Genomic DNA, 57671 nt, shown 5'->3' on the forward strand with positions numbered 1-57671 from the left:
TCTCGACGCCGTCGGCGTCGGTGGGGACGAGGATGATGGAAGCGCCCTTGTAGGGGTGGACGTCCTGGTCGGTGACGGCCATCAGGAGGATGACGTCGGCGTGGGATCCCTGTGTGGTCCACCACTTGTGGCCGTTGATGACGTATTCGTCGCCCTCCTTCCGGGCGGTCGTTTTGAGCATCTTGGGGTCCGAACCGGCACCGTCTCGGGGTTCGGTCATGCCGAAGGCCGACCGGATTTCGCCTTCGACGAGCGGTTCGAGCCATTCCTCTTTCTGTTCCTCGGTGCCGACGAGTTCGAGGGTGTGCATGTTCCCCTCGTCGGGTGCGTCGACGCGCATCGCGGCGGCGCCGAGAAGCGAACGGCCGGCCTCCTCGAAGAGGGGCAGGACATCACTGAGGTCCATGCCCATGCCGCCGTGTGCCTCGTCTATTTGCGGGCAATAGACGTTCCGTTCGCGGGCCTCCTCGCGGAGTTCTTCGATGACGTCCTCACCGACCGGGCCGTCGCCGAGATGTTCGCGCTCCGTCGGGATGACGACGTCGTCGACGAACTCCCGGGCGCGCGCTGCGAGTTCCGTTGCTTGCTCGGAGTCGTGGTACTCCATGGAGTGCCGTTTAGGGTACAACATTGTAAAAGGACCGGCGCCGTTTATATCCGAAATCCGAGATATAGCGGCAGTTATATGGGCGGTGGTGTCCCAAAAACTCTTACAATGTTAGCAGATTCGGGGCGTGTCACGCCATGACCGACACGAGTTCCGAGTACTTCGAGCGCATCGTTGATGAGGAATCCCTCGCGTCGTATCTGGAAGACGAACTCGGCTCTGTCGACGACTACGAGGTCGAACACCACCAGGAGGGCCACTCCAACGAGACGCTCTTCGTCACGTGGGGCGACCTGGAACTGGTCATCCGGCGGCCGCCGCCGGGCGATATCGCGGAAAACGCCCACGACGTCCTCCGGGAGTATCGCGTCGTCGACGCCCTTCAGGAGACCGACGTTCGCGTCCCGCGGACCGTCCTCGCGTGTGACGACCACGATATCCTCGGGTCGGACTTCTACGCGATGGAAAAAGAGGAGGGCGACGTCCTCCGCGACAACGAACCCGACCGCTTTGCCAACCCCGAGGCACGCGAGCAAATCGGCTACGAGATGGTCGACCGACTGGTCGAAATTCACAACGTCGATTACGAGGCTGTCGGCCTCGAAGAGGGCGACTTCGGCTACCCACCGGAATTCACCGAACGACAGGTCCGCCGCTGGTCCGAGCAGCTAACGTGGGCCTTCGAGGTCACTGCCGAGGAACGCGAGGTTGAACAACTCTACGACGTGATGAACTGGCTCTACGACAATGTCCCCGAAGACGACGAGTACCCGAACACGCTCGTTCACGGCGACTACAAACTCGACAACGTCATGTTCGGCCCCTCCGACGAGCCGGAAATCGCCGCCATCTTCGACTGGGAGATGTCGACGCTCGGCGACCCCTTCACCGACCTCGGCTGGATGCTCTCCTACTGGAGCGAGGCGAAGGACCCCGAGCCCCCCACGCCGTCGCTGGCGACGGAGTTCATGACCCGCGAGGGGTATCCGACCCGCCGCGAGCTGATCGACCGCTACGAGCGCAAGACCGGCTTCGAGTTCGACAACTGGAAGTTCTACTGGGTGCTCGCCGTCTACAAACTCGCTGGCCTCGGCGAGATGTTCTTCCGCCGCTATCTGGAGGGCAACTCCGACGACCCGATGTACCCCAAGATGCGGGACGGCGTCCCCGCGCTCGCGGAGCGCGCGCGAATGATTATCGACGGGGAGATGGAACTCTAGAAACCCCACTTTTTACACGGGTCGGCTTCGCCGGCCCGGCAAAAACGTGGTGAAAATATGCGCGCGTGCTCCTTTTGGCGGCCTTCGGCCGCCTCCAGTCCGCGCGGGCTACGGCGCCTCCCTCTGGTCGGCGCCGCGAACCGCCTCGGGGGCGACCTACGGACGCCCCACTCGGCGGATGCCTTCATTGCTTTCCTCCCCTTCTCGTCACCGGTTGCCAAACCTATTTGCAGACTCCGACACAGTCGATGCTATGCGCGTCGCAGCCTTCACCGATTTCGGCGACGGCGATAATGTCGAGATACAGGAACGACCCGACCCCGAACCGGCCCCCGAGGAGGCCGTCATCGACGTCGAAGCCTGCTCGCTGAACCGTCACGACCTCTGGATTCTACAGGGTGACTCGGCGATGGTCACCGAGGGGGCACTTCCCTTCGTCTCCGGGTTGGACGCTGCCGGCGTCGTCCGTGAGGCCGGCGACCGGGCCGCCGTCTCGGAGGGCGACCGGGTCGTCCTCTGCCCGAACCAGACCTGCGGCACCTGCGAGTTCTGCCGGGAAGGCCCCGAAACCCACTGCAAGCAGTTCATGCTCTACCACGGCGCGCTGGCCGAACAAGCGCTGGTCGATGCGAGCCGTCTCATCCAACTCCCCGACAACGTTGGCTTCCGGGAGGCGGCCGCGCTTCCGACGGCCTATCTCACCGCTTGGCGCATGCTCAAGGTTGCCGATGTCGGGCCGACGGACCTCGTTTTCATCCCCGGCGCGACGGGTGGCGTCGGCGTCGCGGCCGTCCAACTGGCCGACGTTCTGGGTGCCGAATCCATCGGCACCTCGACGTCGCAGCGGAAACTCGCCCGTCTCGAAGAGTTCGGGTGTGACTATACCGTCCAGTCGGCCGACCCCGACGAACTCGTCCACGAGGTGCGAACCATCGGCGACCCCGACGCTGTCATCAATCATCTCGGTGGCGAGTTCACACAGGCCGGCCTCGAAGCCATGAAACGGGCCGGTACGATGGTGATTTGCGGCCGGACTGCCGGCGGTGGCTCCTCGTTCAAGGTCGCGCCCTTCTTCCTCAAGCATCAGGAAATCGTCGGGTCGACGATGGGGACCCAACCCGAACTGGAGACGCTCGTCGAGTTGCTCGGCGAGGAAGCCTTCGACCCGCCGGTCGGCGACACGTACGACCTGTCGGAGACCGGACAGGCGTTCGACGACATGATAGAGCGGGACGCCTTCGGAAAACTGGTCGTGGAACCGTAATTTCCTGACCCGCCGAGTTGTGGCGGTTTCGATGGCCTATCGTTCGGCCGTATCGACCGACGGCAGGGCGTAATCCAGCGGCACGTAGATGACGAGCGTATAGATTATCGCGACGGCGAAGGGCAGAACGTAGGCGCCCTCGAAGACGAACCGCATCGCGATGGCGACCATGCCGCCGCTCGCGAGGCCGATCCCGACCGCCGCGCGGCGAGTGTGATCGCCGTCGACGTCGGTCGCGTTGCCCTGCTGGACGGCTTCCCGATAGATGAAGTACGGCAGATACAGGAAGGTCCCGCTGCCGACGAGGAGGCCGATCAAGCCGCCGAACAGGAGGTCATCGAAGAGGACGTAACCGAGATACGCGAACACGGGAACCATCAGGACGAACGCTGCTTGCCCGAGGCGCTCGGGCGCGAGGACGCTTTCGGAGGGGTGGTTGGACATATCCATCGACCACCTCGTCCGACCGGCCAGTAACTCTTCGGGTGAGTTCGGCGCGCGTATCGACGCCGCGGGTGGCGACTAGCCGATTTCGACGTCGATTTTCGACGTGCTGCTGATACGGAACCGCGCCTCGTAGTAGTCGCCGTCGCGCTCGTAGAACCGGAGCCAACTCGCTACCTCCCTTCCCTCCGGCATCTCTACCTCGGCGACCGACAGCGACGATTGGAGCGACGCGAAGGCGTCGGAGGGCGGCGGGTTCTCGTGGTAGCCGGTTATCGCGGTCGATTCGTCGAGAATCGACGCTTCCTCCTCGGGAAGCGACTCCGAGGTAAACGATGCGACGACGTGTTCGGCCCCGACGTGTTCGACGAACGACTCGCGACTCTCGGCGACGGCTTCGAGACTGTGGGTGTATCGGGTCGTCTCCACGGCCTCCCGTTCGACGTGGAGCCGCAAGGCGAGTTCCGCGGGGCCGAACTCGTTGTCGGGTTCGATGCGCGCGTACTCGAACGGTGGGTCGGGGACCAACTCGCTGTCCTCGGGCGACAGGGGTCCGAAGAAGACCACGCCGCGACGGTAGGCGGGTTTGTCGGCCTGGCTTTCGTCCTCTATTTCCGCGAGGACGGCCTCGCTGATGGCCCGGTCGAGGATTCGCGCATCGAGTTCGGAACGACCCTCCTGCGGTGTAGTCGTGTAATCAACGTCGGCGGGCAGTTCGTCCAGTGGTTCCATCCAGACGACCCACCGTTCGAGGGTGACTGGTTCGGCCTCGACGCGGACCCGCTGATAGGTTCCATCGACCTCGGTGTAGGCGGGCCGATAGCCGTCTTCACCGCTGGGTCGTTCTTCGACCAGCGGAATCTCGACGGACGCGACGCTGCCGGTTTCGCGCAACTCCTCGGCCAGCGCCTCGGCGTCCGATTCGTCGTAGTGGAACGCGTTCGAGGCCGGCCGCCACGTGAACAGTTCGACGGGGTCGGCGCCGCCCTCGGGGTCGCTTTTGAGCGTGTGTCGTGTCGACCCGAGGAGCGAACACCCCGCAAGCGCGGCCGTTCCCGTGGCCGCAAGGCCCGTCAGAAAGCGTCGTCGAGTCGTGCGGGAGGGCATACGCCCATCTGTGGGAAGCGTCCGGTAAATGCCTTCAGGAGGGACAAACGAGCGGTTTAGTTACGGCCTGTCACGCGGGCGCCGGCAAGGGGATTACTCGCCCCAGTTGCGGCGCTCGGTGGGGCGCTCCGAGAGCGCCATCACGTCGAGGGGTTCGTCCTTCGTCTCGATGGCTTCCAGCGCCGCGCGGGCGCTCGGCACCGTCGAGAAGTAGGTGATGGTTTCCTCGACGGCGACTTCGAGGACGTCGCGGTCACGCGAGAAGATGACGTCGACTTCGCCGTCGCGGAGCGACTGGTTCAGGTCGTCGAACTCGTCTTTCTCGTAGACGTCGAAGTGACGTTCGGCGTTCTCGCGGACGTCCGAGATGTCCTCGTTCTTCTGGGACATCCCGCGGAGCGTTTCGAGGTCGACGATGGCCGTCCCCTCGGTCGGGATGGCCTTGCCGGTCGCCGACTGGGCCTTGAGGTAGGCCTTGCCGAACGAGCGGGCCGTGCCCATGACCTCGCCGGTCGATTTCATCTCGGGGCCGAGACGCGGGTCCGAACCCGGCAGGCGGTCGAACGGAAGGACGACTTCCTTGACCGAGACGTGCTCGGGAACCTGCTCGTGGGCTTGCAGTTCTTCGAGGGAGTTCCCCACCATCGTCTTCGCTGCGAGTTTCGCAATCGGGACGCCCGTCGCCTTCGAGACGAAGGGCACGGTACGTGACGAGCGCGGGTTGGCTTCGAGCACGTAGACCTCGCCGTCGCGGACGGCCAACTGGACGTTCAGCAGGCCGACCGTATCCAGTGCGCGGGCGATGTCGAGTGCGACCTCGCGGACGCGTTCGAGCGTCTCCTGCGACAGCGAGCGCGGCGGAATCATACACGCGGAGTCGCCGGAGTGGACACCGGCGGCCTCGACGTGTTCCATGATGCCGCCGATGAGGACGTCGTCGCCGTCGGCGACTGCGTCCACGTCCAGTTCCACCGCGTCTGCGAGGAACTCGTCGACGAGGATTGGTTTGTCCGGCGAGACGCGGACGGCTTCCTCGATGTATTCCTCGAGTTCCTCGTCGGAGTAGACCACGTCCATCGCGCGGCCGCCCAGCACGTAGGACGGGCGCACGAGGACCGGATAGCCGACGTCGTGGGCGAGGTCGAGGGCCTCTTGCTTGCTGGTCGCCGTGCCGCCATCGGGCTGGCTGATGCCGAGTTCGTCCATCAGGACGTTGAATCGGTCGCGGTCCTCCGCGAGATCCATCGCCTCGACGGAGGTACCCATGATTTCGCAGTCGAGGTCGCGACGCTCGAGTTCCTTCTCGAGCGGTTCGCCGACGTTGACGGAGGTCTGACCGCCGAACTGGACCATCACGCCGTCGGCGTTGGTCTCCTCGACGATGTCGGCGACCTCTTCGGCCGTAATCGGCTCGAAGAACAGGCCGTCGGAGGTGTCGTAGTCCGTCGAGACCGTCTCGGGGTTGTTGTTGACGACGTGGGCGTCGATGCCCATGTCCTCCAACGCGCGGACGGCGTGGACCGCACAGTAGTCGAACTCCACGCCCTGCCCGATGCGGATGGGGCCGCCGCCGACCACGACGACCGACTCGACGTCGGTGTCGACCTGCACCTCGCTGGTCCCGTATCCCGTTGGTGGCTCACGCGCGGAGTAGTAGTAGGGCGTCGACGCGCGGAACTCGCCGGCACAGGTGTCGACCTGTTTGTAGGTCCGACTGGAGGTGTCCGCCTCGACGTCCTCGACTGTGACACCGGAGCCGTCGGTTTCGACGGGGCGTCCCTCGTCGTCCTCGTCGGCCTCGGCGACGTCGGAGGGAATCCAGGAGGCGTGGGTGTCGTTGAACTCCCCGCCAGCGATGGCGGTGACCTCCTGATTCGTGAAGCCGGCCTCGGCGGCCGTCTGGAAGTCGCCGTCCTGGGCGGATTCGGCGGCCTCGGAGATGCGCTTGAAGCGCTCGACGTACCACTCCTTGATGCCGGTGAAGTCGATGACCTCATCGACCGTGTAGCCGCGGTCGAAGGCCTCGAAGATGGCGTAGGGGCGGTCCGGTGTCGGGCGGACGAGGTAGTCCTCTTCGAGTTCGCTATCGGAGACGTCGCCCCAGTTGACGGCGGGGTCGTACTCCGAGGACCGCAGGGCCTTCAGCATCGATTCCTCGAAGGTCCGGCCGATGGACATCGCCTCGCCCGTCGACTTCATCGCGGGGCCGAGTTCGAACTCGACGTCGTCGAACTTGTCCTTCGGCCACCGGGGGACCTTGGTGACGACGTAGTCGATTGCGGGTTCGAAAGCGGCGGTCGTCTCGCCGGTAATCTCGTTGTCGATTTCGTGGAGGCGCTTGCCCATCGCCACCTTCGCGGTGACGCGGGCGATGGGGTAACCGGTCGCCTTCGACGCCAGCGCGGAGGACCGCGAGACGCGCGGGTTGACCTCGACGACGCGGTACTCCCCGGAGGGCGTGCCGTCGTCGCGCCACGCGTGCTGGATGTTACAGCCGCCCTCGATGCCGAGTTCGCGGATGACCTTCAGCGCGGAGTCGCGCATCTCCTGGTGGGCTTCGTCGGGGATGACCTGGGAGGGCGTGACGACGGTGGACTCGCCGGTGTGGATGCCCATCGGGTCGATGTTCTCCATGTTACAGATAATGATACAGGAGTCGTCGGCGTCACGCATCACCTCGTATTCGAGTTCGACCCAGCCCGCGATGGACTCGGTAATCTGTACTTCGTGGTTCCGCGAGAGCTGGAATCCCTTGCGGGCGATTTCGCGGAGTTCGTCCATGTCGTCGACGACGCCGGACCCGGAGCCGCCGAGGGTGTAGGCGGTGCGGGCGATAACCGGCAGTCCCCCGACGCTCTCGACGGCGTCCTCGATTTCGTCCATCGAGGAGATGGTTTCGGAACTGCAGACCGGTTCGCCGATTTTCTTCATGCGCTCGCGGAAGAGGTCGCGGTCCTCCGTGGCGTAGATGGTGTCCAGCGGCGTCCCCATGATGTCGACGTCGTACTCGTCGAGAACGCCCTGTTCGGCGAGTTCGGCGGTGACGTTCAGGCCGGTCTGGCCGCCGAGGCCGGCGATGACGCCGTCCGGTTCCTCCTTGCGGACGACTTCGGCGATGGCTTCGGGGGTGATGGGCTCGACGTAGACTTTGTCGGCCATCTCCGGGTCCGTCATGATGGTCGCCGGGTTCGAGTTGACGAGGACGACTCGGGCGCCCTCCTCCTGCAGGGCCCGACACGCCTGTGCGCCGGAGTAGTCGAATTCGGCCGCCTGTCCGATCTGGATCGGTCCGCTCCCGATAAGCAGGATTGTGCGGTCCTCGTCGTCTGGCATTATGCGTCCGAAGTTCGTACATCGTAATAAGCCCGGCGAATCGGTACGGATTTCGTAACGAAAATTCGAATTTCGAATCGTGTGACGATTGCCGCCACTTCCATCGTGGTGGATGGAGTCGCCGCTTTAGAGCCCGCTTGAGACGGGTCTGAGGGTGCGGTCGGTGGTTAATCCATCAGTAGACGCTAATATTGTAACTGCTCGAACCGAGAACGCACCGCAAAACGAGTGCCTAGCTACCTTCGCCCAGCCGGTACCGATAGGGCTGGTCCTGAATAACTTCGATGTCTCCCATCTCGGCCTGACGGCCCAGTACCGTGGCCACGCGGTGGGCACTATCGAACTCCTCACCGTGCTCTTCGAGCAGGTCGAGTATCTCGCGCGCCGTCAACGGCTCTTCGGGGTCTGCCTCCGACAACACCTCGCGGATGCGCTCGTACTCACCCCGGCGTATGCGCATATTCTTACACATGTGCCCACATACCATAACACCCCGTCAGACAATTGTCAGACGCGCTCCCGGCGAAAATCGGGTGACAGAACGGGTCTCGACGAACGACCCCCTCGTCGGACAGATGGGCAGAAATTCGTGTGACAGTAGTTAGCACATCAGTGCGCGGCGGGCCTCAGACCGGCGTGTCGACCTCGGATTCGAAGTTCCGTTCCTCGCGGTACTGCTCGACGAACGCCTCGACGTCGAAGTTCATCATCTGCTGTTCGAACTGCGAGGCGGTGGCGTCGTCGCCGTGGCTGGCGGCGTGGTCCATCAACTCGACGAGCAACTCGACGACGATCTCGTGCAGGCGGCGCGAATCGAAGTCGGTGACCCACACCAGCGCGTAACCGACGTGGCCGTCCTCGGCGACGTCCGCGACGGCGACCTCGTCGGGGAACTCCTCCATCACGACGCCCATCACGTGGGGCATGCTGAACTCGGGGAACTCGTCGTCGGTCTCGATGGTCTCCCGAAGCACGTCGGCGATGGCCTCGGGGACGAACCGTGAAATCGGGTGGACGTCGACGACGATAGCGTGGTTGTCGCCGCAGTCACAACTGATCTCACGCATCCCCATGTCGAGGTCGTGGGCGTGTAGCGTCTCGCCACACGGAAGGTCCAGAGTTCCGGGGTCGTCGCCCGGGACGCGCGGTTCTGCCATTGGCGCTTCTCGGCGACCCAACCGGTTAAAAACAGCGTTCTACGACGACGTTACTCCGGGATGTCGTCGGGACCGAGCGCCGCGTCGTAGGGGTCCTTCTCGGCTTCGGCCGCCTCGGCCTCGGCCTCCGCTTCCTCCCGCAACTGGACGTACAGTCGCGTCACGACGGCCGCCCCGAAGACGGCGATAGCGGCGCTGATGCCCGTTCCAAGCACGGCGACGGCCGTCTGGGGGACGACGCTCCCCAGCGGACTCAACACGACATCCAACTGCGAGAGGACGACCACGACGAGTGCGACGGCGAACACCTCGATGCGATGGCCCTTCGTCAACCGCCAAGAATCGGCCATCCCCGACACGAAGTTCTTGTCCCGCAGGGCGATTTCCTGCCGCAGGAAGTAGAACGCGACTGCGAAGAAGATGCCGGGGAACACGAAGACCACGAACCCGAGGAGCATCAGCCCCCAGACGACGATTTTCCCGATGAAGCCGTTCAGCGTCGCCAACAGGAGGTTCCCGGAGACGTCTCCGGAGGTGAGGCTTTCGGGGTCGTTAGCCGCGAAAACCCGAACCGCGATTATCGATGCCGTCTCCCAGAGGAGCGCGACGGCGACCAGTCCGGCAGCGGCGATTCCCGGCGAGAGGTCGATTGCCAGCGGGTAGAGTTCCTGTGCGTCCGACACCATCGTCTGGAGGTCGGAGACGGACCGCTCGTATTCCGCCTGCGAGAGGCCGGCCTCTGCGGGGTCGACGCTCTGGATGAACTCTAGCGTCGCCTCCGCGACGCCGACCGCCAGCGTCTGTGTCAGTACCAACGTCACAACGCCGAAGACGATGAACGCCGCCACGAGCAACAGTCCGCTCTTGGCGACGGTTCGGCTCCCACCCTCTCGGAACGCCGCACCGATATCCAGCGACATATGCGGCTACGCGTTCGCGGCCCTCTTAAGAATGGTCGAACCGCGTCGGCCGGATTACGGCCAGTCGTCGCGCTCGCCGTCGTCGGCGTCGTCGGCTTCCGCCTCGGCATCGCCGAGTTCCCAGTCGGCAGCCTCGGCGGCCTGCTCGACGGGAAGGAACTCCCAGTCGACTTCCCCGGCCAGCGCCTCGTCCTCGTCGTCGACGCCGATGAAGACGTGCCGGTCGGTGTCGAACTGGGTTTTGACGTTTTCGAGGCTCTCCTTGCGCCCGCGCGGCCCGGAGAAGAAGTCCTGCCGGATGCGGTTCTTCCGCGTGAAGTTCGTCACGACGTAGGTCGGCTTGTCGGAGACGACTCCGACGTACTCGCTCCATGTGCGAGCGTCGGAGAACACCTCCTCCGGCCGAGCCAGCCGCTTGAGCGCCTCCAACTCGAACGCGAGTGTCATGTCCGTAGAGCCGCCGCCATCCATACCCGAAAGGGAGACTGCACCGGAGAAAACACTTTGGAATCGCGCCCACTTTTTGCACGAGAACGCGGGTCGCGGCGTAGCCGCGACCCCGGTTCTCGGCAAAAACGTGGTGAAAATATGCGCGCGTACTCCTTCGAGCGCCCTTCGGGCGCTCTCAGTCCGTGCGCGCTACGGCGACTCGGTGCTCCTCGCCTCGTCGCCGCGAACCGCCTCGGGGGCGTTCTTCGAACGCCCCGCTCGGCGGATGCCAATCCACGGTGTAGGCCGTCTCGCGTGTGGTATCTTTCCACACTCTGTCGCCGGACTTTTTGACCCCCTTCGCGCAACCTCGCCCATGGAAATCCGCGAACTCGCCACAGATGCCGAGCGCGAACCTGCTGTCTCCATCCTCCGCCAGCTCTGGACCGACGCCGACCCCGATGAGGTGTTGGCGTGGACGGGCGATGACGAGTACACACTCTTCGGTCGGTTCGACGGCGACGAACTGGTCGGCGTCGCGGGCGTCCGCATCGACGACTTCCTCCATCACGTCCGCCACGCGTGGCTCTACGATTTGGTCGTCGACGAACCGCGGCGCGGCGAGGGTCACGGAACAGCACTCGTCGAACACGTCGAGAGGTGGGCCAACGAGCAGGGCTGTGAGCGCGTCGCTTTGGCCTCGCCCCGCGCGAAAGAGGGCATCCACGAGTTCTATGCCGACCGCGACTACGAGAAGTGGGGCTACGTCATCGAGACGGAGGTGTGATACCGACGGCAAGCCGTCGTGCTGACCGACGGTGGTTTACCGACAGCGTGGCAGGCGCCAATAAGGAGTCAAGCACGGATGCCGAACAAGGACTGGGTGCAACGACGACAGGTCGCCATCTACGCGGTCGCCGTGCTGGCCGCCATCGGGTTCGGCCTTGGGATTCCGGACGCCGCGCCGTTCTTCCAGCGCCTCATCGAACCCGTGTTGGTCGTCCTCCTGTACGTCACCTTCCTCGAAGTCCCCTTCGTCCGGATTCGACGCGCGTTCAGGAACACCCGATTCATGGCGGCCGCACTGGGGCTAAACTTCGCGGTCGTCCCCGCCGTCGTCTGGGTGCTCACGCGTTTTCTCCCGCAGGACCCGGTTATCCTCGTCGGCGCGTTCATGGTTCTGCTGACGCCGTGTATCGACTACGTCATCACCTTCACGGAACTCGCCGGAGGCGATTCCGAGCAGGTGACCGCCGCGACGCCCGCGCTGATGCTCCTGCAGTTACTGCTGTTGCCGCTCTACCTGTGGCTGTTCATGGGCCAGCAGGTCGCCGAAGCCATCGAACCCGGACCGTTCGTCGAGGCGTTTCTGCTCATCATCGCGCTGCCGCTCGCGCTGGCGTGGCTCACGGAGGTTGCCGCCGAACGCTCCGAGGCCGGCCGCCGCTGGCAGTCGACGATGGGGTGGCTTCCCGTCCCGATGATGGCGCTGACGCTTCTGGTCGTCATCGCCTCGCAGTTGCCCCGCGTCTACGACTCCATCGGCCGTCTCGCAGCCGTCGTCCCCGTCTACGTCGCATTCCTCGTGGTGATGCCCCTGCTGGCTCGAACGCTGGCTCGGGCCCTCGATATGGCGCCCGGCGAGGGACGCGCGCTCGTGTTCACCTCGGTCACCCGCAACTCGCTCGTTATCTTGCCGCTCGCGCTGGCGCTGCCGGCGGGCTACGAACTCGCACCCGCAGTGGTCGTCACCCAGACGCTCGTGGAGTTGACCGGGATGGTCGTCCTCACGCGCGTGGTCCCGACGTGGCTCGTTCCGGGGACGGCGACGGATCCGTCGGCGGGCACCGACTGACCGACCAGAACCTTTAGGCGAGAATCGGGCGAACTCGCGGCCGTGCTGGGACTCGTCGCTGGGACCGGGCTGACGACGGGCATGCTCGTCGTCTTCGCCATCATCCTTGTCGCGCTCGTACTCTTCGTCACCGAACCGGTCCCCATCGACATCACCGCCATCGGCGTGATGGTCGCCCTTATCGTTCTCGAACCGTGGACGCAGGTCAGTCCCGCCGACGGCGTCTCCGGCTTTGCCTCCTCGGCGACGATAACCGTCCTCGCGATGTTCATCCTCTCGGAGGGCATCCGCCGGACGGGCGTCGTCAACATCATCGGCCGGGAAATCGCCGACCGGTTCGGCAACAGCCCCTTCGGCCAATTGGCCGCCGTCCTCGGTCTCTCCGGCGGGACGGCCGGATTTATAAACAACACCCCGGTCGTCGCCGTGATGATTCCGATGGTAACCGAACTCTCGAAACGGACCGGCATCTCCCCCTCGAAACTCCTGATTCCCGTCTCGTACGCGTCGATGATGGGCGGGATGTTGACCCTCATCGGGACCTCCTCGAACATCCTCGCCTCGGACGTCTACGACCGGGTCGGCGGCACCGCCACCGAACCGTTCTCGATGTTCGAGTTCACCGCCCTCGGTGCGCTCGTGCTCGTGGTCGGGACGGCCTATCTCCTCGCTTTCGGCCCGCGACTCCTCCCCGAGCGAATCAAAGCGCTAGACGACCTCACCGACGAGTTCGGCATGACCCAGTACCTCACCGAGGTGGTCGTCCGCGAGGACTCGCCGATGCTCGGCCGGGCCGTCGACGACGCCCTCAGCGATATCGACGCCGACGCCGACATCGTCCAACTCATCCGCGACGGGCAGGCGTTCAACGAACCGCTGGCGCGCAAGGAGGTCCGCCCCAGCGACATCCTCGTTCTCCGGGTCGACCGCGAGAGCCTCGTTGAACTGATGGACGCCGAGGGACTGGACTTCGCGCCGGACGCCGAGGTGACTGACGAGGTGCTGGAAGCCGAGGAGGGCGCCACCGAGGACCTCGAGGAACCCGTCGCCGAACAGCGTCTCGTCGAAATCGTCCTCTCGCCGGATACGAACCTGCTCGGCGAGACGCTGGAGACGCTCAACTTCCGGCAGCGCTACGACGCGACGGTGCTGGCCATCCGCCGTGGCGGCGAGGTCATCCACCGCCGGATGGACAAGCGGCCGCTCCGGGCCGGCGACACCCTGCTGATACAGGCCACCGAGGACACCGTCCGCCGGTTTCAGGCCGACCGCAACTTCGTCGTCGCACAGGACCTCATCCGGCCGGACTTCCGCTCGAAGCGCATCCCCGTCGCCGTCGGCATCGTCGGCGTCGTCGTCGCAATCGCGGCCCTCGGCATCCTTCCCATCATGGTCGCCGCGTTGGGCGGCATCCTCGGGATGGTCGTCACTGGCTGTGTCAAACCGAACGAAGTCTACGACGCCGTCGACTGGAACGTCATCTTCCTGTTGGCGGGGCTCATCCCCCTCGGCGTGGCGATGGAGGAAACCGGCGCCGCGGCGTGGCTGGCCGATATCGTCGTCGGCAACGGCGCCGAACTCGGCTCCGTCGCCCTACTCGCCGTCTTCTATCTGTTCACCGCGTTGGTCACCAACGTCATCAGCAACAACGCCAGCGTCGTCCTGATGGTTCCCGTCGCCTACGACACCGCACTGCAACTGGGCGCCGACCCCTTCGCGTTCGTGTTAGCGGTCACCTTCGCTTCCTCGACGGCCATGCTGACGCCCATCGGCTACCAGACGAACCTCATGGTCTACGGTCCCGGTGGCTACAAATTCACCGACTTCGCGCGCGTAGGCGCCCCGCTCCAGTTGATTCTGACCGCCGTAACGACGTTCGGCATCGTGTGGCTGTACGGGGTTTGAGACGATATTACCACGTTCGGTTGTTGGGTTTGGTGCCACCAGATGAATCTGCTGTCATCGATGCCCGTAACAAATAGTCTGTTTTCTGAATTTTTCGATATTCTATTTGTTTTTAGATATATTTGGGTACGTTTCGATTTTCATGAGATCTATCTGTAACTGGGAAAGCTCCGCCACAAGTACGCATTATCGATAGAATTCGAGCTCATCCACCTACTATTCGGCTTGGCATATAAATAAGAGTCAGTTCTTAGATTGGGTATCGGCTATTTGGCCACTATATTCGAAGGAAATATTATAGAACTGACCTATATTCACATTTCCTTGGTTTAATATGGTGGTATTAGCAGAAATAAGTTATGAATACTCACTTTTCATGACTGAGATAAGTGAATGTGTGCCCAATATATAAAATATATGTCTTATATAGGTGATAGACACAATAGCCTATCTACTTCGACAACGTTCTCAGATAGCCACTGATTCAACGAATTCAAGCTCGGATACCCACCGCAAATGACTTTTTGAATAATGGCGAAGAGCCATCTTATACATATATTCTCCAAATATCAGATAGATGTAATATGACCCGGGAGACAAATACTTTGTAGGTGTCTGATCTCGGTCAATCCCGGGAGGTGAAGATGCCATATCAGAAAATACAGCAAATAGACAGATCGGTACGATACTAATAGACCAAAATAGTCCAATATTTTAGTATATAACATAAATGTCTAGAACTGCGGCAGTCGTATCGTCGGAGTCCGGCCGTCGGCGACTATTCGACGTCCTCGGAGACCGCTGGCGGGCCTTCGATAACCATCGTCTCGCCGGTGAGATAGCTCGATGCCTGTGTCGCGAGGAACACCACCGCATCGGCGATTTCGTCGGCGCCGCCGACCATCCGATTCACTGTCGAGCGGTCGTGAGCCGTATCCGAGCCGACGCCCATGACGCCCGCCGACCCGGGCGTCAAGACGAGTCCCGGTGCGATGCAGTTGACTCGGATATCGCGGTCGGCCCACTCGTTGGCGAGCGACCGCGTCAGGTTCTCGACGCCCGCTTTGGCGGCCCCGTAGTGGCTCATCGTGTTCGACCCGTACTGGCCGGCGATAGACGAGAAGTTCACGATACGGCCGCCGCCTTCGAGGTGGGGCAGGGCGGCCGTCGAACACAGATGCGTCCCCTTCAGGTTGATGTCCGCAACGGTATCCCAGCCGTTCGGCGAGATGTCTTCCGTCTCGCTGACGAACGAGGCGCCCGCGTTGTTGACGAGGATATCGAGCCCGCCGAGTTCCGAGACCGTCGTCTCGACCATCTCCTCGACGGCATCAGGGTCCGAGACGTCGGTCTCGATGGCGATGGCTTGGGCGTCGAAGGCCGCTTCGAGTTCGTCGACGACGGCTTCGAGGTCCTCCAGTGACCGACTGGCGACGGCGACGTCGGCGCCGACCGCTGCGAGTTCGAACGCGGTCACGCGGCCGATACCGCGGCTCGCCCCCGTGACGAGTGCTACATCACCGTCCGCACGGAACCGGTCGGTGACGTTCGCTACATCTGTCGCTTCGAGCCAATCGTAGGCGCTGTCGGCGGCCATGTCTCGGAATGCGATGCCAGCAGAATATAACTACCGGCGGGTGGGGACGAACGGGGCTGTCGTACTGGGTAGACTCCGACCGTCTCGCACCCGTCGCGCGTCCGTCCCGCGTGAATCTTAGTACGAGCGTGGCAGTCCGAGGACGCTCTCGCCGATGTAGTTGCGCATCATCTCGCTGGACCCCGGCGCGATACGGGACAGTCGCGCCTGCTTCCAGAGGTCGACGACGAAGTAGTCCTCGCTGAGGCCGTTGCCGCCGTGGACCTGCACGGCGAAGTCACACGCGTCGTAGCCGGCCTCGGAGGCCCGGAGTTTCGTCATGTTGGCCGCGGCACCTGCGTCGCGGTTCTCGGCGTCGACCTCCCAGGCGGCCTTTTTCAACATGAGCTCCGCCGCCTCAAGTCGGGACCATTTGTCGGCGATGGGGTGTTGAATCGCCTGATGGCTCCCGATGGGGGCGTCGAACACCTCGCGTTCCTTGGCGTAGTCGATTGCCCGGTTCAGCGCACACTTCCCGGCGCCGACGACGCCGGCCGCACCGACCAGCCGTTCGGGGTTGACCGTCTCGAACAACTGGTAGAGGCCCTTGCCACGCTCGCCGATGATGGCGTCGCTATCGAGTCGGTAGTCGTCGAAGTTGATCTCGAACTGTCGTTCCGGAGCCGGAATTCCGGTGTTGAGTTCGCGGTACTCGACGCCCGGTGAGTCGGGGTCGGCGAGGAACAGCGTGATGCCCTCGGTCCGACGCTCGACGTCCTCTCTCGGCGTCGTCCGCGCGACGAGTAGCATCTTGTCGGCACGGCCGACGCCGCTGATCCACTGTTTCGAGCCGTTGATGACGAACCCGTCGCCGTCTTCCTCGGCGGTCGTATCGAGGTTCGGCGTGTTGTGGCCCGCGCCCGGTTCGGTCAGGGCCATACAGAAGTTCATCTCGCCGTTGGCGAGTTTCGGGAGGTATTCCTCCTTTTGGGCTTCGGAGCCGTTCTTCGAGAGCGTAATCGCGCCGAAGACCGGCGTCACGACGAACAGCATTCCGGCACCCATCGCGCCGTATTCTTCGAGCGTCCGAACGATGGCCGTCAGTTCTTGCAGGCCCATCCCCTCGCCGCCGTACTCCTCGGGGACCGTCGCGCCGAGGAAGCCGGCGTCCGCACAGTCCTGCCAGAACTCAGCGGGTTCTTCCTGGTCGTGGTTGACGCGTTGCCAGTAATCGTCGTCGTAATCGGAGGCGATTCGAGCGGCAGTATCCTCGATCAGTTTCAACTCCTCTCCTTCACCGAAAGCAGCACCACTTTGTGCCATACCACCACGTCGAACTCTACCAACTAATCGTTATTCATCGTGACAGTGTTGAAGGGTAGTGAGTTACGACCCGTCGTCGCCCTCGCGGAGTTCGGTCCGGCGAATTTTGCCGGTGACTGTCTTCGGGAGTTCGTCGGTGAACTCGATTTCGCGTGGGTACTCGTGGGCCGCCAGTTGGTCGCGAACGAACTGTTGGATCTCGCTTCGCGTCTCCTCGGTCGGTTCCGCGCCGTCGGCGAGGACGACGAACGCCTTGACCAGTTCGCCTCGCTTCTCGTCGGGTACGCCGATGACGGCCGCTTCGGTGACGGCGTCGTGGTCGACCAGTTGCGATTCGATGTCGAACGGGCCGATGCGGTATCCCGACGAGATGATGACGTCGTCGGCGCGTCCCTCGAACCAGTAGTAGCCGTCCTCGTCTTCACGCGCCAGGTCGTCGGTGAGAACCCAGTCGTCTATCCATGCGTCCTCGGTCTTTTTCGGTCGGTTCCAGTATTCGAGGAACGTACTCGGGAACTTCCTGATGGCGATTTCGCCGGTTTCGCCCTGTTCGACCGGGTCGAGGGTCCCCGGTTCGACGATTTTCGTCTCGATACCGGGGTACGGTCGTCCCATGCTCCCGGGCTTGACCTCCCATGACTCGAAGGGGTAGTTCGCGACGACGGTGCCGTAGGTCTCGGAGGTGCCGTAGGTATCGAGAATCGGCGTGCCGAAGCGTTCCTCGGCCCACTCGACGATAGGGGCGTTCAGCGGTTCGCCGACCGACAGCAGGGTCCGGAGGTTCAGGTCGCGGCCGTCGAGCAGTTCCTCGTTGTTCCACAGCATCCGGTAGGCCGTCGGAACGCTGAACAGCACGGAAATCGGGTGTTCGTCGAGGATGTCGACCCACGCGGCCGGGTCGAACTCGCCCTCGTAGACGACGATGGGGATTTCCCAGAACAGGGCGCCGAAGGGGTTGAGTCCGGTCAGCCATCCGGGGTCGGCGGTACACCAGTAGAGGTCGTCGGACTGCAACCCGGAGGGGAGTTTCGCGAAACTCGCGTTACCGACGGTAAAGCCGTGACCGTGGACGACGCCCTTCGCCGGCCCCGTCGTCCCGGAGGTGTAGTAGTGGAACGCGGGGTCGTTGGTTCCGGTTCGTACCGTCTCGAAGTCGGGAGAGGCATCGGAGACGCGGGCGTCGTAGTCGACGTCCCCCTCGCGAATCTCGCCATCGCCGCGGTCGACGACGATGACGTTCTCCAGTGAATCGACTCCGTCGAGGGCCGCCTCGACCGTGTCACGGTTTTCGGCGGTCGTGACCACCGTCGAGGCGCCGCTGTCGCGCAGTCGGTGGGCGATACCGTCCGGCCCGTAGCGCTCGTTGACAGACCCGAAGACGGCGCCGGTCTTCAACGTGCCGAGGATAGTCACGTAGTGTTCCGGAATCCGCGGCAAGTACGTGAAGACCCGGTCACCGCGCTCGACGCCGAGGTCAGTCAGGACGTTCGCCACCCGGTTCGACTCCTCGGAGAGGTCGTCGAAGGTGTATCGTTCGTCCTCGCCGTCGGCGCTCACCCAGACGAGCGCGAGTTCGTCGTCGCCCGCGTGGCGGTCGACCGACTCGTGGGCGAAGTTGAGTTCGTTCCGACCGTTCCAGTCGCACTCGTCGCGTAACGACTCCCAGCTAAAGGACTCCCTGACCGATCCGTAATCGGCCGTCTCGCTTTCGAACATTCACTTATCGGTTGGATAGAGCGCACAATAATTCTATGGGGGGCCGACACACGGGGGGCGACAACACGGATACTGAAACGACGACCACCGGGAAACGATATAAGCAATGCCACACAAGTCAGACGAGAATGAGCGACCAGAACGACCACCTGCATCGATTAGTCGACGAGGGGGCGCTATCCGAGTTCCTCTCGGAACACCTCGGAAGCAAGGACGAACTCGATATCGAACATCACGACGAGGGCCACTCCAACGAGGTGCTGTTCTTCGACTGGGATGGGCAGGGCTATGCGCTCCGGCGACCGCCGGCCGGGGAGACGCCGGAGTCGGCCCACAACGTCCTCCGGGAACACGAGGTGATATCGTCGCTCGCCGAGACGTCGGTGCCGGTCCCCGAAACCGTCGTGGCCTGCGACGACCACTCGGTTATCGGCAGCGACTTCTTCGTCATGAAGCGACTCGACGGCACCGTCATCCACAACGACACGGGCGAACCGGAGCGGTTCGGCACGCCCGCCCACCGCGAGCGTATCGGATCCGAGTTAGTGAGGACGCTGGCGACGATTCACGACGTGGACTACGAGCGGGTGGGCCTCGGCGAGTACGGCGACCCGGACGCCTATCTCTCGAAGCAGGTCGGTCTCTGGACACACCAGATGGAAGAGAGCTTCGACCGCTCCGGACGGGAGGTCGACGCCCTCCGGGCGGCCGCGGAGTGGCTCGACGAGTCGATTCCCGAACCCGCCGATACGACGCTCGTTCACGGCGACTACAAACTCGACAACGTCATGTTCGGTCCCGGAACACCGCCCGAAATCGTCGGCGTGTTCGACTGGGAGATGAGCACGCTCGGCGACCCCCTCGCCGACGTCGGCTATATGCTGTTCAACTGGACCCACGGCAGCGAGGAACTCTCGATTCCGGAACTGTTCCCGCCCTTTACCGAGAAGGAGGGGTATCCAAGCCAGCAGGAACTCGTCCGGATGTACGAGGACGAAAGCGGACGGGCCTACCGTCACGACCGCTTCTATCGTGCACTGGCCGGGTTCAAACTCGCGACGGCGCTGGAGGCGTTCTACGCGCGGTACCTCGACGGGGAGACCACCGACCCGATGTTCCCCCTGCTGGAGGACGGCGTGCCCGAACTCGCCGCGCGCGTCCAGCGTATCATCGACGGCGAGGAACCGCTCGAATGAGACAGCGAGTGTGACTGACTACCAATCTATATAATCGTCCGGGTATAGGGACCTGTATGGAAGTCTACGGCGTCGACCGCGTCATCATAGCGACCCCGACCATCGACGAGACGGCCGAACAGTTCTCCGAACTACTGGGCATCGATTTCGGTGACCTCCTCGATGCGACGACCCAGACCGCATCCGGCGAACAGCCCGTAGCGAACATGCTCAGCCCCAGCGGCGTCGAGTTGGTCACGCCGAAAACCGAGGACGGGCAGGTCGCCCGGTTCCTCGAACGGAACGGGCCGGGACTGTACGCGCTCTCGATTCGCGTCGCCGACTTGGCGGAGGCGGAAGCGCATCTGGAAGAAAAAGACGTCGAACCGGTCGGCCGCTACGAATCGGCCGATTTCAAGGAATCGTTCTACCATCCGAAGCACTTCGGCGGCGCGTTCGTCATCCTCGCGGAATACGAGGCGCCGCATCCCGCCGAGACGGCCTCGGCATAACCGTCACTCGATTCGTTCGTCGACGTGCTGGCCGACGGTGTCGGCGAACCGCGCTCCGATTTCTTCCGGCGACCACTCGCCGTCCGAACAGACCGTGTACTCGTATTTCGGTGCCGGCGTCACCAGGTCGATTCGGTCGCCACCGACGCGAATCGTCTGTCCGGTCACGTCACAGTCGGTACTCGCGAGGAACACGACCATCGCGGCGCTACTCGCCGGGCCGGGGAGGTCCTCCGGCCACTCCTCGGTAAGTCGCGTGTCCGCGACCGGCCAGATGGCGTTGGCACGGACGTCGTACTTCGCGAGTTCTTCTGCTGCCGTTCGCGTGAGACCGAGGATTCCGGCCTTCGCTGCGGCGTAGTTACCGAGGCCGAACCCGCCGGCGGCGATATCCGAGGACGCATTTACGACGGCGCGCGGCCGGTCGGCGCCCGCCTTCGACTGTTCGCGCCAGTAAGCGGCCGCGTGGTGCAACACCGAGAACGTCCCCTTGAGATGGACACGAATCACCTCGTCGAACTCCGCTTCGGTCATGTTGACGATGGAGTTCTCCCGCAGGATGCCGGCGTTATTGTAGACGACGTCGAGTTCGCCGAACTCGTCGAGGGCCGTCTCGACGACCCCTGCCGCGCCATCCCAGGTGCCGACATCGCTGTAATCCGCGGCTGCGGTCCCATCGGCGGCTTCGATTTCCTCGACGACGGCGTCGGCCGGCCGCTGGTCCGAGCCCGTCCCCGAGGGGTCGCCGCCGATATCGTTGACCACGACGTTCGCACCGCGTTCGGCGAACTGGAGGCACGCTTCGCGGCCGATACCGCGGCCACCGCCGGTCACGATTACGGTTCGTTCGTCGAAATCGACCATCTTACTGTCCCATGTAGGCTTTCATGATTTCGTCGCTTTCCATGATGGTGTCGGCGTCGCCCTCGTCGGAGATTCGGCCGTTCTCGATGACGTAGGCGCGGTCGGCGATGTTGAGCGCCTTGTTGACGTTCTGCTCGACGAGCAGGACCGTCGTCCCCTGCTCGTTGATGGATTCGATTTCTTCGAGCAGTTCCGTCGCCAGCATCGGCGCCAACCCGATGGACGGTTCGTCGATGAGGATGAGGTCGGGGTCCTGCATCAACGCAATCGAGATGTTGAGCATCTGCTGTTCGCCCCCGCTGAGCGTGCTCGCGTACTGACCCTGACGGTCCTCCAACCGGGGGAACAGGTCGAAGGTCCGGTCCAGACGCTCCTGTTTCGTCGCGTCGTCGACCCCGTAGGCACCGAGCAGGAGGTTATCGAGGACGGTCATATCGGGGTAGACGCCCTCGTCTTCGGGCGCGATGGTCAACCCCAGTTCGGCGCGTTCGTCGACCGGCGTGTCGACTATCGACTCGCCCTGAAACCGGATGTCGCCGCTGGTCGGCGTGAGCCAACCCATGATGTTCCGCAGGGTCGTCGTCTTGCCCGCGCCGTTGTTCCCGATGAGGGTGACCAGTTCCCCCTCGTTGACGGTCAGGGAGATATCCCAGAGTACCTGTACGTCGTCGTAACTCGAGGAAATCGACTCGACCTCAAGCATGTTCGAGGAACTCCTCCCCGAGGTACGCCTTGATGACGTCGTCGTTGGAGGAGACCTGGTCCGGGGTCCCCTCGGCGATGCGCCGGCCGTTCTGGAGAACGATGATTCGGTCGGATATACTCATGATTGCATCCATGATGTGCTCGATGACGAAGACGGTCCGCTCCTTGTTTATCTCTCGGATCAGGTCGAGGAAGTCGTCCATCTCCGATGGGTTCAGCCCGGCCATGATTTCGTCGAGGAGGAGCAGTTCCGGGTCGGTGGCCAACGCCCGGGCCAGATCGAGCCGTTTCTGCTCGACGACGGTCAACTCGCCGGCTTTCAGTTCGGCTTTGCCGGACAGCCCAACGAAATCGAGTAGTTCGTAGGCCACTTCGCGGTCGATTCCGTCGCCGCCGGCTTGCTGTGCGAACGTGACGTTCTCGAGCACCGACTGGCTCGTGAACGGGCGGGGCTTCTGGAACGTGCGTGCGATGCCCAACTGGCAGATCTCGTGTTGAGTTTTGTCGGTGATATCTTGCCCGTTGAACGAGATCGACCCCTCGGTCGGCTGGAGTCGACCGGCGATCATGTTGAACGTGGTCGTCTTGCCGGCGCCGTTTGGGCCGATGAGGCTGTAAATCAGCCCCGATTCGAGCGAGATATCGACGTCGTCGACCGCGGTCAGGCCCCCGAACTGCTTGACGAGGCCGTTACAGCTGAGGAGTTCAGTCATCGGTTTCCTCCCTGGCGTTCGGGTCGGTTCCGTTGACCCGGGAGACGAGTCGGTCGATTCGTTCGGACTTGTCGGTCAGCGACACGAGGCCGTTCGGGACAGTCAACACGAGTATCATGAAGAGCAATCCGAACACGATTCCGTGGAAGTACGGATACGCCGCCTGCGTCTGTGCGCGAATCGGGGTCATCAACGTCGCACCGAGGATGGGGCCCAGCACCGTTCCCATACCCCCGATGACGCTCATAATCATCATGTCGCCCGACGTGGTGACGGCGAACATGGTCGAGGGGTTGATGTACAGCCAGTAGACCGCCGCGATACCGCCGGCAATCGCGGGGAAAATCGCGCTCAGGCCGAAGGCGACGATCTTGTAATACGTCGTGTTGAGACCGAGGGATTCGGCCGCTTCCTCGTCGTCGTGGATGGCCGTCAGCGTGAGGCCGAAATACGACCGGACGCCGACGTAGACGGTCGCCAGCGTCACGACCGTCAACGCCAGCATGAGGTGGTAGGTCACCACCTCGAAGTTACCCACCGGCAGGACCTTCCCGGTGGTGCCGCCGGTGATGTTCAGGTTGGTCGCCAACTCCAGCATGAGCTCGGCGAAGGCGAGCATGATAATGGAGAAGTAAACCCCGCTCAGCCGAATCGTCGCGAGAGCGACCGGCAGCGAAACGAGGGTGGCGAACAGTCCGCCGGCCAGTATCGCGAGGTACAGGTTGATGCCGAAATCGGCGATCAGGATCGCACACGTGTACCCGCCGATACCGAAGAACGCGACGTGGCCGAACGAGATGTAGCCGGTGTACCCGCTGAGAAGGTTCCAGCTACTGGCCAGCGTGACGAACATGAGCGTCGTGAATATCAGGCCCGTGATGTACGTGTTCTCGATGGCGAAGGGAAGCGCCGCCAGCACGAGTACGAGGATTGCGGCGATTCCGAAGGCGTATCGGTCCCACTCGTGGACGCGAACCGTCGAGAGGACGTTCATACCCGAGCACCTCCGAACACGCCGGTCGGTTTGATGAACATGGTAAGGATCAGGATTGCCATCAGAACCAGGTTTCGAGCGCTGGGGCCGAGCACCGCGCCGCTTACCGACCCGACCATGCCCAGGATGAGGGCACCGAACAGCGCTCCGGTGAAGCTACCCATGCCGCCGAAGACGATGACGAGGAAGCCGAAGATCAGGTAGCCGAACCCGGTATCTATCGAGACGGTGTAGACCATCCCGATCATCGCCCCCGCGATGGCTGCGAGGACGGCCGAGAGACCGAACGCGACGTAGTAGACGCGATTTCGGTCGATGCCGGCTGCCTGTGCTAATCGGGGGTTCTGGACGGTCCCGCGCATCGCTCGCCCGAACTCCGTCCTCGTCATCAGGTAATAGAGCGCGAGCATCGCGACGCCGGCAAGCGCGAGCGCGTAGACCTGTGCGTAGGTGATGTTGACACCGAGAATCGTGAACGTCTGGTCGAGGGGCGCCGTCTGCAGGCTCCGAGGATCGACGCCGAAGACGGCCCGCGCGACGTTGTTCAGGAACAGGAACAGCCCGAACGTGGCCAAAAGCGAGATGAGTTCGGGGTTGTCCGACTCCAGTATCCGGTTGATGACGAGATACTGAATCAACACACCCGCGAGGAAGAACACTGGAAGCAGGAGTATGATTCCGATCGCGGGATGGATGCCGAACGTCTCGTTGAGGAGCAACGTCCCGAAGGCACCGAACACGATGAACTCGCCGTGTGCCATGTTGATGACGCGCATCACGCCGAAAATGATGTTCAATCCCAGTGCGACGAGCGCCCAGAGGGCGCCCAAAATCAGGCCACCGGTGATTATCTGTACGGCTGCTGAGGCATCGATACCGGCCAACATCGCTTGCATTGTGAGGCCCATTTTTTATTGAGGCGAACTGTTCCGGTCACCCCACTCCGGCGTCGGTAGCCAGACGTCACCCGTCGCGAAGTTTTCGGGGTACAGCAGCGTCATCTCCTGGTCCTGCCATTGCCGGACCGCCTCGTTCTTGTACTGGTGGAGGTTCCAACCGGTCTCGTGGAACTGGGTGCGGCCGAGCGTCGTCTCTATGTCGGTCTCCGCGATGGCCTGATTCACGTCGTCGGCGTTCGTCGAGCCCGCCTCTTCGAGGGCGTTTTCGTACACCATGCCCGCGGCGGTGGCGTAGGAAAGCGGCATCTCCGCCATCGCGTCCTGCCGCTCGTTCCACATCTCGACGTACGTGTCGACCCGGTTGTAGTCGTAGCGGCGGTCCCACCACGCGCCGTTGAACATGTAATCGACCTGCTCGCCGAGCGTGTCGACGATGACCGTCTGGGAACTGTAGTTCTGATAGTGGATGTCGACGTTCAGATCCGCCTGCTGGGCCTGTTCGGCGAACCGCGCCTCGTCGGCGGGGAACCCGGACAGACAGAGGATGTCGGGGTCGGCGCTCCGAATGCCGCTGATGATGTTCGAGAAGTCCTGCAGGTCAAGCGGGTACTCCTCTTCGTAGGCGATTTCGAAGCCTGCCCCTTCGAGGTTGTCTATGAACGACTGACCCAGCGTGCTCGTGTAGGCGGCCTCGGCCCGGAGCGCCGCCACCGTCGACGGTTCCTCCATGTCGTGTGCGCCCCAGTCGACCGACGAAAGGAAGTTCGGGAACGATTTCCCGTACTCGTTCGTCTTGCTGAGCGTCGAGTAGTAGTATTCGAGGTCCCGGTCGAAAATCGCGGGATCGGACGACGCCCCGCTCACCATCGGAATCTGCTGTTGCTGTGAGACGACCGACGCCGAGTAGTTCGTCGGACTCCCGTAGGGGCCGAACAGGAAGTCGACGCCGTCCTGTGAGGCGAGTCGGTTCGCCAACTCCCGCGCTCGGTCGGGGCTGCTTTCGTCGTCGTAATGGGTGAGTTCGACGTCCCGGTCGAGGATACCGCCGTTGTCGTTGACGTGGTCCCGCCAGATCTGGAACCCGGTGTGGTACTGTTGGCCGAGTACCGCGCTCGATCCCGAGAGCGACGCCGTGTATCCGAACGTTAGTGGGCCGCTTTCGCCACCGCCGTCACCGAGACAGCCGGCCGCCGAAGCGAGGCCGACTGCACCGACGGAACCTTTCAGGAACGTACGCCGATCAACGTGGCTAGTCTGGTGCCTCTCAGGCATGATAGGGAACACATAACATGGAAACTTATACCCTTCGGTGGTTTCTATAAACGAAGCTACACGTAAACCGGGTGAATCGGCCTGTTTCCGCTACTGGTAGTAATCCCGTTTTTCTTCGGACAACTCGAACTTCTGAATCTTTCCGGTCGTGGTCTTCGGGAGTTCCTCCACGAACTCGATTGATTTGGGGGTCTCGAACCCGGCGAGGTTCTCGCTGCTGTATTCGAGGACGGCCTCTTCGCTGGCCTCGGATTCCGAACGGGGCACGACGAAGGCCGTCACGGCCTCGCCCCATCTGTCGTGGGGCAAGCCGACGATTGCCACCTCGGCGACGTCCGGGTGGTCCAGGAGTACTGATTCGACCTTCTGGGTCGAGACGTTCTCGCCGCCGCTCTTTATCATGTCCTTCTTGCGGTCGACGAACTTCAGGAGGTGGTCCTCGTCGAAGTAGCCCATATCGCCCGAATGGAACCAGCCGTACTCGAAGGCCCGTTCGGTCTCGGACTGGTTCTTGAGATACCCTTCCATGACGTTCGGGCCCCGGTAGACGATTTCGCCGACCTCCCCCTGCGGGAGGAGGTTGCCCTCCTCGTCCATGATGGCGACGTCGGTGTTGGCGTTACCGGTGCCCCAGTAGTTGCCCTCCTTTTCGAGTTGCCACTCGGGTTGGTAGATGACCGTCGGCGGGTAGGCCTCGGTCTGGCCGCTCCCGAGCGCGAAGTCCGCGTCGAACGTCTCGATGCACTGTTTCAGCGTTTCGTTGCCCATCGGCGTCATCGCGTACAGACAGAACCGAAGCGTCGAGAGGTCCCGCTCCTCGATGTCGTCACGGGCCAGTAGGCCTTCGTACATGACGGGCAACAGGAACGACCACGAGAGGTCCCGCTCCTCGACGTCGCCCAAGAACTGGTCCGGGTCGAAATCCCGACGAATGACCGTGGTCGCCGAGACGTGCATGGCCCCTTTGACCATCGTGAGTTGGGCACAGTGGAAAAGCGGCATCACGCTCCCCATCACGTCGTGACGCGTCAGGTCGGCGTTCGCGACCACGTTGAGCGAACCGGTATGAATCGTCTTGTGACTGTGGAGGACGCCTTTGGGCATCGACGTCGTCCCGCTCGTGTACATGATCTGTGCCAGGTCCGAGTCCTCGATTTCGACGCCCTGCTCCGAGTCGTCGTGGCCCGCCGTGAACGCGCGGAACGACTGGGCGGGGACGTCGTCACCACCCCACTCGAAGGCCGCGACCGTCTCCATCTCACGGCCTTCGAGAAGCGGTGCCGTCTTCTCGTAGAAGACGTCGTCGACCAGGAGCGCGTCGGCCTCCGAATGGTCGAACTCGTAGGCGATGTCGTCGGCCGTGATTTCAGGGTTGATGAACACCGGGACGATGCCGGCCTTGAGCGCGCCGAAGTAGGCTTCGAGGAACTGCAGGGAGTTGCCGGCGACGACGGCGATTCGGGATCCCTTCTCGTAGCCGGCTTCGAGCAACGCGTTCGCGGCGCGGTTGGCCCGGCGGTCGAACTCCAAGAACGTGACCTGCTCGTCCTTCTCGGGGACGATGAACCCCGGCTTTTCCGGCGACCGGTTGCCGGCCCGACGGGCGATATCACCCGCAGCGATGCGTCCGATTTCGTTGGCACGCTCGACATCGATAGCCGTTTCACTGGCTTCCAGAGACATGGTAGCCGATTACAAACAGGGAATAATAAGAGTATGCCCGAACGTACAGCCGACCGTTCGGATAGTTGAGATAAGCTTTATCCGGTGAATGGACCGACGTAGAGTGAATTGGAATACCTACAATGTTCGAGTTAACCCAGCAACAGCGTGCAGTCCGGAAGACTGCACGGGAGTTCGCCGAAAGCGAAGTCGAACCGGTCGCCCGTGAAGCCGAAGAAACCGAGGAGTGGCCCCGCGAGGTGTGGGAGGCGGCCGTAGAGGCCGACCTCGTCGGCGTCGAAATCCCCGAGGCCTACGGCGGCCCCGGCATGGAGATGGTCGAGAGCGCCCTCGTGAGCGAGGAACTCGCCCGCGTCGACGCCGGGATGTGTGCCGCCCTCGGCACCTCATTCGGCTCGCGTATGATAGCCGAATACGGCACCGAAGAACAGAAGGACCGCATCCTCCGTGGCATCTGCTCGGGGGAGCTTATCGGTGCCCTCGCCAACACCGAACCGGCACACGGCAGCGACGCCGCCAGTATCGAGACCACCGCCGAGAAGGACGGCGACGAATACGTCATCGACGGCGTCAAGACGTTCATTACTCACGGCACCATCGCCGATTACGCCGTGACGACGGCACGGACCGGCGGCGACGGCCACGGCGGCATCTCGGCGTTCATCGTCGAAACCGACCGCGACGGCTTCGAGGTCGAATCCGAGATTCACAAGATGGGCTGGAACGCGAGCGAGACGGCTCAACTCCGGTTCGATAACGTCCGCGTTCCCGAGGAGAACCTCATCGGTCAGGAGAACCACGGCTTCTACCAGCTCATGGATTTCTTCGAACAGGAGCGGGTCGGCATCGCCGCCCAGTCGCTCGGCATCGCACAGGGGTGTCTCGAACACTCCCTGAAGTACGTGCGCGAACGCGAGCAGTTCGGCCAGGAAATCGGCAAGTTCCAGGCCGTCCGCCACAAGGTCGCGGATATGGCCGTGAAAGTCGAAGCGGCCCGCCGACTCACCTACGACGCCGCCGCCAAAATCGATGCCGGCGAGGACCCGACGAAACTCGCCAGCATGGCGAAACTCTACGCCAGCGAAATCGCCGAAGAGGTCGCCAGCGACGCCGTCCAACTCCACGGTGGCAACGGCTACACGCGGGATTACCCGGTCGAACGACAGTTCCGCCACACCAAAATCTATCAGGTCGGCGAAGGCACCAGCGAGATTCAGCGAAACATCATCGCCGACGAACTCCTCGAAGACTAGCGACGACAGCAGTCCGCGATTCAGGATTCACTCCAGCGCAAGAAGCGTATCACCCATATCGACGCTGTCGCCCGACGAGACGGCGACGTGTGTCACCGTCCCGCCGGAGGGAGCCACGACATCGTTTTCCATTTTCATCGCTTCTAACACACAGATTACGTCGCCGGACGCCACCTCGTCGCCTTCCTCGACGTTGACTTCGAGGATGGTTCCCTGCATCTCGGCGGTTACCTGTTGGCCCTCCAGCGTGGCGGCCTGGTCGCCGCCCGACCCGCCCGAAGCGCTCGTCGTCCCGCCGCCGGCACCGCCGCCACCGGCCGCCTGCTGGCCGGCACCGTTCGTCGGCAGGCCGGGATTTTCGAGTTTCACGTCGAAGCGCTTGCCGTCGACCTCGATGGTCAACTCCTGGGTCGTCGTCCCGTCGCCGCCGCTTGCTGCCGCCTCACCGTCGGTGCCCCACTTTGCTTGGGCCTCCTCGATTCGCTCAGTATCGAGGTCCTCGTCGAGGTACTTGGTGTGGTGTGTCCCGTCGACGAACGGCCCGTCGGTCAACATCAGCCGGTGGAAGGGGATGATGGTCGGGATGCCCTCGATGTCGTACTCGGCGAGGGCACGCCGCGAGCGGGCGAGACACTCCTCGCGGTCGGACCCGTGGACGATGAGTTTCGCGACCATCGAGTCGTAGTCGGTAACGAGGTCATCGCCCTGTCGGAGGGCGTCGTCCATTCGGACGCCGATACCGCCCGGCGGGTCGTAGGTTTCGAGTGTGCCACCCGTTGCGGGCGCGAAGTCCTCGGCGGCGTTTTCGGCGTTGATGCGGAACTCCATCGCGTGGCCGTCGAACGCGACGTCGGATTGGGCGAAGCCGATTTCGTCGCCGGCCGCCACTCTCAATTGCCATTTGACGATATCGATGCCCGTTATCTCCTCGGTGACGGTATGTTCGACCTGAATGCGGGTGTTGACTTCGAGGAAGTAGAAATCCGTGTCGTCGTCCAGTCGTTCGCCGGGGGCGCGGTCGGGGTCTTCCTCGACGAGGAACTCGACGGTCCCGGCGTTGTAATAGCCGGCGGCGTCGACACCCCGGCGAGCCGCCTCCAGAATCTCTTCGCGCAGTCCCTCGGAAAGAGCGGATGAGGGGCCTTCCTCGATGACCTTCTGGTGGCGGCGTTGCAGCGAGCAGTCACGCTCGCCGAGGTGGCGGACGTTGCCGTGTTCGTCGGCGATGACCTGAACCTCGATGTGTCGGGGGTTCTCGATATACCGCTCCAGATAGACCGAATCGTTGTCGAAGTAGGCTTCGCCCTCGCGTTTGGCGCTTTCCAGTTGTTCCTCGATTTCGCTTTCCTCGCGGACGATTTTCATCCCGCGGCCGCCACCGCCGCCTTCGGCCTTGATGGCGATGGGATAGCCGTGTTCCTCGGCGAAGGTCCGGACTGCGTCCGGTTCCTCGATTGGGTCGGTCCCCGGGACGATGGGAACGTCGGCGTCGCTCATCACGGCGCGGGCTTTGGTCTTCTCGCCGAGTTGCTCCATCGCGTCGCTGGAGGGGCCGACCCAGACCACGCCGTCGGTCGATTCGACCTTCCCGGCGAACTCGGCGTTCTCCGCGAGGAAGCCGTAGCCGGGGTGGATGGCGTCAGCGCCGGCCTGTTTGGCGGTCTCGATAATCGCCTCGTGGTCGAGATACGAGTCGGCCGCACGGGCGGGGCCGACGTTGTAGGCTTCGTCGGCAAAGCGGACGTGGCCGCCGTGTTTGTCGGCCTCCGAGTACACCGCGACTGTCCCGATTCCCAGATCCTTACAGGCTCGTATTACCCGCACTGCAATCTCTCCACGGTTCGCTACGAGTACCTTATCGAACATTCACTCGTACAACTGCGCCCATCTCCCAAATAAATTACCCACCGAGAACTGACGGTCCGAGCGGAATACCGAAAACGCGGTTTCAGCCGTCTTCTACGTCGGAAATCACAGGAACCCGCCGTCGATTTTCAGTGCACGGCCGGTGATGAACGAGGCGTCATCGCTCGCGAGAAACGCGACGCCAGCGGCCACTTCCTCGGGGTCGCCGAGCCGCGAGACCGCGCTCCGACGGCGCATCCCCTCGGCTTGCTTTTCGCTGTACCATTCCTCCAGCATCGGCGTCTCGATGGCGCCGGGACAGACCGCCGTCACGCGTATATCGTACTCACCGAACTCCTGAGCGATGCTCTTGGTGAAATGCAGGACGGCGGCTTTGGTCATCGCGTACGTCGTAAACGAGGCGGGAAGCCACCCGGCCAGCGACGACGTGTTGACGATGGCGCCACCGCCGGAGGCACGCATTATCGGCAGCACCGCTCGACACCCGTTCCAGACGCCGTTGAGGTTGACGTCGACGAGTTTGTCGCGGTGGGCTTCGTCCGTCTCTTCCAGAGACCGCCGCTCGCCGATGCCCGCGTTGTTGAACAGGACGTCGATGCCATCGTACGTCTCGCCGACCGCGTTCAGGACCGACTCGACGGCCTCGTAGGACCGAACGTCCAACTCGCGGAACTCCGCCGTCCCGCCGGTATCCTCGATTTCGTCGGCCACCGCCTGACCGCCGTCGGTGTCGACGTCCGTAACGACGACCGTAGAGCCCTCTTCAGCGAAGCGTTTCGCCGTCGCCGCACCGATGCCCGATGCGCCGCCGGTCAGCACCACTGTCTTGTCTTCGAGTCCGCGCATGGTATGGCTCGGCGTGGCACTCCTAAATAACTACGGCCCGGCCGAATCGGCGGAAAGTATAACTGGTGGCTCCCGGCAGGGTATTCGTATGGGAGAGAGTGCCACGAGTAGCGGTGAGCGTCTGGACGCGTATTACTTCCACGAGGAGGACTGGGAGAGCTACGAGGCCCTCTACGAGGCCTTCGAATGGGAGATCCCGGAACGGTTCAACATCGCGACGTACGTCTGTGACCGCTGGGCCGACGACGAAGACCGGACGGCGATTTACTACGAGAACGAAGCGGGCGAGACCGACGAGTACACCTTCGGCCAACTGCGCGACGAGGCGAACCAGTTGGCGAACTACCTCCGCTCGCAGGGCGTCGAGCGGGGCGACCGCATCGGCGTGAATCTGCCACAGAAGCCGGCAACCGCCGTCGCACACCTCGCCTGCTGGAAACTCGGCGCGGTTTCCGTCCCGCTGAGCGTGAAGTTCGGCCCGGAGGCCCTGTCATACCGGCTCGACGACGCCGGCGCCGTCGCCTGCATCGTCGACGACGTGAACGTCGATACCCTCCGGGAGGTCCGCTCGGACGTCGACTCGCTGCGGACGGTACTGACCGTCGACACCGACCCCGAGAGCGACGAAGCGGACTTGGCGGCCGCCATCGCGAACCAACCGACGGCCTTCGAGACGGCCGACACGAAGGCCGAGGACCCGGCAATCATCATCTACACCTCGGGGACGACCGGCGCGCCGAAGGGCGTCCTGCACGCTCACCGGTTCTTCCTCGGTCACCTGCCGCTGTTCCTCTCGGACTTCTGTAACGTCGCCATGTCCGAGGACGACGTCTTCTGGCTGCCTTCCGAGTGGTCGTGGATCGCCGCCTTCGACATCGTGTTTCCGGCGTGGTTCTACGGCAAGCCCACCTTGGCCTACGAAGCCGACGGGTTCGACCCGGAGGCCGCCTTCGACCTCATCGACCGATACGACGTGACCGTGACGTTCGTCCCACCGACCGCACTCCGGATGATGAAGGGCGTCGACGACCCCGAACGGTACGATGTCTCGTCCCTGCGGGTCATCGCCTCCGGGGGCGAGGCACTGGACCGGGACACCTTCGAGTGGGCCTTCGAGACGTTCGGCGACGACGTCGCGGTCCACGAGGGGTACGGCCAGACGGAGGCGAACATGCTCATCGCCAACTGTACCGCGCTGATGGACTACAAGGTCGGCAAACTGGGGCGTCCGGGTCCGGGCCACGAGATAGCCATCCTCGACCCCGAGACCGCCGAACCGACGGTTCCGACGGGCGAGGTCGGCGAAATCGGCGTCAGGTACGCCGACGACCCAGTCTGCTTCCTCGAATACTGGAACAAGCCGGAGAAAACCGACGCCAAAGTTCGGAACGGCTGGCTCCTCACGGGCGACCTCGGCCGTGTCGACGAGGACGGCTACTACGAGTTCGAGAGCCGGAAGGACGACGTCATCATCTCGGCGGGCTACCGCATCAGCCCCGAGGAAATCGAGGAAACCCTCGCCGGGCATCCGGCCGTATCTCAGGCGGGCGTCGTCGGCGTCCCCGACGAGGAACGCGGGGAGGTACCGAAGGGGTTCATCGAACTGGCCGCCGACTACGAGGAGACGGACGAACTGCTGGCCGAACTGCAGGAGTACGTCAAATCACAGCTCGCACGCTACGAATACCCCCGTGATATCGTCGTCCAGGAGGCGCTTCCCAAGACCACGACGGGAAAGGTCAAGCGGAGTGAACTGGAGGACGACCAATGAGCCGGCCTATCGCTCGCCCCGACGAGCGAGAAACGGTCGCGAACCGCGGCACCGCGTGGCGTCCGGACGACGAACCCGTGTCCGCGATGGAGGGTATGACATGGAGGTAGTTACCCTCCCCAAACTCGGCATCAGCGACGAGGGCGAACTCCTCGCGTGGGAGGTCGAAATCGGGGAGTCGGTCGACGAAGGCGATCTCCTCGCGACCTTCGAGTCCGACAAGGCCTCCGCCGAGGTGACGGCGACTGCGAGCGGCGTCCTCCTCGAAACGTACCTCGACGAGGGCGACGTCATCCCGATAGAACCCGGCCGTCCCATCGCCGTCATCGGCGACCCCGACGACCAACCACCGAGCTACGACGAGGTCGCCGACGGCGAACCGTCGGCCGCATCCGACGGAGACGAGGATGCCGCGACCGAGGAAACCACAACCGACGACGACTCCTCGGGAGGCGACACGCCGTCCGAAGACGTCAAAGCCACACCTAGAGCCAAGAAATACGCCGAAGAGGAAGGCGTCACCCTCGGCGCTGTCGAAGGGACCGGGCCGCAGGGAGCCATCACCGAGGACGACGTCATCGCCTATCAGGAGGCACAAGCGGGGGCTGACGGACCAACGGCCGATGACGGGGCCGAGGCCGACGACGAAAGTGACGACGAAGCGGAACCGGAAGGAGCCACGGAAGCCGAGTCGACCGAGGACGACGAAACCGGCCCGACGGTCACCGAACGACGCGAACTGAGCAGGACACGGCGGACGATAGCCGAACGATTGTCGAAGAGCGCTCGCGAGAAGCCACACGTGATGGGGACCCGCGAAATCTCCATCGAGCAGGCCGAGCAGTTGCGGGAGCGTCTGAACGAGACCGGCAAGCACGACGTGTCGCTGAACGACCTCATCCTGTTGGCGGTCGCCAGAACGCTGGAGGACATGCCGGCGTTCAACGCGTGGTACCGGGACGAGGCCCACGAGCTGCTGTCGGAGGTGAACGTCGGCTACGCGGTCGATACGCCGAACGGGCTCATCGTTCCGGTCCTCGAAGACCTTCAGGCGAAAGACGTCGTAGAAATCGGTACGGAACGGCGAACCAAGGTCGAGCGCGTTCGCAACGACGAACACACGCCCGAGGACCTCAGCGGCGGGACGTTCACGGTGACGAACGTCGGGTCGCTGGGCATCGACGTTTCGTATTCCATCATCAACCCCCCGCAGGTCGCCATCCTCGCCATCGGCCGGCGCAAGCCGGTCGCCTTCGAGCGTGACGGCGAGGTGGAATTCGAGCGGGCGATTACGTTCAGCCTCACGATAGACCACCGGGTCCTCGACGGCGCCGACTCCGGGCGGTTCCTCGAACGCCTCGACGAATACCTTCGGCACCCCTACCAGCTACTGACGGAGTTGGCGGGCACGTAACTCCGCCGTCCCTCAGAACGTCCGCCGAATCGCTGCCAGTATTTCTTCGGTGTCCGGGATTACCTCGTCCTCCAGCGGCGGGCTGAACGGAATCGGCGTGTCCTCGACGCCGACCGTCTGCGGCGGGGCGTCGAAACTGAAGAAGTCGTTCGAGACGACTTCGCTTACGATGTATCCCTGCGTCCCGTAGCGGAGCGGCGTCTCGTCGACGGCGACCAGTCGGCCGGTTTTGCGGACGCTCTCGCGAATCGTCTCCGTATCCAGCGGCGCGAACGTCCGGGGATTGACGACTTCGACGTCGATGTCCCCGGCGAGTTGCTCGGCCGCCTCCATCGCCCGATGGAACATCTGTTGGGTCGCGACGACGGTAACGTCCTCGCCGGTCCGTTCGACGGCCGCCTCGCCGAGCGGGAGGGTGTACTCCTCGTCTGGCACCTCGCCTTTCTTGCCCATGAGGTTCTTGTGCGGGAGGAAAAAGACGGGATTGTCGTCCCGAATGGCGCTTTTGAGCAGTCCCTTGGCGTCGTAGGGAGTGCTTGCGGTGACGACGACGAAGCCCGGTTGGTTGCCCATCCACGCGTGGACGCTCTGTGAGTGTTGGGCGCCCGAGCGGATGCCCGCTCCCGAGGGGGCGAGGACGGTCATCGGGAGGGTGAACTGGCCGCCACTGATGTAGCCCATCTTGGGAATCTGATTGACCATCTCGTCGCCGGCAGTCGCAGCGAAGTCCGCGAACTGCAGTTCGGCCACGGGACGCATCCCACCGACCGCCGCGCCGAGAGCGTGACCGGTGATGCCGATTTCCGACAGCGGCGTATCACGGACTCGCTTGTCGCCGTACTTCTCCTGAAGCCCTTGCGTCTCGCCGAAGTTCCCGCCGAAGTCGCCCACGTCCTCGCCGACGACGTAGACCCGTTCGTCCCGCTGCAGTTCCTCGTCGAGCGCCTCGCGGAGGGCCTCGGTGATGGATTTCTCCGTCATCGGTCGCCCCCCTCCTGTCCGTAGAGTGGCTCCTCGTAGATGTCATCGTATGCCACCTCGGAGTCCGGGAAATCGCTTTCCTGTGCGAACTCGACCGCCTCTCTCGCCTTAGCCTCGAACTCGGCGTATCTATCGTCGTATTCGGCGGCGGTGATGTGGCCGGCTTCTATCAGTCGGTCACGGAACGACGTTAGCGGGTCGGCCTCGCTGGCGTCGGCGTCCGTCTCGGTTCGGTACTGCTGTTTGTCCCCCTCGAAGTGGCCGCGCATCCGGGTCACGCGGCTCTCGATTACCGTCGGCCCGCCGCCGGAACGCGCCCGGTCGACGGCCGCCGAAACCGCCTCGTGGACGGCGACCGGGTCCGACCCATCGACCGATTCCGTGGGCATATCGAGTGGCTCCCCGTAGTCAGATAGCTGCTCTATCGGGAGGTTCTCGGCGTCGTAGGAGATGGCGAACTCGTTGTTCTCGATGACGTAGACGACAGGGAGGTCCCACGTGGCTGCGAACACGAGCGCCGTGTGGAACGAGCCCCGTGAGGTGCCACCGTCGCCAATCGTCGAGACGACGACGTTGCCCGTCTCCCGCATCTGCTGTGCGAGGGCGATGCCCGCCGCCGGGTTCTGTCCGGACCCGATGGTGGCAGCGTGACCGTAGAGGTGCCGGTCGTAATCGGCCAGATGCATCGACCCGCCTTTGCCCCGGTTCGGTCCGGTTTCCTTCCCGTATATCTCGGCCATCGCCTCCGGCATCGGGACGCCCTTGACGAGGTACTGGCCGTGGAGTCGTGACCCGCCGACGGCGAGCCAGTCGTCCGGTGCCATCGCGACGCCCATCCCGGCGTGGGACGCCTCGTGGCCGTGACAGAGATGGAGGAATCCCGGAACGTCGCCTTCCCTGAACTGTTCGAGCGCCGCGTCGTCGAAGGCGCGAATCCGCATCATCTCGTCGAGGAGCACGTCGGCCGTCTCTCTCGGCAGGTCGTCTACGTCTGGGTTCGACTCGCTAACCATGAACAGTACTGTGTCCCCTTCGACCGATTATAAATGTGTGCCTCGGTGTCACCCAACACCTCCAGACTACCATCGCGACTGGCAACGACGGCCCCACCAGCCACGAGGTGTGTTCTCGGGGCGCACTTATTTGAGGTGGCACCCGAAACAGCCGTGTATGCGTGCAGCAGTCTACCACGGCCAACGAGACGTGCGAGTCGAGGACGTCGACCCCCGACCGGTCGGCCCGGACGACGTGGAAATCGAAGTCGCCTACTGCGGTATCTGTGGGTCGGACGTCCACGAGTACGCCGCCGGCCCTATCGCCATCCCGGACGAAAATCCCCATCCGCTCACCGACGAGACGCTGCCGCTGACGCTGGGCCACGAGTTCAGCGGGACGGTCCGAGAGGTGGGTGAGGCCGTCGACGACGTCGCGGTCGGTGACCGCGTCACCGTCAACCCGGCCATCTGGTGTGGCGACTGTCGGTTCTGTCAGGAGGGCGATTACCATCGCTGCGTTGCTGGCGGGAGTATCGGGCTCGCCGGATGGGGTGGTGGACTCGCCGAACGAGCCGTCGTCCCTGCCACACAGGTCGTCCCCGTTCCCGACGACGTCGGCCTCGATTACGCCGCGCTCGCCGAACCCTATGCCGTCGCGCTGCACGCCGTCCGTCGGTCGAGCCTCCAGTCCGGCGACGACTGTGTCGTCTTCGGTGCGGGGCCAATCGGACTCGGTATCGCCCAGACCAGTCGGCTCGCAGGGGCGCGGCGTGTCTACGTGAGCGAACCGCAGGACGGACGCCGGGCCGTCGCTGACGAACTCGGGATGGAAGCGATAGACCCGACCGAAGACGACCCCGTGCGGCTGGTATCGAGCGAAACGGACGGCGGTGCCGACGTGGCCTACGAAGCGGCGGGCGTCGAACCCGCCCTCGAAGCCGCACTCCGGACCACCGTTCGCGGCGGCGAGGTACTGTTGGTCAGCGTCTTCGAGGAGGAAGCGACGATTCAGCCGAACTACCTGATGATGGCCGAACGGTCCATCGTCGGCTCTATCGCCTACCGGACCGGACCACGGGCCGCCGACTACGAGTTCGCGGCCGTCTTGGAGGCAATCGCCGACGGGCGACTGGACCCCGAACCGCTCGTCACGAAACGCATCGGCCTCGACGACGTGGTTAAAGACGGTTTCGACGCGCTCACCGACCCCGACGAACAGGTGAAGATACTCGTTTCGCCCTGAGCCCTACGTCGTTCCTCGTTTTCCTACCTCACCGCTGCTACGGTGTACTCCGAGCACTGACCCCTCGGACCTGACCCGTCATTATTTAACGTGGTACGTGCTTACATCCGCACGTCAATGCACCTAGTCGACTATCCCGAGTCCGACCGGGCGAACGAACTCGCTCGGAAGACACGGGACCTGATGGATGAGGTAATCCTGCCGTTCGAGCGAGACCTCGGCCCCGGTGAGGCGATATCGGATTCCGAACTGGAATCGCTCCGTGAGGCCGCCAAGGACTACGGCGTCTACTGCCCCCAGATGCCGGAGGAGTACGGTGGGATGGGCGAATCGTTCCGGGATTCGCTGGCCGTCTTCGAGGAGGCCGGCCAGTCGCTGTTGGGGCCGCCGGCCCTTCGGGTCGATGCGCCCGACGAGGGCAACATGCACACCATCGAACTCGCGGGGACGGAGGCCCAGAAGGAGCGGTGGTTACCGCCACTAATCGAAGGCGAGGCGAAGTCCGCCTTCTCGATGACCGAACCGGCACCCGGCGGCGGGTCGGACCCGAAGATGATCAAGACGACCGCCGAGAAGGACGGCGACGAGTGGGTCATCGACGGCCACAAGTGGTGGACATCGAACGGCTACGAGGCCGACGTGTTCCTCGTGATGGCCCGCACCGATCAGGATGCTCACCCCTACGAGGGCTGTTCGATATTCCTCGTCCCCGCCGAGGCAGACGGGCTCGAACTCGTCCGCGACGTGCCCTCGATGGACAGTTCGATGCTGGAGGTAAGCCACGCGGAGGTGCGATACGACGGCGTTCGCGTCCCCGAGGAGAACATCCTCGGCGCGGAAAACGAAGGGTTCCAGATTGCTCAGCGCCGACTCGGGCCGGCGCGGCTGACTCACTGTATGCGCTTCTGTGGGATGGCCGACCGCGCGCTCGCCATCGCTCGGGCGTATATGCAGCATCGGGACGCCTTCGGGTCTTCGCTGGCCGACAAGCAGTCCCTTCGGCACAAAATCGCCGAGCAGGAACTCGCGTTGCATACCACTCGGACGACAACCCGTGATGCCGCACGGCGCATAAGCGAGGGCCATCAGGCCCGCATCCCCGTTGCGATGTGTAAGGTCAAAGCCGCACGGATGGTCCAGGAGGCCGTCGACCTCGCCATCCAGTGTTGTGGCGGCGCCGGCCTCTCCCGGGACCTCCCGCTCGTCGATTTCTACGAGGGACTTCGCTTCTTCCGCATCGGCGACGGCGCCGACGAGGTCCACCTCCGGTCGATTGCCCGCGAGGCCTTCGAGGACGAACACGTCGCCGACGCCGACCTCGCGAACCTACCGGAGTTCTGACCGGGCCGCACCGTCGTTCTCGTTTTCGTTCCTACCGCGGGTCTTCGAGCGCCGCGAGCGCCTCGGGGTTCTCGATGCTGCTCATATCGCCCAGTTCCTCGCCGGTGTAGATTGCCTCGACCGCACGGCGGATGATTTTGCCCGACTGCGTTTTTGGGAACTCGTCGACGAAGAGCACCTCGCGAGGCCGGAACGGTTTGCCGAGTTCCTCGCCGACCATCTCGCGGACCTCCTCGCGGAACGCGGTCGTCTCCTCGATACCTTCCTCGACGATGACGTACAACACCACTGCGGTCCCGGTCGTGTCGTCGGGCGCCCCCACTGCGGCGGCCTGATTGACGCCGTCGTGTTCCATCGCCGCGCCCTCGACTTCCGCGGGGCCGACCTTCCGGCCGGCGACGTTCAGGGCGTCGTCCGCACGGCCGTGCAGGAACCAGAAACCGTCCTCGTCCTTCTGGGCCCAGTCGCCGTGGTCCCACATCGGCGGGTCCTCGAACCGCGCCCAGTATTCGTCGAGATAGCGCTCGTCACCGCTCCACAGCGATTTGGTCATCGACGGACAGGAGTCGCGGGCGACCAGATAGCCACGCTCGTTGTCCTCCTTGATGGATGCGCCGGTCGCATCGACGATGTCGATGTCCATCCCGAGGCCGGGGCCGCCGAGCGTACACGGCTTCAGCGACTGGATGGGCATCGGCATCAGGAAACAGCCCATGATTTCGGTGCCGCCGGAGATGTTGATAATAGGCGTGTCGCCCCCGCCGACGTTTTCGTAGAACCACATCCAGGATTCGGGGTCCCACGGTTCGCCCGTCGACCCGAGCAGTCGAAGCGACGAGAGGTCGTGGCCCTCGACCCACTCGTCGCCCTGCTTGCGGAGCGCCCGGATGGCGGTCGGCGAGATACCGAACTGCGTGACGTCGTGGCGGTCGATCATCTCCCAAAACCGGTCCGGTTGCGGGTAGTCGGGTGCCCCCTCGTACATGACGATAGTGCCGCCAAAGGCGTGATTGCCGATGAGCGTCCACGGCCCCATCATCCAGCCGATGTCCGACACCCAAAAGAAACGGTCCGACGGCTTGAGGTCGAAGCCGAAATACACCTCCTTGGCCGCCTGCATGAGCGCGCCAGCGTGGGTGTGGACGATACCCTTCGGCTTCCCCGTCGTTCCCGACGAGTAGAGGAGCATCGACTCCTGGTCGCTCGGGAGGGACTTGGTCTCGTAGTCGTCGTCGGCCTCGGCGACGGTATCGGCCCACCACTCGTCGCGGCCGTCGGTCATGGGCACCGAGAGGTCGGAGTCGGCAGCGCTGGCGCCGAGCCGGTCGAAGACGATCACCGATTCAACGTCCGTGTCGGCTTGTGCGATGGCCTCGTCTGCGGACGATTTGAGCGTCACGGGGTCGCCCCGACGAAGGAAGCCGTCGCCGGTAAAGAGGACGTCCACCGCGGGGTCCTCGATGCGAGTAGCAGTCGCGTCGACCCCGAACCCGGAGAAGATCGGCACGGCGATAGCGCCGACCTTGAAACACCCATAGAGGATGGCCGTAACTTCCGGCACCATCGGCATGTAGAGGCCGACGGTATCGCCGGTCCCTACGCCGCGGGCTTCGAGGGCGTTGGCGACCTGATTGGCCTGTCGGTGTAACTCGTGGTAGGTGACTTCCCGAACCTCGCCGTCCTCGCCCTCCCAGATGCAGGCGACCTTGTTGCGGGTCTCCGAGTCCCGGGCGGCGTGACGGTCGAGGACGTTGTGAGCGGCGTTGAGTTTGCCACCCGGATACCAGTCGGAAAACTGGGGGCCGTCGGTGTCGTCCCTGACCCGGTCGTAGTCCTCGTAGAACTCGATGTCGAGGTAGTCGACGAGGTCGTCCCAGAACCAGTCGACGCCGGAGGCCTCGACGCCATCGACGTCGGTCGTCGTCCGCTCGATTAACTCCTCGTAGTCGTCGATGTCGTAGGCCTGCATGAACTCCCAGACGTTCGTCGACTCGACGAACTCACGGCTCGGCTCGTGGACTATCTCCGTGACGCTGTCTGACATAGTGTCCCACTTCGATGAAAATGGGTTCAGGTGATAATCTTTACTGTCACCGAACTCCCTCCGGATTGAGGCCATCCGGATATTCCTTGACACGCGTCGTCAGTAGCTGCTGAGCGGTCCGCTCGAATACTGCTGGCGGCGTAGGTCGGCATACCGTATAAAAGACATAATGGTTTCGGTGGTTCGACCCAACGTCGAGGCCACCGAATCGGGCGAGCGGTTAGAAATCGAACGGGAGCGGTGCGGTCAACTGGCCGCCGTCGACGGTGAAGTAGCCGCCGGTGACGTAGGCCGCGGCGGGACTCGCGAGGAACACCACGGTCGGAACGCAGTCCGCTGCCGTCCCGAAGCGCCCGGAGGGGATATCTTCGAGGAGTTCGTCGGGCAGGGACCCGCCGGTCGCGCCCTTGATTCCCTCCGTCTCGATGACGCCGGGCGCGACAGTGTTGGCTCGGATACCGTCCTCGGCCCATTCGGCGGCAATCGTCTGCATGAGGTTGTGGATACCGGCCTTACCCGCCCCGGAGTGGGCGTGGAACGGCGCGCCGCGCTCGGAGTTGGTCGCGCCCATCGCCAGGATGACGCCGCCGCCCTGCTCGCGCATGTGTTCGGCGGCCGCGAACGTACAGTAGGCGGTGCCGTCGAGAATCGTCCCGACGACCGCGCGCCACCCATTGGGAGTGAGTTCCTCGGTGGGCGTCACGAAGTTCGCACCCGCGTTGTTGACGAGGATGTCGATGCTCCCGAGTTCGTCGACGGTCGTCTCGACCATCCGTTCGACTGATTCGTACTCGCGGACGTCAACGGTCGTCGCACAGGCGTTCTGGCCTTTCTCCTCGATTTTCTCGGCGACCGGTTCGAGGTGGTCCATGTCACGACTGGCGATGGCGACGTCGGCGCCGTGGTCGGCGAACGCGAGCGCGATTTGCTCGCCGATGCCGGTGCCGCCACCGGTGATGAGCGCGACTTCCCCCCCCAGAAGGTCGTCGGTAAATATCTCGGTACTCGCCGGCGTGTCTCCAAGCCCCGCCATTATACCATCCCCAGAATTTCGCGGGCCTCGTCAGGCGTCGCGGGTTCGCGGCCGACGTTGCGCGTCATCTCGGCGGCCTTGCCGACGAGTTCGGGGTTGGTCGACATTTCGCCGTTCGGCAGGTAGAAGTTGTCTTCGAGGCCGACGCGGACGTTGCCACCCATCGAGAGGGCGGCCGACGCCAGCGGCCATTGGTCCTCGGAGATGCCGATGACCTGCCAGTTGGCGTTCTCCGGGAGTTCCCGGACCTGATTGGCGAGGTTATCGATGGTGGCCGGAATCCCGCCGAGGACGCCCATGATGAGGCTGAACTGAAGCGGGTGGTCGAGGTCGCCCGATTTCAAGAGCGGGCGCGTGTTCCCGATATGCCCCGTGTCGAAACACTCCAACTCAGGCTTGATGCCGGCCTCGTTCATCGTCTGTACGAACGTCTGAATGTCGTCGAAGGAGTTCTCGAAGACCATGTTGAACACGAAATCCTCGCGGGATTCGCTGTATTTCGCGTAGTTCATCGACCCCATGTTGAGGGCCGCGATGTCCGGCTGGACCTCCCGCAGGTACTCCAGCCGTTCCTCGACGGTCGCGTCCATCGCGCCGGTCGAGAAGTTGATCAGGATGTCCGTTCGGTCGCGGACCTCGTCGTAGATTTCCTGATAGGTGTCGGTGTCGAAGGTCTGCTCGCCGTCGTCGGTCCGTGCGTGGATGTGGGCGATTGCGGCGCCGTTCTCGCGGGCGGCAGCGGCGTCCTCGGCGATCTCCTCGGGCGTATACGGAATCGCTTCACACTGGTCCCGCGTCGTCAGCGCACCGGTTAGCGCGGCCGAGATAATCGCCTTATCCGGGTCGTTTCCTTTCGTGGATGCTTGGTTTTCGATTGTCATGGTTGGGTGGATTCATCACATCACGAGTCGGGACCACCCTCTCGGCGGAAGGGAGGGTGGACGCTCCTGATGCTTGATCTCACACGTCATGCTACGATTATGGCCGGACTACTTATGTGCTTCGTCGGTCCCACCGACGGTACACGGTGAGGGTGGACGAACCTGTTCTCACCACGATGCCCGGTGGATAATCCCCCTGACCAGTACAATTATTACCATCCGGAGAATCTGAAGTACCAGACGAAATCGGCGGGAATCATCGGCCGGTTTAGCGACCAATCAGTCAAAACAATGAAAATAGATATTGACGGCGATTTCGACGAGCGGACTGCGCGAGCGATAGTCACGGCCATCTCCCAACATTTCGGGGAGCCGATAGAATTGAAAGGCGACGAATCGTCGCCGACCGAGTCCTTCGACGAGGCGGTCATCACCGAACGGGAGGAGGCGATTCGCGATGAAATCGAGGAAATCATGTCCGGCGGTCCCGAGCGGGGCCACGAGAAAATCGAAGAGTTGGGCAAACTCTTCGTTCGGGAACGGATGGACCTCGTCTTCGACGACGTGACCTTCGAGAACGGTACGTTCGCGGGCCTCGATAACGACGACTGGACGCCGGCCGACGGCCTGATAACCGGCGTCGCCGAAATCGATGGCCGGGACGTCTACTTCTCGGCGAACGACTATACCGTAAAGGCAGGCTCAATCGGGAATCAGGGCATCGAAAAGCAGGTTCGGCTGAGCGAGCGCGCCGTCGACGCGCGTTCGCCCATCATCCGGCTCATCGACTCGACGGGCGCCCGACTCACGCCGGGCGAACGCGACGAAACCGAGTCCCACGCCGACCGCTACACCGGCGGGAAGTCCTTCTTCAATCAGTGTATCCACTCGGGACAGGTCCCACAAATCGGCATTCTCTATGGGCCGAACATCGCCGGGTCGGCGTACACGCCCGTCTTCTGTGATTTCCTGATCATGGTCGAGGGGACCTCCGGGATGGCTATCGCGTCGCCCCGAATCGTCGAGGAGATGACTGGCGAGCAGACCGACATGCAGGCACTCGGCGGCCCGGAGGTCCACGCGAAACACTCCGGGAGCGCCGACCTCGTGGTTCCCGACGAGGAGACCGCCGCCGAGAAGGCGCGACAACTCCTGAGTTATCTCCCCGACGACCACAGCGACTCGCTGCCGACGAGGCCGTCGAAACCGCCGTCGCTCAACCCCAAGAGCCTCGATAGCGTCATCCCCGACCAGCCGAACGAGGCCTACGACGTCAATCAGGTCATCAACCGGGTCGTCGACGACGGGTCGTGGCTCGAACTGAAGCCCGATTTCGCGCCGGAAATCGTCACCGGATTCGGGCGAATCGACGGCAGCCCCGTCGGTGTCGTTGCGAACCAACCGGACCACGTCTCCGGAGCTATCTTCCCGGATTCGGCCAACAAGGCCGCCGGATTCATCTGGAAGTGCGACGCCTTCGGCATCCCGCTGGTCTACCTCTGTGACACGCCGGGCTTTATGATCGGTTCACAGGTCGAAAAGGACGGCGTCCTCCAGAAAGGCCGGAAGTTCATCTACGCCACCTCGAACGCGCAGGTGCCGAAGTTCTGTGTCATCACTCGCAAGGCCTACGGCGCCGGCATCTACGCGATGGCCGGCCCCGCCTTCGAACCGGACGCCACCCTCGCACTCCCCTCCGCCGAACTCGCGGTCATGGGCCCCGACGCCGCCGTTCGTGCCGTATTCGCCAGACAGATCGATGAAATCGACGACCCCGCCGAACGGGAGGCGTTCATCGAGGAGAAAAAACAGCAATACCGCAAGGACATCCGCAAGCAGGCCTCGAACATGCAGGTCGACGAACTCGTTCCCGCCGGCGACCTCCGGGAGCAACTCGTCGGCCGACTGAACGCGCTGGATAACAAGCAGCGCACGGAGTACGACCGTAAACACGGGACGGTCCTCTTCTGAACGACACGGCGGCTTTCCTCGTGAGGTATCGGCGACGGTGGGCGAAGCGTATATGGTTCTGGCGGGGTGGCATTCGGTATGGCCTTCACAGTGTCAGCCGAACACGAAGCGGTTCGGCAAGCGATTCGCGAGTTCGGCGAAAACGAGATTCGGCCGGTGGCGAAGGAATACAACGAGACAAAGCGCTATCCTGCGGAGTTGCTCGCGGAGGCGGGGAGCTATGACTTCGTCGCCCCCAAAGTTCCCGAAGAGTACGGGGGAGCGGGCATGGACACGCTTGCGGAGTTGCTGATTACCGAGGAGCTCTGGCGGGCGGACCCCGGCGTCGGCGGCTCCATCGCCGCGGCCCGGTTCGGCACCGAGATGCTGTTGAAGTACGGCGACGAGTGGATGAAAGAAGAGTGGCTCCCGAAGATAACCGCCGGGGAGACCCCAATCGCGACGGCCATCAGCGAACCCGCACACGGTTCGAACGTCGCCGGGATGGAGACCCGCGCGGAGAAGGATGGTGACGAATACGTCATCAACGGCAGCAAGATGTGGATCACGAACGGAACCGTCGCCGACGTCTGTATCGTGATGGCCAAGACCTCCCCCGAGGACGGCAACCAAGGCATTACGGCGTTTCTGACGCCGACCGACGTCGGCGGCTACAATGCCGAGCGCATCACGAACAAACTCGGCATCGCGGCCCAGGACACCGCCGAAATCGTCCTCGATGACCTCCGAGTCCCTGCCGAGAACGTCATCGGGGACCTCGACGAGGGCTTCTACCAACTCATGGAGTTTTTCGCCCCCGCGCGGGCCGACGTCGCGGCCCAGGCGACCGGCGTCGCACAGGCCGCCCTCGATGCGGCGCTGGATTACGCGGGCGAACGCGAGCAGTTCGGCCAGCAAATCGGGGAGTTTCAGGCGATTCGACACAAACTCGCCGAGATGGCGACGGATATCGAGGCCGCCCGCTCGTTGACTTACCGGGCGGCCGGGGCACTCGAAGACGGCGAGGACCCGCTGGCCACCCGAATGGCCAGCATGGCGAAACTCTTCGCCAGCGAACACGCCGTCGACGTGACCGACGAGGCGATTCAGGTCCACGGCGGGGCCGGCTACGTCTCCGACCACCCGGTCGAACGCTACTACCGGGACGCGAGGGTCACGAAGATCTACGACGGAACCAGCGAAATCCAGAAGAACATCATCGCCGACCACCTCCTGTAGGCGCCCACACCGCGGCCGCCGACGGGTGATTCCGAGGAAAAGCTTTTGTCGGTTTCGGGGGTCCTGTCGGATGGGTCGATTTCGACCTGCGACACCATGACACTCGATACGACAGCACTCTCCAACGACGACCTCTCCGTCACCAAAAGCGACGACGAGGTGGTCGTCCGAGCGACGATAGACCGCCCCGACAAGCACAACGCGCTGAACGACCGCGTCCTGAACGGCCTGATGGACGTGATGGACGCCGCGGACGAAAGCCCCGCCCGCGTCGTCGTCATCCGTGGGGCCGGAGGGACCTTCTGTTCCGGCGGCGACCTCGAGGGGATGGACGAAACCGAGGATCCGCCGATGGAGGAGCGTCGCCGAAACTCCTCGAAGCTCAGCGATCTCTTCGAGCACATGGTCGACACGTCCGCCCTCACGGTCGCGGCGGTCGAAGGCTACTGTCTCGCCGGCGGGTGTGGGCTGGCCGCGGCCTGCGAGTTCGTCGTCGCGGCCGACGACGCCGAGTTCGGTACCCCGGAAGTCAACGTCGGGATGTTCCCGATGCAGGCGATGGCCTCGATTCTGCCGGCCGTCCTCGAAAAGCAAGGCCTGAAGATGCTGTTTACGGGCGACCACGTCTCGGCGACCGAGGGCCGAGAAATCGGCCTCGTCACGGACGTCCTCGACGCCGACGAATTCGAGGGACGCCTCGACGCCTACGTCGACAAACTCGCCGCGAACAGCCCGGTGATGATATCGATGGGGAAAGAGGCCTACCACACTCAGCGGGACATGCCGTTCGACCGGTCGCACAACTACCTCAAGGAGATGCTTACGCTCCTCATGGAAAGCGAGGACCACGAGGAGGGCGTCGCCGCGTTCGTCGAGGACCGCGAGCCCGATTGGAAACGATAGGACCGTAGCCACCGGACCGTCATTGAGGATTTTTCATCGGCCACACGCCCATCCCCGCAACGCTGGCGTCACAAGTTATTTCATTGCTCCTCGTGACCAACGCACATGGAGTTCGAGTACGACGACTCGGAGACGGCCACGGAGCTAGTCGAACGGACGAAGGCGTTCATGGACGAGGTGGTCATCCCACGGGAGCGCGAGGATTTCCTCGGCGGCGGCGAGATGACCGACGAACTGATTGCGGAGTTGCGGGCCGAAGCGAAGGAACGCGACCTGTACGCCCCACAGATTCCCGAAGAGTACGGCGGACTCGGCCTAGATTTCCGAGACGTACTGCCGATGTTCGAGCAGGCCGGGCGGTCGCTGCTGGGGCCGCCCGCGCTCCGCGTCGATGCGCCCGACGAGGGGAACATCCACACCATCGAGATGGTGGGAACGGACGAGCAGAAGGAAGAATGGCTGGTCCCGCTGGTCGACGGCGAGTACACCTCGGCCTTTTCGATGACCGAACCGATGCAGGGCGGTGGGTCGGACCCGAAGATGATCAAGACGACCGCCGAGAAGGACGACGACGAGTGGGTCATTAACGGCCACAAGTGGTGGACGAGTCAGGGCGACGAAGCCGACATCCTGCTCGTGATGGCACGGACGAACCAGGACGCCCACCCCTACGAGGGCTGTTCGTTCTTCCTCGTGCCGCCGGAGACCGACGGCGTCGAGTTCCCGCGTGATGTGCCGTATCTCGGCGACTCGTGGGGGATTAGCCATCCCGAAGTCATCTACGACGACGTGCGCGTGCCCGAAGAGAACCTGCTCGGACCGAAAGACGAAGGGTTCGGTATCGCCCAGCGGCGACTTGGACCCGCACGGCTGACCCACTGTATGCGCTTCTGCGGGATGGCAAAGCGGTCGATTAACGTCGCGAAGTCCTACGTGAGCGAGCGGGAAGCGTTCGGCAGCGACCTCTCGGAGAAACAGTCGTTGCGGTTCACGGTCGCACGTGCGGAGACGCGCCTGCACGCCGTCCGGACGCAGGTCCGGCACGCGGCCAGACAAATCGCCGCGGGCAAGGAAGCCCGCATCGAGGTCGCGATGTGTAAGGTGTTCGCGGCCAACGTCGTCAACGAAATCATCGACGACATGCTTCAGTTGTGCGGCGGCAACGGGATGGCCCGTGACCTGCCCCTCTCCTACTTCTACGAGGACGTCCGCGGGTTCCGCATCTTCGATGGGGCCGACGAGGTCCACCTCCGGTCGATTGCCCGTGAAGCCTTCGAGGACGTCGACGATGAGGAGATGCAGACCGTTACGCGGTTCTGAGAGCGCGAGCGGGGTCTCCCTCGGTCGAACGCTCAGTCGAGTCGGTCGCGGAGCGAGACCTTGTCGATTTTCTGCGTCGACGTCTTCGGGAGTTCCTCGACGAACCGGAACTCCTTGGGGACCTTGTAGCCGGCGAGGTGGTCCCGAATCAGTGCCTCCAGTTCCTCGGGCGTCGTATCGCCGACGACGAACGCGACGATTCGTTCGCCGAGGCGGTCGTCGGGTCGGCCGACGACGGCGGCCTCTTGAATCTCGTCGGCCGCATAGAGGACGTCCTCGATTTCGCGCGGGTAGACGTTCTCCCCGCCCGTGATAATCATGTCATCGAGTCGGTCCTCGACGAAGAGGTATCCGTCGGCGTCCATCCGCCCGATGTCGCCGGAGCGGAACCACGTCCGGCCGTCGCGGTCGACGAACGCGTTCTGGTTTTTCTCGGGGAGGTCGTAATAGCCGGCCATCACCGTATCGCCGTGCCAGAGGAGTTCGCCCTTCTCGTTGGCGCCGACCGCCTCGCGGGTGTTCGGGTCTTCGATTCGAACGTCCATGACGTCGTTGCAGACCTTACCGATGCTGCCCGCTTTCCGGTCTTCGTCGCCGATACGATTGATGGCCGCCAGCGGTGTCGTTTCCGTCATCCCGTAGCCCTCCAGCAGCGTACAGTCGAAGGCTTCCTCGACGGCCTCGATGCGCTCTTTCGGCATCGGTGCGCCGCCGACGCCGATGACCTCCAGCGACGAGAGGTCGTAGGCGTCGACGTCGTCGACCGCGAGGAGGTCGATGACCATCGTGGGGATGAGGAACGTGTAGGTGACGCCGTGTGTCTCGATGGCGTCGAGCGCCGTCTCGGGGTCCCAGGCCGGCAGGAAGTGGTTGGTCGCACCCGCGAAGACGAACGGCGTCGTGGTGATGTTCAGCCCGGAGACGTGGAAACACGGACAGACCGTGAGGCCGACCTCGTTTTCGCTCCAGTCCATGTAGCGCAGGAATCCCCTGGCGTTCGTCGAGAGGTTCTGGTGGGTGTGTCTGACGCCCTTCGGGCGGCCGGTCGTTCCGGAGGTGTACATCATCTCGGCGACCTCCGACTCCTTTCGCGGATGGACGTCGTAGGCCGAATCCGCGTCGGCGATGAGGCCATCGTATGCGGTTCCGAGCTCGCCGCCGACAACAATCGTGTGTTCGACGGAATCGACGTCCAGTCCCGCGATGACGTCCTCGAACGTTCCCGTGGTCACGACGGCCCTCGCACCGGCGTCTTCGAGGACGAACTGTATCTCCTCGCCCTCGAAGCGCATGTTTATCGGGAAGGGAATCGCGCCGCGTTTCATCGCCCCGAAGTAGGCGACGGCGAAGGTCACGCCGTTGGGGAGATACAGTGCGACTCGGTCGCCGGCATCGATACCGAGACCGTCGAGGGCGTTGGCGAAGGCGTTCGTCTCGGCCGCGAACTCCTCGAAGGTCAACTCACGCTCGGGGTCGGTAATCGCGGTTTTCGTGGGACTGTCTCGTGCCGCTGTATCGACACAGTTGGCAAAGTTCATCGGACGGTCAGGGTGTCGCAGTTACAGTCTAAAACGTTTTCGCCGGATGGAACGGAATTCGGTCGATTCGAAGCCGCACGGCAGAAAGCACCCGCTGGGGCAACACGGGTGGGACCATGGTTTCGATGGCGGCGACAGTCCTGTGTGAACTGTGCCCCGAATAGGTTGATTCGACCATGAGTTATATTCCCACAGGTATGAGAAATCCTTGCCGGTTGGGGCCCCGAATTACTCGTACTGACCGGAGCCAAACGTCTTCAGTAGGCCGATATCCGCAGAACAGGAAGGAAGATGAAACCGGAGTTACCGGCTGAGTTCGTATCCGCTTTCCCGGTCCCAGGCGCCGTTGGTTCCCTCGGATTGGAGGTCCTGCTTGCGGATTTTGCCCGAGGGGTTCCGCGGGAGGTCGTCCCGGATTTCGATGTACCGGGGGACCTTGAGGTACGGGAGTCGTTTCTCGCAGTGGCGACAGATTTCGACCGGCGAGACGTCGGCACCGTCCGCCGGTACGACGACCGCTTTGATGTCCTCCTCGCCGCCTTCGTTCATCACGCCGATTACCGTCGAGTGGTCGACGGCGGGGAGTGCGTCGATTACGCTCTCGATTTCTAGCGACGAGATGCGGCCGGCGATGCGACCACGATAGAGGGAGTTCTCCTTGGTCGCCACGAAGTAGACGTAGCCGTCCTCGTCGCGGTAGCCGATGCCGCCGGTGTGAATCCACTGGTTACGACAGTCCTCGATGGTCTGTTCGGGATTGCCGTAGTAGCCCTTCATCATGGTGTTCGGTCGGGTCGGCCGAACGACGATTTCGCCGCGCTCGCCCGTCTGGACGGGCCAGTCGTTCTCGTCGACGATCTCGAGTTCGACGTAGGACGGCGGTTTGCCGACGCTTTCGAGGTTTCGGTCGCCCCGGCGGTTGTACGCCGCCAGCGTCGATACCTGCGTCGTTCCGTACCCCTCCATAATGGTGAGGTCGAACCGTTCCTCGAAGTTCCGGAACAGTTCCTCGTCGGAGGCGAACCCCGGGCTGGCACCGACGGCGAGTTCGGCCGGGGTCGTTCCGCCGGCGGGCCCGATATCCTGATTGTATAGCACCGAGAGCATCCGACTGAGATAGAGAAAGACCGTCGCGTCGTAGGTGTCGATCTGGTCCCAGAAGAGTTCGGGCTCGAACCGGTCCTCGAAGACGAACTCGGCGTTCGCCAGAAGCGTTCCCATCACGCCGAGTTGGAACGTGTAGATACTGTATAGCGGCAGCGTCGTGAACACCCGGTCCTCACCCGAGTAATCGAAGAGGTTTTTGGCGGCCTCCCAGCCGGTGTTGACATACGAGAAGTGGGGCATGAGAACGCCTTTCGGCTGGTTGGTCGGATGCTGCTGGATGTACGTCAGCGAGACCGTATCGGCGGCCTCGACGGAGGTTTCGGGTGGGGCGGGGTCGGAACCCTCCACGAGGTCGTGGAAGTCCCAGTAGTGGTGGCCGTCAGCCGCGTCCCCGAGGAAGTACTCCCGTGTCAGTTCGGGAGCCTGGTCTTCGACCTCCTCGTAGTCCGGTCGCGTGGTCGAATCCAAAAGCAGCACGTCGATATCCGACTCCGAGAGGACGTACGCGAGCGTATCACCCGTAAATCGCGTGTCGATGGGCGTCGCGACGGCACCGATTTTGGCGAGCGCGAAGAAGGCGAACACGTACTCCGGTGAGTTGTACATGAAGAGCCCGACGTGGTCGCCCGGTTCGATACCCTGGTCGAGGAAACCGTTGGCGACCATGTTGGCCTTCCGATCGAGTTCGCCGAAGGAAACCGTCCGTTCCTGGTACTGCAGGAACTGCTCGTCTTCCCGCTCTGCGGCTTTGGTTTCGAGGGCGTCCCTGACCGTCCGGATGGATTCGGGAGGCGAGATGTCGCTCATCGGTCGCTTCCCTCCTCGGAGAGCGTCCCGGTGATATCCGATGCGACCGACTGCAGCAGCGATGGGATGTCATCATCGAGGCTTTCGCCGCCGAAATCATGCGAATATCCGAACACGCCGATTGCATGTGACTGGCCGTGGGTGTCACGAAAGGCAACGCCGATGGATTGGACGCCGAGTGCCGCTTCACCATCCGTGTACGCGTACCCCTGGTCGCGCACCTCTTCGAGTTGGTCGAGCAGTACCGCTTCGTCGGTCACCGTTTGGCTCGTATACTCGGGGAGTCCGTGGTGGTCGAGTATCTTCCGTATGTACTCGTCGGACTGTTGGGCGAGAATCGCCTTGCCGGGGCCGTGCGTGTGGAGGTACGACCGTTTCCCGACCCGACCGAAGATGACCCGACCGTCCTCCGGCACCGACGTATCGACGAAGATGCCCCGGCCGATTTCCTCGGTGATCCACCACGCTGCCTGCGAGGTTTCGGCAGCAACCTCGTCGAGGGCTGCCTCGACCACGGTTCCGATTTCGAGGCTGTTCCGTGCTGCCATCCCGTGAGTCAGGAACCGCAGGCCGACCCGGTAGGTTCCGTCGCGGTTCACTACGTACCCGAGCGATTCGAGGGTGCTCACGTAATTGTGGACGGTGCTTTTGGATACGTCCAGATAGTCGGTTAGTTCGCTGATCGTGGCACCATCCTGTTTCTGGATGATGCCGACTATTTCGAACCCCGTCTGGACGGATTTGACGTGACGAGAGGACGATGCGGAGAACATGGGTACCTGTTGCGGAGGTCCGTTTAAATACTTACCGGCGATTCTGGATTCGACCCCGATTTGTTATCTCAAATACTCGAATACCGTCCACATATACTGCACGTAACTCTCATCCAAATTCGGAGTTGACGTAGTCATTCTCACTAGTACGACGATTTCGACCACTATCTGGGAACATCGTAGTTCACCGTTCAGGTTTTGTAAACGCTATCTCTGGACGAGATATTACGTCAGCGGCGGCTATGCGTATGAGGAGGCGCGCTTGCGTGACACATCGCCGAATGTGGATTGCCGTCCACGATATGTATGGTATTCCTTCACACCCAATAGGTGTTCGTCCACCATAGATGGACGACAGGACGGTCGATTGCTGGTCGGCGACCACAGTATCGAGGATGCGCCCGCCATCGACCGTATGGAGGAGAACTGCCCAGAGGAACAACCTCCCAAAGGGAGGTGTGGTGGACATGCTAGTACGTCGCGTCCGTCGACGCCCAACTGGATAACAAAATTATGTCTGTTATTTTCAGTTGACGTCTATCATAGTTCGGTGGCTTCCGGACCCGGAACTCAGCTCACGTGTCCATCGTGAGGTCTCAGGCATTCGCTGCTGGTTTTCGCGCTCTTATCGTCGCTGTTTATGTTCCTATAGCGCCGAATAAATCAAACGGAACATAGCGATTCTATCGCCATATGATAACAAAATTAGGGTTGTTTGTCCTAGCGGTGCTGTATAACGGATACCGAAGTGGCCCAGGTCCGCAATTCAGTCTACGCGGGTGGTTTCACTGTCGTGTAGGAAGCGTGTTTGGTCGGCTGGCCGCCTTTCTGTTTCCGCTATTAGTTCGGCTCGATGAGGTCGCGGTAAGCGTGGATCCGTTGAGCGGGAGGAGCGGGGTCAGCATACTGCTGGTGGCGTAAATACATATGCGGTTATATAGTTGATATCTGATGATTTAGAATATACATAAATAACTTTATCTTTTAACTAAGACACTCAAAGCGCAGGCTTGATCGAGCCGATGCTGTCCTCAAATCGGATCTATCCCTGTGGGAGTACAGCGTCAGCTTGAGCTACAGCCAAACTTATTTCCAGAGAGTTTATTTTGGAATATATATTAAATCATTCAATATTTTGAACATCTAGTACTTATGTGGAAAATAGTAAGTATATATCCGTAACAGACCTCAGTACGAACCACGGTCTCGTCGTCCACAACGTGATTCGACTCGCGTTGTTAGTCGGCCGTAGATCGACTTTTGACACCACATTGTGAATTAACGCATAAATCAAATCTCGCTTATTATCAGATCTCAATATCATATCTATTTTTGATAAAACAGCCAGGTCATCACAGGCTGCCGTCACGGTGAACCACTCTTAGCCAATCGCAGCCTGTGGTTTGAAATCACTTACCGCACTATCAGGATGTATGGGGGAGAACCCTATCGACGAATACTACGACCGCTACGTGGAGGGGTGGAACAACCACGACCCGGAGACGGTGATGGAAGCGTTCGCCGACGGTGGAACCGTTTCCGACCCGGCCACCGACGGGACGCTCTCGGGCGATGAGATTCGGGAGTGGGTCGAGGAGACAACCGAGGGATTTCCGGACGTCCGTTTCGAGGTGGACCGCCGTTCATCGGACGAGGAGGCGGGCCGGCTGTTCGTCGAATGGACGATGTACGGCACTCATGACGGCCCGTTCGGGCCGCTCCCACCCACGGGAGAATCGGTCGAGTTGAGCGGCGTCGACGTGATTTGCTTCTCCGAGGACGGCATCACCTCCATCGACGGGTACTTCGATATGACCGAGTTCAAGGCGGAACTCGGACTCACCTTTCCCGCCGTTATCGGAACACTCCCGAAACTCGCCGTCGGTGCCGTCAAGCAAGCAGTGTGAGGCGAGAGACGGTCCCGCTCGTTTCTACCACTCGAACGTGGCGTCGTACTCGCCACCGGTGGCTTCCTGCCATTCCGCAGCGGTAATCGAGTAACGAACCGTATCCCGCGGTTCGCCACCCATGACGAGGGTGTTCCGAAGCAGGCCTTCCTTGCGGCCGCCGAGCGCGTTGACGTACTTCTCGATAGCACGCTGGGACTTCTCGTTATCGGGCGCGTGGGTGACGGCAACGACTTCTAGGTCCAGTACGTCGAAGGCCAGCGCGACGATGGTACGTGCGCGTTCGCCCGAGTAGCCCCGGCCCCAGAAGGGCTTGCGGAACCAGACGCCGAGGTTACCGCGGCGGTGGTCCCAGTCCACGCTGAGGTTGCAGGCACCGGCGAACTCGCCGGCATCGTCCTCGCTGTCACAGGGGTAGATGGCATAGTCGACGCCCTCGTTTTCATCGAACTGTTCGCCGACCTGTTCGACGAACTCCATCGTCTCCTTGGGATGCTGATGGGGCCCCCACGTCACCCACTTGGTAATCTCTTCGATGCCGGGGGCGCCTTCCCTGGCGTGCTCGTACATCTCGTAGGGGTCGAAGTAGTCCGGGTGGACGACCTCGTATCGGAGGCGGGGACTCTCGATGGCGGTCGGAAAGAGGGCCATACCAGCGAGTGTATGGGAGATGGAAAAAGGGTTGCTGGAGGTTGCGAAAGAATACCGAGGCCCGTTAATCGGCGTTCGGCTTCGGCGCGGCTTCGGTCATCTCGATGACGTCGTCGAAGAAGCCGAGGGTGTCGTGGGGGCCGGGGTTGGCTTCGGGGTGATACTGGCGGGTGATGATGTCCAGTTCGTCGCTTTCGAGGCCTTCAGGGGTGTCGTCGTTGACGTTAATCTGGGTGACTTCGAGTTGGCCGGGTTCGGCGACGGTGTAACCGTGGTTCTGGGTCGTCATGACGACTTTCTTGCTGCGGAGGTCCTGAACGGGCTGGTTGACGCCGCGGTGGCCGAACTCCATCTTCTCGGTTTCGCCGCCGAGCGCCTCGGCGATGACCTGCTGGCCGAGACAGATGCCGGCCAGCGGCAGGTCGCCGACGTACTCGTCGACCAAGGCGGCGGCCTCCTCGAAGTTCTTGGGGTCGCCGGGGCCGTTGGAGATGAAGAGGACGTCAGGGTCGACCGATTCGACGTCGGCGACGGTGGCGTCGTAGGGCAGAATCTCGACGGTAGCGTCGCGGTCGACCAGCGAACTGGTAATCGAGCCCTTGGCGCCGCAGTCGATGAGGGCGACGGTCGGGCCGTCGCCATCCGGGTTGTGGGTCAGTCGGTCGTCGACGCTGACCTGTGCGCCGATTTCGGTGTGTTCGCTCATGCCCTTGCACTTGCTGAGTTCCTCCTCGGCGGCTTCGGGCGTGGCGTCGGGGCCGGCAGCGATGCCGCATTTCATCGCACCCTCCTCGCGGATGTTGGTGACGAGGTCGCGAGTGTCGAGGTGGTCGACGGCCGGGATGCCCTCCTCGGTGAGCCACTCGGCGACGTCCTCGGTGAACTCGCGGGCGACGGCGGCGCGCGGGTGGACGCGGTCGGATTCGAACCGCTCCTCTCGGACGCCGTAGTTGCCGATGAGCGGATACGAGAAGGTGAGGACCTGTTCCTCGTAACTCGGGTCCGTCAGTGATTCCTCGTAGCCGGTGTAAGCGGTTGTAAAGACCAGTTCCCCGCGTGTACGGCCGGGTGCACGAGCGCGGGCCTCGACGACCTGCCCGTTCTCCATGGCCACGTAGGCGTCCGTCATTACGAGAAGCGTATGTTACACCCCCAATTAACGCTTGTGTTCGAAACAGAGTTACGAAATTCGTAATCGGTAAGTGACCCCGGACGCAACGCTCACACCTCGATGGACGACCTCGACCGCCAGATACTGGCCATCCTCCGGCGTGACTCCCGGACGCCCTACACCGAAATCGCCGACGAAATCGGCACCTCGGAGGGGACGGTTCGCAACCGTGTCGAACGCCTCATCGACGAGGGAGTCATCGAACGCTTTACCATCGCCACGCGGACCGGCAACGTCAAAGCGATGGTCGAAATCGGCGTCGCCGTCGACGTCGATACGGGCGGCATCTCCGACCGGATGGCCGACTGGAAGGAGGTCGACTTCGTCTGGCAGGTCTCCGGCGAGGAGGACATCGTCGTCGTCGCCGACACCACGGACACCGGCACGCTCAACGACATGATTACCCGCGCCCGCGAACTCGACGAGGTCGTCTCGACGAAGACGCGCCTGATTCTCGACGAAAAGCTCGGATAGGGGGCGAGTCGAAGAGTCCTTAACAGCCACCCCCATTGCAAAAGCCATGAGCACTGACGACATCGACCCCTCGGGGGCCGCCGACGAGGCGTCCGGCGATTCGGCGCCGGCCGACCACGAGAACGCCCTACAGGACGTCATCGCCGTCGACGCCGACGACAACGAACAGGACCTCGTCAACCGACTCGACGCCCACACCGGCGACGGCATCCGCCACCGCGCGTTCACGGCGCTGGTCTTCGACGGCGACGGCAACATCCTGCTGGCCCAGCGCGCGCCGAACAAGCGCCTCTGGGACACCTACTGGGACGGCACCGTCGCCTCCCATCCCGTCGAGGGCCAGACCCAACTGGAGGCGACACGCGAGCGCCTCGACGAGGAACTCGGCATCGCCCCCGACCAGTACGACGACCTCCGCGTGACGGACAAGTTCGAGTACAAGCGCTACTACATGAACGAGGGCCTCGAATGGGAGGTCTGCTCGGTGCTA

The 57671-nt window shown here is 63.0% G+C and carries 49 protein-coding genes (2 of these 49 cut by a window edge); 19 read left to right on the forward strand and 30 right to left on the reverse strand.

The features are described from left to right. A protein-coding gene (locus tag HWV23_RS00255) for an acyl-CoA dehydrogenase family protein (protein ID WP_178288366.1) crosses the window boundary here: on the reverse strand, window positions 1-607 show its start. It extends 608 nt beyond the left edge of the window; the window shows 607 of its 1215 coding nt (coding positions 1-607); it begins with the start codon at window positions 605-607; its stop codon lies off the left edge, out of view. Window positions 608-744: 137 nt separating this feature from the next. On the opposite strand from HWV23_RS00255, the gene HWV23_RS00260 reads away from it, so the two are divergent. Beyond that, window positions 745-1827 carry a phosphotransferase family protein gene (locus HWV23_RS00260; RefSeq protein ID WP_178288368.1) on the forward strand — a complete coding sequence of 361 codons (1083 nt, stop codon included), beginning with the start codon at window positions 745-747 and terminating at the stop codon, window positions 1825-1827. Window positions 1828-2080: 253 nt separating this feature from the next. Further along, entirely contained in the window at window positions 2081-3091 is a 1011-nt protein-coding gene (locus HWV23_RS00265) for a zinc-binding dehydrogenase (RefSeq protein ID WP_178288369.1), read from the forward strand. A 36-nt stretch (window positions 3092-3127) separates the two neighbouring features. Here the strand turns inward: HWV23_RS00265 and HWV23_RS00270 are convergent, their stop codons facing one another. From HWV23_RS00270 to HWV23_RS00300, 7 genes are all read right to left on the reverse strand, one after another. Further along, a complete protein-coding gene (locus tag HWV23_RS00270) occupies window positions 3128-3541 on the reverse strand; it encodes a G protein-coupled receptor family protein (protein ID WP_211693287.1) in 414 nt (137 codons plus the stop codon). A 72-nt stretch (window positions 3542-3613) separates the two neighbouring features. Continuing rightward, window positions 3614-4642: a hypothetical protein gene (locus tag HWV23_RS00275; RefSeq protein ID WP_178288373.1), complete on the reverse strand. Its 1029-nt coding sequence runs from the start codon at window positions 4640-4642 to the stop codon at window positions 3614-3616. A 93-nt stretch (window positions 4643-4735) separates the two neighbouring features. Then, a complete protein-coding gene (carB, locus tag HWV23_RS00280; protein WP_178288375.1) occupies window positions 4736-7975 on the reverse strand; it encodes a carbamoyl-phosphate synthase large subunit in 3240 nt (1079 codons plus the stop codon). Window positions 7976-8207: 232 nt separating this feature from the next. Then, on the reverse strand, window positions 8208-8435 hold the full coding sequence (locus tag HWV23_RS00285; protein WP_178288377.1) for a hypothetical protein: 228 nt from the start codon (window positions 8433-8435) through the stop codon (window positions 8208-8210). Window positions 8436-8601: 166 nt separating this feature from the next. Then, window positions 8602-9132: a DUF5815 family protein gene (locus HWV23_RS00290; RefSeq protein ID WP_178288379.1), complete on the reverse strand. Its 531-nt coding sequence runs from the start codon at window positions 9130-9132 to the stop codon at window positions 8602-8604. 50 nt (window positions 9133-9182) lie between these two features. Further along, the gene (locus HWV23_RS00295) at window positions 9183-10052 is read right to left on the reverse strand and encodes a DUF7847 domain-containing protein (protein ID WP_178288381.1); all 870 of its coding nucleotides are present in this window, start codon (window positions 10050-10052) and stop codon (window positions 9183-9185) included. A 54-nt stretch (window positions 10053-10106) separates the two neighbouring features. Further along, window positions 10107-10523, reverse strand: coding sequence for a DUF7124 domain-containing protein (locus HWV23_RS00300; RefSeq protein ID WP_178288383.1), 417 nt, complete (start codon window positions 10521-10523; stop codon window positions 10107-10109). Between the two features lie 334 nt (window positions 10524-10857). Here HWV23_RS00300 and HWV23_RS00305 point away from each other — a divergent pair, with 334 nt between their 5' ends. The 3 genes from HWV23_RS00305 to HWV23_RS00315 all read left to right on the forward strand — a co-directional run bounded on the left by HWV23_RS00305 (window position 10858) and on the right by HWV23_RS00315 (window position 14241). Then, complete coding sequence (locus tag HWV23_RS00305; RefSeq protein ID WP_178288385.1) at window positions 10858-11268, forward strand: GNAT family N-acetyltransferase; 411 nt, start codon at window positions 10858-10860, stop codon at window positions 11266-11268. 78 nt (window positions 11269-11346) lie between these two features. Then, complete coding sequence (locus HWV23_RS00310) at window positions 11347-12336, forward strand: arsenic resistance protein (protein WP_178288387.1); 990 nt, start codon at window positions 11347-11349, stop codon at window positions 12334-12336. 42 nt (window positions 12337-12378) lie between these two features. After that, window positions 12379-14241 (forward strand): SLC13 family permease, encoded by a 1863-nt coding sequence (locus HWV23_RS00315; protein ID WP_281362675.1) that lies wholly within the window; start codon window positions 12379-12381, stop codon window positions 14239-14241. A gap of 778 nt (window positions 14242-15019) precedes the next feature. Here the strand turns inward: HWV23_RS00315 and HWV23_RS00320 are convergent. From HWV23_RS00320 to HWV23_RS00330, 3 genes are all read right to left on the reverse strand, one after another. Beyond that, entirely contained in the window at window positions 15020-15838 is an 819-nt protein-coding gene (locus HWV23_RS00320) for an SDR family NAD(P)-dependent oxidoreductase (protein ID WP_178288389.1), read from the reverse strand. A gap of 117 nt (window positions 15839-15955) precedes the next feature. Then, window positions 15956-17140 (reverse strand): acyl-CoA dehydrogenase family protein, encoded by a 1185-nt coding sequence (locus tag HWV23_RS00325; protein ID WP_178288391.1) that lies wholly within the window; start codon window positions 17138-17140, stop codon window positions 15956-15958. Window positions 17141-17203: 63 nt separating this feature from the next. Further along, the gene (locus HWV23_RS00330; RefSeq protein ID WP_178288393.1) at window positions 17204-18856 is read right to left on the reverse strand and encodes an acetate--CoA ligase; all 1653 of its coding nucleotides are present in this window, start codon (window positions 18854-18856) and stop codon (window positions 17204-17206) included. A 128-nt stretch (window positions 18857-18984) separates the two neighbouring features. On the opposite strand from HWV23_RS00330, the gene HWV23_RS00335 reads away from it, so the two are divergent. Next, window positions 18985-20052 (forward strand): phosphotransferase family protein, encoded by a 1068-nt coding sequence (locus HWV23_RS00335; protein ID WP_178288395.1) that lies wholly within the window; start codon window positions 18985-18987, stop codon window positions 20050-20052. Between the two features lie 56 nt (window positions 20053-20108). Next, on the forward strand, window positions 20109-20543 hold the full coding sequence (locus HWV23_RS00340; RefSeq protein WP_178288397.1) for a VOC family protein: 435 nt from the start codon (window positions 20109-20111) through the stop codon (window positions 20541-20543). Between the two features lie 3 nt (window positions 20544-20546). Here the strand turns inward: HWV23_RS00340 and HWV23_RS00345 are convergent, their stop codons facing one another. The 7 genes from HWV23_RS00345 to HWV23_RS00375 form a co-directional block, all read right to left on the reverse strand. Further along, window positions 20547-21407, reverse strand: a complete 861-nt coding sequence (locus HWV23_RS00345) for an SDR family NAD(P)-dependent oxidoreductase (RefSeq protein WP_178288399.1) — start codon at window positions 21405-21407, stop codon at window positions 20547-20549. Window position 21408: 1 nt separating this feature from the next. After that, a complete protein-coding gene (locus HWV23_RS00350; RefSeq protein WP_178288401.1) occupies window positions 21409-22110 on the reverse strand; it encodes an ABC transporter ATP-binding protein in 702 nt (233 codons plus the stop codon). After that, a complete protein-coding gene (locus HWV23_RS00355; RefSeq protein ID WP_178288403.1) occupies window positions 22103-22825 on the reverse strand; it encodes an ABC transporter ATP-binding protein in 723 nt (240 codons plus the stop codon). The genes HWV23_RS00350 and HWV23_RS00355 overlap by 8 nt, the downstream gene beginning before the upstream one ends. Continuing rightward, complete coding sequence (locus HWV23_RS00360; protein WP_178288405.1) at window positions 22818-23819, reverse strand: branched-chain amino acid ABC transporter permease; 1002 nt, start codon at window positions 23817-23819, stop codon at window positions 22818-22820. The genes HWV23_RS00355 and HWV23_RS00360 overlap by 8 nt, the downstream gene beginning before the upstream one ends. Continuing rightward, a complete protein-coding gene (locus HWV23_RS00365; protein WP_178288407.1) occupies window positions 23816-24715 on the reverse strand; it encodes a branched-chain amino acid ABC transporter permease in 900 nt (299 codons plus the stop codon). The genes HWV23_RS00360 and HWV23_RS00365 overlap by 4 nt, the downstream gene beginning before the upstream one ends. A 15-nt stretch (window positions 24716-24730) precedes the next feature. Next, window positions 24731-25990 carry an ABC transporter substrate-binding protein gene (locus HWV23_RS00370; protein WP_178291582.1) on the reverse strand — a complete coding sequence of 420 codons (1260 nt, stop codon included), beginning with the start codon at window positions 25988-25990 and terminating at the stop codon, window positions 24731-24733. A 90-nt stretch (window positions 25991-26080) separates the two neighbouring features. Then, window positions 26081-27673: a class I adenylate-forming enzyme family protein gene (locus HWV23_RS00375; protein ID WP_178288409.1), complete on the reverse strand. Its 1593-nt coding sequence runs from the start codon at window positions 27671-27673 to the stop codon at window positions 26081-26083. A gap of 122 nt (window positions 27674-27795) precedes the next feature. Between HWV23_RS00375 and HWV23_RS00380 the strand changes: the two genes are divergently transcribed. Beyond that, on the forward strand, window positions 27796-28926 hold the full coding sequence (locus tag HWV23_RS00380; protein ID WP_178288411.1) for an acyl-CoA dehydrogenase family protein: 1131 nt from the start codon (window positions 27796-27798) through the stop codon (window positions 28924-28926). Window positions 28927-28953: 27 nt separating this feature from the next. Here HWV23_RS00380 and HWV23_RS00385 read toward each other — a convergent pair whose 3' ends face one another. Together HWV23_RS00385 and HWV23_RS00390 are read right to left on the reverse strand one after the other, a co-directional pair. Continuing rightward, window positions 28954-30792, reverse strand: a complete 1839-nt coding sequence (locus HWV23_RS00385) for an acetyl-CoA carboxylase biotin carboxylase subunit (protein ID WP_178288413.1) — start codon at window positions 30790-30792, stop codon at window positions 28954-28956. Between the two features lie 105 nt (window positions 30793-30897). Continuing rightward, window positions 30898-31638: an SDR family NAD(P)-dependent oxidoreductase gene (locus tag HWV23_RS00390; RefSeq protein ID WP_178288415.1), complete on the reverse strand. Its 741-nt coding sequence runs from the start codon at window positions 31636-31638 to the stop codon at window positions 30898-30900. Between the two features lie 88 nt (window positions 31639-31726). Between HWV23_RS00390 and HWV23_RS00395 the strand changes: the two genes are divergently transcribed. Beyond that, a complete protein-coding gene (locus HWV23_RS00395; RefSeq protein ID WP_178288417.1) occupies window positions 31727-33409 on the forward strand; it encodes an acetate--CoA ligase in 1683 nt (560 codons plus the stop codon). Between the two features lie 100 nt (window positions 33410-33509). Beyond that, window positions 33510-34823: a dihydrolipoamide acetyltransferase family protein gene (locus HWV23_RS00400; RefSeq protein WP_178288419.1), complete on the forward strand. Its 1314-nt coding sequence runs from the start codon at window positions 33510-33512 to the stop codon at window positions 34821-34823. A 12-nt stretch (window positions 34824-34835) separates the two neighbouring features. Here HWV23_RS00400 and HWV23_RS00405 read toward each other — a convergent pair whose 3' ends face one another. Both HWV23_RS00405 and HWV23_RS00410 read right to left on the reverse strand, forming a co-directional pair. Then, window positions 34836-35804 carry an alpha-ketoacid dehydrogenase subunit beta gene (locus HWV23_RS00405; protein WP_178288421.1) on the reverse strand — a complete coding sequence of 323 codons (969 nt, stop codon included), beginning with the start codon at window positions 35802-35804 and terminating at the stop codon, window positions 34836-34838. Continuing rightward, on the reverse strand, window positions 35801-36817 hold the full coding sequence (locus tag HWV23_RS00410; RefSeq protein WP_178288423.1) for a thiamine pyrophosphate-dependent dehydrogenase E1 component subunit alpha: 1017 nt from the start codon (window positions 36815-36817) through the stop codon (window positions 35801-35803). The genes HWV23_RS00405 and HWV23_RS00410 overlap by 4 nt, the downstream gene beginning before the upstream one ends. Window positions 36818-36974: 157 nt before the next feature. Between HWV23_RS00410 and HWV23_RS00415 the strand changes: the two genes are divergently transcribed. Both HWV23_RS00415 and HWV23_RS00420 read left to right on the forward strand, forming a co-directional pair. Beyond that, complete coding sequence (locus HWV23_RS00415; RefSeq protein ID WP_178288425.1) at window positions 36975-38042, forward strand: 2,3-butanediol dehydrogenase; 1068 nt, start codon at window positions 36975-36977, stop codon at window positions 38040-38042. Window positions 38043-38159: 117 nt separating this feature from the next. After that, window positions 38160-39383, forward strand: a complete 1224-nt coding sequence (locus HWV23_RS00420; protein ID WP_178288427.1) for an acyl-CoA dehydrogenase family protein — start codon at window positions 38160-38162, stop codon at window positions 39381-39383. Between the two features lie 31 nt (window positions 39384-39414). On the opposite strand, the gene HWV23_RS00425 is transcribed toward HWV23_RS00420, so the two are convergent. The 3 genes from HWV23_RS00425 to HWV23_RS00435 all read right to left on the reverse strand — a co-directional run bounded on the left by HWV23_RS00425 (window position 39415) and on the right by HWV23_RS00435 (window position 43341). Further along, window positions 39415-41427: an AMP-binding protein gene (locus HWV23_RS00425; RefSeq protein WP_178288429.1), complete on the reverse strand. Its 2013-nt coding sequence runs from the start codon at window positions 41425-41427 to the stop codon at window positions 39415-39417. Between the two features lie 220 nt (window positions 41428-41647). Continuing rightward, window positions 41648-42460, reverse strand: coding sequence for an SDR family oxidoreductase (locus HWV23_RS00430; RefSeq protein WP_178288431.1), 813 nt, complete (start codon window positions 42458-42460; stop codon window positions 41648-41650). Continuing rightward, window positions 42460-43341, reverse strand: a complete 882-nt coding sequence (locus tag HWV23_RS00435) for a beta-keto acid cleavage family enzyme (protein WP_178288433.1) — start codon at window positions 43339-43341, stop codon at window positions 42460-42462. The genes HWV23_RS00430 and HWV23_RS00435 overlap by 1 nt, the downstream gene beginning before the upstream one ends. A 291-nt stretch (window positions 43342-43632) precedes the next feature. On the opposite strand from HWV23_RS00435, the gene HWV23_RS00440 reads away from it, so the two are divergent. The 4 genes from HWV23_RS00440 to HWV23_RS00455 all read left to right on the forward strand — a co-directional run bounded on the left by HWV23_RS00440 (window position 43633) and on the right by HWV23_RS00455 (window position 48753). Next, complete coding sequence (locus HWV23_RS00440) at window positions 43633-45312, forward strand: acyl-CoA carboxylase subunit beta (protein WP_178288434.1); 1680 nt, start codon at window positions 43633-43635, stop codon at window positions 45310-45312. 78 nt (window positions 45313-45390) lie between these two features. After that, window positions 45391-46530, forward strand: a complete 1140-nt coding sequence (locus HWV23_RS00445; protein WP_178288436.1) for an acyl-CoA dehydrogenase family protein — start codon at window positions 45391-45393, stop codon at window positions 46528-46530. Window positions 46531-46626: 96 nt separating this feature from the next. After that, the gene (locus HWV23_RS00450; RefSeq protein WP_178288438.1) at window positions 46627-47433 is read left to right on the forward strand and encodes an enoyl-CoA hydratase/isomerase family protein; all 807 of its coding nucleotides are present in this window, start codon (window positions 46627-46629) and stop codon (window positions 47431-47433) included. Between the two features lie 105 nt (window positions 47434-47538). Further along, window positions 47539-48753, forward strand: a complete 1215-nt coding sequence (locus tag HWV23_RS00455) for an acyl-CoA dehydrogenase family protein (protein ID WP_178288440.1) — start codon at window positions 47539-47541, stop codon at window positions 48751-48753. Between the two features lie 32 nt (window positions 48754-48785). On the opposite strand, the gene HWV23_RS00460 is transcribed toward HWV23_RS00455, so the two are convergent. From HWV23_RS00460 to HWV23_RS00470, 3 genes are all read right to left on the reverse strand, one after another. Next, the gene (locus HWV23_RS00460; RefSeq protein WP_178288442.1) at window positions 48786-50291 is read right to left on the reverse strand and encodes a class I adenylate-forming enzyme family protein; all 1506 of its coding nucleotides are present in this window, start codon (window positions 50289-50291) and stop codon (window positions 48786-48788) included. A 303-nt stretch (window positions 50292-50594) separates the two neighbouring features. Then, on the reverse strand, window positions 50595-52205 hold the full coding sequence (locus tag HWV23_RS00465) for a class I adenylate-forming enzyme family protein (protein ID WP_178288444.1): 1611 nt from the start codon (window positions 52203-52205) through the stop codon (window positions 50595-50597). Next, window positions 52202-52978, reverse strand: coding sequence for an IclR family transcriptional regulator (locus HWV23_RS00470; RefSeq protein ID WP_178288446.1), 777 nt, complete (start codon window positions 52976-52978; stop codon window positions 52202-52204). Before HWV23_RS00470 ends, HWV23_RS00465 begins: the two co-directional genes overlap by 4 nt. Window positions 52979-54411: 1433 nt before the next feature. Between HWV23_RS00470 and HWV23_RS00475 the strand changes: the two genes are divergently transcribed. Continuing rightward, window positions 54412-54885: an ester cyclase gene (locus HWV23_RS00475; RefSeq protein WP_178288448.1), complete on the forward strand. Its 474-nt coding sequence runs from the start codon at window positions 54412-54414 to the stop codon at window positions 54883-54885. Window positions 54886-54909: 24 nt separating this feature from the next. On the opposite strand, the gene HWV23_RS00480 is transcribed toward HWV23_RS00475, so the two are convergent. Together HWV23_RS00480 and carA are read right to left on the reverse strand one after the other, a co-directional pair. Continuing rightward, window positions 54910-55536: a GNAT family N-acetyltransferase gene (locus HWV23_RS00480; protein WP_178288450.1), complete on the reverse strand. Its 627-nt coding sequence runs from the start codon at window positions 55534-55536 to the stop codon at window positions 54910-54912. A gap of 64 nt (window positions 55537-55600) precedes the next feature. Next, window positions 55601-56665 carry a glutamine-hydrolyzing carbamoyl-phosphate synthase small subunit gene (gene carA, locus HWV23_RS00485; RefSeq protein WP_178288452.1) on the reverse strand — a complete coding sequence of 355 codons (1065 nt, stop codon included), beginning with the start codon at window positions 56663-56665 and terminating at the stop codon, window positions 55601-55603. 102 nt (window positions 56666-56767) lie between these two features. Between carA and HWV23_RS00490 the strand changes: the two genes are divergently transcribed. Together HWV23_RS00490 and HWV23_RS00495 are read left to right on the forward strand one after the other, a co-directional pair. After that, a complete protein-coding gene (locus HWV23_RS00490) occupies window positions 56768-57181 on the forward strand; it encodes an Lrp/AsnC family transcriptional regulator (protein WP_178288454.1) in 414 nt (137 codons plus the stop codon). A 46-nt stretch (window positions 57182-57227) separates the two neighbouring features. Next, window positions 57228-57671, forward strand: partial view of an NUDIX hydrolase gene (locus HWV23_RS00495; protein ID WP_178288456.1) — the 5' portion only. It continues 165 nt past the right edge of the window; the window shows 444 of its 609 coding nt (coding positions 1-444); the start codon lies at window positions 57228-57230; its stop codon lies off the right edge, out of view.

Origin of the sequence: Natronomonas halophila (assembly GCF_013391085.1) — an archaeon.
Classification (GTDB): Archaea; Halobacteriota; Halobacteria; order Halobacteriales; family Haloarculaceae; genus Natronomonas; species Natronomonas halophila.

Bases quoted from the DNA above. Each gene is read 5' to 3' on its own strand.
- HWV23_RS00260 (WP_178288368.1), top strand. From the start codon at position 745: ATGACCGACACGAGTTCCGAGTACTTCGAGCGCATCGTTGATGAGGAA.
- HWV23_RS00265 (WP_178288369.1), top strand. From the start codon at position 2,081: ATGCGCGTCGCAGCCTTCACCGATTTCGGCGACGGCGATAATGTCGAG.
- HWV23_RS00270 (WP_211693287.1), bottom strand. From the start codon at position 3,541: ATGGATATGTCCAACCACCCCTCCGAAAGCGTCCTCGCGCCCGAGCGC.
- HWV23_RS00275 (WP_178288373.1), bottom strand. From the start codon at position 4,642: ATGCCCTCCCGCACGACTCGACGACGCTTTCTGACGGGCCTTGCGGCC.
- carB (WP_178288375.1), bottom strand. From the start codon at position 7,975: ATGCCAGACGACGAGGACCGCACAATCCTGCTTATCGGGAGCGGACCG.
- HWV23_RS00285 (WP_178288377.1), bottom strand. From the start codon at position 8,435: ATGCGCATACGCCGGGGTGAGTACGAGCGCATCCGCGAGGTGTTGTCG.
- HWV23_RS00290 (WP_178288379.1), bottom strand. From the start codon at position 9,132: ATGGCAGAACCGCGCGTCCCGGGCGACGACCCCGGAACTCTGGACCTT.
- HWV23_RS00295 (WP_178288381.1), bottom strand. From the start codon at position 10,052: ATGTCGCTGGATATCGGTGCGGCGTTCCGAGAGGGTGGGAGCCGAACC.
- HWV23_RS00300 (WP_178288383.1), bottom strand. From the start codon at position 10,523: ATGGATGGCGGCGGCTCTACGGACATGACACTCGCGTTCGAGTTGGAG.
- HWV23_RS00305 (WP_178288385.1), top strand. From the start codon at position 10,858: ATGGAAATCCGCGAACTCGCCACAGATGCCGAGCGCGAACCTGCTGTC.
- HWV23_RS00310 (WP_178288387.1), top strand. From the start codon at position 11,347: ATGCCGAACAAGGACTGGGTGCAACGACGACAGGTCGCCATCTACGCG.
- HWV23_RS00320 (WP_178288389.1), bottom strand. From the start codon at position 15,838: ATGGCCGCCGACAGCGCCTACGATTGGCTCGAAGCGACAGATGTAGCG.
- HWV23_RS00325 (WP_178288391.1), bottom strand. From the start codon at position 17,140: ATGGCACAAAGTGGTGCTGCTTTCGGTGAAGGAGAGGAGTTGAAACTG.
- HWV23_RS00330 (WP_178288393.1), bottom strand. From the start codon at position 18,856: ATGTTCGAAAGCGAGACGGCCGATTACGGATCGGTCAGGGAGTCCTTT.
- HWV23_RS00335 (WP_178288395.1), top strand. From the start codon at position 18,985: ATGAGCGACCAGAACGACCACCTGCATCGATTAGTCGACGAGGGGGCG.
- HWV23_RS00340 (WP_178288397.1), top strand. From the start codon at position 20,109: ATGGAAGTCTACGGCGTCGACCGCGTCATCATAGCGACCCCGACCATC.
- HWV23_RS00345 (WP_178288399.1), bottom strand. From the start codon at position 21,407: ATGGTCGATTTCGACGAACGAACCGTAATCGTGACCGGCGGTGGCCGC.
- HWV23_RS00350 (WP_178288401.1), bottom strand. From the start codon at position 22,110: ATGCTTGAGGTCGAGTCGATTTCCTCGAGTTACGACGACGTACAGGTA.
- HWV23_RS00355 (WP_178288403.1), bottom strand. From the start codon at position 22,825: ATGACTGAACTCCTCAGCTGTAACGGCCTCGTCAAGCAGTTCGGGGGC.
- HWV23_RS00360 (WP_178288405.1), bottom strand. From the start codon at position 23,819: ATGAACGTCCTCTCGACGGTTCGCGTCCACGAGTGGGACCGATACGCC.
- HWV23_RS00365 (WP_178288407.1), bottom strand. From the start codon at position 24,715: ATGCAAGCGATGTTGGCCGGTATCGATGCCTCAGCAGCCGTACAGATA.
- HWV23_RS00370 (WP_178291582.1), bottom strand. From the start codon at position 25,990: ATGCCTGAGAGGCACCAGACTAGCCACGTTGATCGGCGTACGTTCCTG.
- HWV23_RS00375 (WP_178288409.1), bottom strand. From the start codon at position 27,673: ATGTCTCTGGAAGCCAGTGAAACGGCTATCGATGTCGAGCGTGCCAAC.
- HWV23_RS00380 (WP_178288411.1), top strand. From the start codon at position 27,796: ATGTTCGAGTTAACCCAGCAACAGCGTGCAGTCCGGAAGACTGCACGG.
- HWV23_RS00385 (WP_178288413.1), bottom strand. From the start codon at position 30,792: ATGTTCGATAAGGTACTCGTAGCGAACCGTGGAGAGATTGCAGTGCGG.
- HWV23_RS00390 (WP_178288415.1), bottom strand. From the start codon at position 31,638: ATGCGCGGACTCGAAGACAAGACAGTGGTGCTGACCGGCGGCGCATCG.
- HWV23_RS00395 (WP_178288417.1), top strand. From the start codon at position 31,727: ATGGGAGAGAGTGCCACGAGTAGCGGTGAGCGTCTGGACGCGTATTAC.
- HWV23_RS00400 (WP_178288419.1), top strand. From the start codon at position 33,510: ATGGAGGTAGTTACCCTCCCCAAACTCGGCATCAGCGACGAGGGCGAA.
- HWV23_RS00405 (WP_178288421.1), bottom strand. From the start codon at position 35,804: ATGACGGAGAAATCCATCACCGAGGCCCTCCGCGAGGCGCTCGACGAG.
- HWV23_RS00410 (WP_178288423.1), bottom strand. From the start codon at position 36,817: ATGGTTAGCGAGTCGAACCCAGACGTAGACGACCTGCCGAGAGAGACG.
- HWV23_RS00415 (WP_178288425.1), top strand. From the start codon at position 36,975: ATGCGTGCAGCAGTCTACCACGGCCAACGAGACGTGCGAGTCGAGGAC.
- HWV23_RS00420 (WP_178288427.1), top strand. From the start codon at position 38,160: ATGCACCTAGTCGACTATCCCGAGTCCGACCGGGCGAACGAACTCGCT.
- HWV23_RS00425 (WP_178288429.1), bottom strand. From the start codon at position 41,427: ATGTCAGACAGCGTCACGGAGATAGTCCACGAGCCGAGCCGTGAGTTC.
- HWV23_RS00430 (WP_178288431.1), bottom strand. From the start codon at position 42,460: ATGGCGGGGCTTGGAGACACGCCGGCGAGTACCGAGATATTTACCGAC.
- HWV23_RS00435 (WP_178288433.1), bottom strand. From the start codon at position 43,341: ATGACAATCGAAAACCAAGCATCCACGAAAGGAAACGACCCGGATAAG.
- HWV23_RS00440 (WP_178288434.1), top strand. From the start codon at position 43,633: ATGAAAATAGATATTGACGGCGATTTCGACGAGCGGACTGCGCGAGCG.
- HWV23_RS00445 (WP_178288436.1), top strand. From the start codon at position 45,391: ATGGCCTTCACAGTGTCAGCCGAACACGAAGCGGTTCGGCAAGCGATT.
- HWV23_RS00450 (WP_178288438.1), top strand. From the start codon at position 46,627: ATGACACTCGATACGACAGCACTCTCCAACGACGACCTCTCCGTCACC.
- HWV23_RS00455 (WP_178288440.1), top strand. From the start codon at position 47,539: ATGGAGTTCGAGTACGACGACTCGGAGACGGCCACGGAGCTAGTCGAA.
- HWV23_RS00460 (WP_178288442.1), bottom strand. From the start codon at position 50,291: ATGAACTTTGCCAACTGTGTCGATACAGCGGCACGAGACAGTCCCACG.
- HWV23_RS00465 (WP_178288444.1), bottom strand. From the start codon at position 52,205: ATGAGCGACATCTCGCCTCCCGAATCCATCCGGACGGTCAGGGACGCC.
- HWV23_RS00470 (WP_178288446.1), bottom strand. From the start codon at position 52,978: ATGTTCTCCGCATCGTCCTCTCGTCACGTCAAATCCGTCCAGACGGGG.
- HWV23_RS00475 (WP_178288448.1), top strand. From the start codon at position 54,412: ATGGGGGAGAACCCTATCGACGAATACTACGACCGCTACGTGGAGGGG.
- HWV23_RS00480 (WP_178288450.1), bottom strand. From the start codon at position 55,536: ATGGCCCTCTTTCCGACCGCCATCGAGAGTCCCCGCCTCCGATACGAG.
- carA (WP_178288452.1), bottom strand. From the start codon at position 56,665: ATGACGGACGCCTACGTGGCCATGGAGAACGGGCAGGTCGTCGAGGCC.
- HWV23_RS00490 (WP_178288454.1), top strand. From the start codon at position 56,768: ATGGACGACCTCGACCGCCAGATACTGGCCATCCTCCGGCGTGACTCC.